The sequence below is a fragment of the Rhodococcus sp. NPDC003322 genome (assembly GCF_053589555.1).
In genome coordinates this window covers 1-55,932 of the sequence record NZ_JBSFSC010000001.1, presented here as the reverse complement: position 1 = coordinate 55,932, position 55,932 = coordinate 1, and the positions used below count along the sequence as shown (strand labels likewise).

Below are 55,932 nucleotides of genomic sequence, written 5' to 3'. Positions count from 1 at the left end.
CGATCTCCGAGACCGCCCGCGACTTCGCCGCGGAGTTCCTGGCGCCCAACGCGATCGAGTGGGACCAGACCAAGCATTTCCCGGTGGACGTGCTGCGCAAGGCCGGCGCGCTCGGCATGGGCGGCATCTACATCCGGGAGGACGTCGGCGGGTCGGGTCTGACCCGGCTCGACGCCGCCCGGATCTTCGAGCAGCTCGCGATCGGGGATCCGTCGATCGCCGCGTACATCTCGATCCACAACATGGTCACCTGGATGATCGACACGTTCGGCACCGACGAGCAGCGTCGGCAGTGGGTGCCCGCGCTGGCCGCGATGGAACACCTGGGCAGCTACTGCCTGACCGAGCCCGGTGCCGGGTCGGACGCGGCGGCCCTGTCCACCAAGGCCGTTCGGGACGGCGACGACTACCTGCTCACCGGGGTCAAGCAGTTCATCTCCGGCGCGGGGACCTCGGATGTGTACGTGGTGATGGCCCGCACCGGGGACACCGGGGCGCGTGGCATCTCGGCGTTCATCGTCCCGAAGGACTCCGAGGGACTCTCGTTCGGCGCCAACGAGAAGAAGATGGGCTGGAACGCGCAGCCCACCCGGCAGGTGATCATGGACGCCGTCCGGGTGCCTGCGGCAAACCTGCTCGGCGGTGAGGGCAACGGCTTCCGGATCGCGATGTCCGGCCTCAACGGCGGCCGGCTGAACATCGCGGCCTGCTCGGTGGGCGGGGCCGAGGCCGCGCTGCGCAAGGCGGTCGACCACCTCGCCGACCGCCGCGCCTTCGGTGCGCCGCTGCTGAACTCGCAGGCACTGCAGTTCCAGCTCGCGGACATGCGCACCGAACTCGAGGCGGCCCGCACCCTGCTGTGGCGGGCGGCGGCCGCTCTCGACGCCGACGCACCCGACAAGGTCGAGTTGTGCGCGATGGCGAAGCGGTTCGCCACCGACACCGGCTTCGAGGTCGCCAACCGGGCGCTGCAGATGCACGGCGGCTACGGCTATCTCGCCGAGTACGGTCTGGAGAAGATCGTCCGGGATCTGCGTGTCCACCAGATCCTCGAGGGAAGCAACGAGATCATGCGCGTGGTCGTCGCCCGCAGCGTGGTCGCAGGAAAGGCAGGCGCGGCGTGAGTGATGTGAGCGAACCGGAAGTCGTGGTCGCCCGGGCCGGCGCCATCGGGCGTCTGACCCTGAACCGGCCCAAGGCGATCAACGCCCTCAACCACGCGATGGTGCGGACCATGGCGACCGCGCTGCTCGAGTGGGAGGCCGACCCGCAGGTGCGGACGGTCGTCGTGGACGGGGCGGGGGAGCGGGGCCTGTGTGCCGGCGGGGACATCGTGGCGATCCACGACGACGCCAAGTTCGGCCGCACCGGCTCCCGCGACTTCTGGCGTGACGAGTACATCCTCAACGCCGCGATCGGCCGCTATCCCAAGCCGTACGTGGCGATCATGGACGGCATCGTGATGGGTGGTGGTGTCGGCATCTCCGCGCACGGCAGCGTCCGCATCGTCACCGAACGCTCCTCGATCGCGATGCCGGAAACCGGGATCGGATTCGTGCCCGACGTCGGCGGCACCCACCTGCTGTCCCGAGCGCCCGGCGAGATCGGCACCCACGTCGCGCTGACCACCGGTCGCCTGAACGCCGGAGACGCGATCGCGCTCGGCTTCGCGGATCACTTCGTGCCGTCGGAGTCGCTGGGCGCCTTCGTCGCCGCGCTCGAATCCGGTTCGGTCTCCGAGGCGCTCGCCGAGTTCGAACGTCCCGCACCGGAATCCCCGCTGCTCGCGCAGCGATCCTGGATCGACGCCGCGTACTCCGCGGACACGGTGGAGGAGATCGTCGAGCGACTGCAAGCCGCCGGCGTTCCGGAGGCCACGAAGGCGGCCGACCAGATCCTCGGCAAGTCGCCGGTCGCGCTGAAGGTGACGCTGCGCTCGCTCCGTCACGCCCGCACCCTCGGCAGCCTCGAGGAGGTCCTCAACGAGGAGTTCCGGGTCTCCGTGGCCTCGCTCGCCTCGCACGACCTCGTCGAGGGCATTCGCGCGCAGGTGATCGACAAGGACCGCAACCCGGCGTGGTCGCCGGCCACCCTCGCCGACGTCACCGAGGGCGACGTGGACCGCTACTTCCAGCCGCTCGGCGATCTCGAACTCGGGCTCGCCGTACCCGATCCAGAAGGGGTCTGACAGATGAGCACCCAACCTTCCGTTGCGTTCCTGGGCCTCGGGCACATGGGCGGCCCGATGGCCGCGAACCTGGTCAAGGCCGGGTACGAGGTGACCGGCTACGACCCGGTGCCCGCCGCGCAGCAGCAGGCATTCAAGGACGGACTGACCGTCGCGGACACCGCCGTCGCCGCCGTCGCGGACGCGGACGTGGTGATCACCATGCTGCCGAACGGCAAGCTGGTCCTCGACCTGTACGACGAGATCCTCACGGTCGCCAAGCCGGACACCCTGTTCATCGACAGTTCCACCATCGATGTAGCGGATGCCCGCGCGGCCGCGGACCGCGCGCACGCCGCGGGCCACCGTGCCATCGACGCCCCGGTCTCCGGTGGTGTCGCCGGCGCCGCCGCCGGCACGCTGGCATTCATGGTCGGCGGGTCCGAGGCCGACTTCGCCTCCGCACAGCCGCTGCTGGACGTGATGGGGCGCAAGGTCGTGCACTGCGGCGCGTCCGGCGTGGGGCAGGCCGCGAAGATCTGCAACAACATGATCCTCGGCGTGTCGATGATCGCGATCAGCGAGGCGTTCGTGCTCGGCGAGAAGCTCGGCCTGAGCAACCAGGCCCTGTTCGATGTCGCGTCGAACGCGTCCGGTCAGTGCTGGGCGCTCAGCAGCAACTGTCCGGTGCCCGGCCCGGTCCCGACCACCCCGGCGAACAACGACTACCAGCCCGGCTTCGCGGCCGCGCTGATGGACAAGGACCTCGGTCTGGCCGCGAACGCGTTGCGCGCCAACGGCGTCGAAGCCGAGCTCGGCTTGCGTGCGGCCGAGCTGTACCACCGGTTCAACACCGAAGGTGGTGGGGGACTGGACTTCTCCGCCATCGTCACCGACATCCGCACCCGATCCGAGAAAGCCGAGTGAGCCGCCAGTGAGCGAGTACGAGACCATCCTGACCGACCGCAAGGGCCGCGTGGGCATCGTCACCCTGAACCGGCCGAAGGCCCTCAACGCGCTCAACAGCCAGTTGATGCGCGAGGTGGTTGCCGCAGTCGAGGCATTCGATGCGGACGACGAGATCGGGGCGATCCTGCTCACCGGCTCGGAGAAGGCGTTCGCGGCGGGCGCCGACATCAAGGAGATGCAGCCGAAGACCTTCGCGCAGGTGTACGCGGAGGACCTGTTCTCCCAGTGGGACCGGCTCTCCTCCGTTCGCACCCCGATCGTTGCCGCGGTCTCCGGGTATGCGCTCGGTGGCGGCTGCGAGCTGGCGATGCTGTGCGATTTCATCATCGCCTCCGACACCGCCAAGTTCGGTCAGCCGGAGATCAAGCTCGGTGTCATCCCCGGCATCGGCGGCTCACAGCGCCTGACCCGCGCCGTCGGCAAGGCCAAGGCGATGGACCTGTGCCTGACCGGCCGCAACATGGACGCCGAGGAGGCCGAACGGGCCGGACTCGTCGCCCGTGTCGTCCCGGCGGCGGACCTCCTCGACGTCGCGCTCGAGGCCGCGACCACGATCGCATCGATGTCCCTGCCGATCGCGATCATGGCCAAGGAGGCCGTCAACCGGTCGTTCGAGACCACCCTCGCCGAGGGCGTCAAGTTCGAACGGCGCGTCTTCCATTCGACGTTCGCGACTGCCGACCAGAAGGAAGGCATGGCCGCGTTCGTGGAGAAGCGCGCCCCCAAGTTCGTGAACGGCTGACACCGTGGGCCGGGACCGACGTCCCGGCTCACCAGCCGGTCAGTGACGACCCCCACCGCGCCGGGCCCGCGGTGGCCGCGGCGAGGAGAACCGCTCCCCGCCCCGCCACCGACGTCGGGTCCGGCGCGGTCGTCACCGGCAGCCCGAGCATGGCGCCGAGCTGCTCGGGCAACCCCGGCAGGTGTGCCCCGCCGCCGAGCGGCACCACCGTCGTCGGGCTCGTCCCCGATTCGCGGATCATCCTGTGCAGCAACGACACCGACGCTTCGACATCGTCTCGAATCAGGGCGCCCAGATCGCCGGTCGTCACCACGGCGGTGGCGCCGGTGTGTGCGTCCGTGACGGTGACCACCCTCTCGTGCGTGAGACGTTCCTTGACGTCGCGGCACCGGGCGAGGTCCTGCCACACCCCGGCCGATGCCAGATGCTCCTGCAGCAGGCCGTCGACACGATCGCCGCACACCAGGTCGCTGCGGCGGGATTCCAGCACCTCCCCGGACGTGCCGTCGGCGATGCAGACCGACAGCCCGGAACTGCCCACGTCGTAGAGCACCGCCGTGCGGTGCTTGCGCAGCGCCCCGGTGAACCGCAGGTACCGCACCTGCGCCGCCGTCTCCGCCAGGATCTGCACGTGCTGACGCGTGGCGGCGGCGCTCAGGGCCTGGGCCACTTCGGGTTCGAGGCCGGTACGCAGGGTCACGGCGGTCGCGGACACCAGTTCGCCGCGTTCCACCGCGGTCGCGCGCAGGGTGTGGATCGCCGAGATCACCGGTTCGCCTACCGTCGCGTCCGCGCGGCGGCGGATGTCGCAGCGGGCGATCGGGTCATGGTGGGGTCGATCCGACAGTGTCAGCACCGCGCGGGCACCGTTCGCTCCCGCCGACACCCCGAGAACCAGCACCAATCCCGTACTCCTCGCCGCAGTTCAGGTCATCACGCAGATAAGGTCACCACTTGGTGGGTGTGCCCCCGGTGTCGAAGTCGCCGGCCTCCCGGCGCAGTTCCGCCAGAATGCGCACCAGGGCGTCGAGTTTGTCCGCGGACAATCCCGGATTCGCGAACACCTTGCTGTTGAGGCGCTGCGTCGCGTCGAGCACCAGATCGCGTCCGTCCTGGGTGATTTCGATGAGTGTCGCGCGACGGTCGCTCGGATGGGGCACCCGCCGCACCAGACCGGCCTTCTCCAGACGGTCGACGGCGTTGGTGACCGAGGTGGGGTGAACCTGCAGGCGCGCACTGGCCTTCGCCATCGGCAGCGCGCCGGTGCGGGTGAAGGTGAGCAGGGTCAGCAGTTCGTACCGCGAGAACGTCAGCCCGGTCGGTTTGAGGGCCTCCTCGACCCTCGCGATCATGATCTGCTGAGCGCGCATCACCGAGGTCACCGCGGCCATCCCGTCGGCGACGTCGCCCCACCCGTGGGCTTCCCACTGGCGGTGCGCCTCCTCGATCGGGTCGAGCGGCAACGGTTGTGACGGCATGGTTGTCATCATCCCACGAGGCGCCCTCGCCGCTCGTGCCCGGATTGCGTGTCCCCCTACGTGGAATCCGTGCACGACCGCGCGGCGTCCGGCCGGTAGCTTCTGCAGCTGAGGTGATGAAGTCGTGGTCGAAGCTCGAACACCCTGGGCGCAGCATGCGCTGATTCGGGCCGTGTTCTTCCTGATGGGTGCCGAACTGTTCCTCGCGTCCCCGTTGCTGCCGACGATCTCCGCGGACTTCGGTACCGCGATCGCGGCGACGGCGTGGACCGTGACGGTGTTCGGCCTGTCCTACGCCGTGGCGAGCCCGCTGGTCGGGGCATTGACCGAACACCTCCCGCGGAAGCGGGTCATCCTCGCCGGAGTGGCGGTGTTCGCGACGGGCGAGGCACTGTGCGCGTTGTCGCCCGGCCTGGGCTGGCTGCTCGCCGCCCGCGCGATCGGCGGCCTCGGCGGCGCCCTCGTCGGTCCCGCGATGTGGGCGTATCTCGCGGAGACCGCGGCGCCCCGCGAACGCGGCCGCGCGATCGCCGGTGGCTCGGCCGCGTACGCCGGAGGGCAGATCGTCGGGGTCCCACTGGCGACGTTCGCCGCAGCGAGTCTGAGTTGGCGGTTCGCGTTCGCCGCGGTGGCGCTGGGCCTGGTTGTCGCCGGGACGCTGATCGCCCTGCGGTTGCGCGAGTCGGTGCGCCCGGCGGACCACCCGGTGCGGCCGTTCTCGGCGCTGCGGTCGTCCTTCGGCCTGTGGCGGGTCGGGGTGTTCCGCACGATCATGGCGGGCAACTTCTTCGTCCAGGCCGCCAGGCTGGGCACCTACGCGTACGCGGGTGCCCTCTTCGCGTCGAGATTCGGGTTCGGTACCGGCGTCCTCGGGCTGGTCGGCATGGTGGCGGGCATCGGCTCGCTGGTCGGGTCGCTGCTCGCCGGCCCGCTGATCGACCGCTGGACCTCGGCGGGTCGGCACGTGAGCGAGCTCAGCGTCGCGTGGGGACTGCTGATGGCCGTCGGCCTCGGTGGCGCGACCACCGCCGGCACCTGGCAGTTGTGCCTGGCCGGATTCGTGCTGTCCTTCTTCGCCGGGACCGCCTTCTTCGCCACCGCGCAGGTGTACCTGACCACCGTGATGGCCGACCGGCGCGCCGCCGCGGTGTCGTGGAACAACTCGGTGCTCTACGTGGGCACCGGCGCAGGCACCACCGTGCTCGGCTTCACCGCACTGGGCGGCACGACCTTCGCCGCCTGCTCGGTCGCGTTCGCGCTGTGCGCCGCCGGCTTCAGCGCGGTACTCGCCCTGCGCCGCTGACCGAATGTGCCGTCGGTTCGGTCTGACTGACCAAATGGCACATTCGGTCAGCGGTGCGGGGTCACGCGGAGCGCAGATCCGTGAGCGCGGTGGTGCGCTGGTCGATCCACGTGCGCATGGTGTCGACGCTCGACTGCAGCGACTCGGCCGTCAGACCGTCGCTGGTCGGCACCGTCTCGGCGAGACCGTCGAGCAGCTCCTGTGCGCGTCCGCTCCCGTACATCCGGTCGAACAGCTCCCAGTACGCGCTCTCGTAGAGCCCGGTGAACGCGTCCGATGCGAGGAATCGGGTCTTGAGGCTGTTGCCGCCGCGCGGCCCGCCGCGCTCGGCGTTGCCGTCCGCCCCCCGGCCGGGCATCGCGCCGCCGCCGGGCGTCTGGGCCGTGTCCGTTCCTGGCTCGCCGGTGGCCGTGGTCGCCTGGCCGCGCCCCGGTCGCTGACCCGCCCCGGCCGGCATCTGTCCGCCGGGCGTCGCGATGGCGCCCGCCTCGGTGGTGGTTGCTCCCGCGGCTGCGCCCGGTCGGCCACCGCCGCCCATCATCGACACGCTGTCCTGGGGACCGGCCGTGGCGCTTCCGGTCATCGCCAGGTTCAGGTCCCAGGAGACCACCGAGATCAGACCTGTGTCGAGGTCGTACCAGAGGTAGTAGTTCTGGCCGGGTCCGGCCATGTCATCGCCGTTGACGAGCAGGTTCTGGGTGGCCAGGTAGCGTGCGAACGAGTCGACGTCGACCCAGTCGGCCAGGTGCGCGTCGAACTCCTCGTCGGACGCGGAGTCCAGCCACTTCAGGAAGCTGATGATCGGCTGGAGGTTGCCGCTGTCGACCGCGTTGATCTGCTTGAACTGGTCCGAGTACGAGGACTGGTCGTCGCCCGCGTACGCGAAGGTCGAGTTGGCATCCGCCTTGTACAGGTAGCCGTCCGTGTCGAACAGGCTGTTGGCGTACCCGTCGTCAGGGTGCTCGAGCAGCAGCCGCGTGGTGGTCGCGCTGTCGTTGATCGAGTACACCGTGTATGCGAATCGCTGTGTCGGCTGGTCGGTTTCGGCGGTGAGCGACAGCGCCGTCGCCTCGTTCAGGACGGGGCTGCCCGGCCGCACCGAGATCTCGGTCATGCCCTGGTAGGCGCGACCGTCCTCGTTCTCGTCGAAGCTGATCAGCAGGGGGAGTGAGGTGGGGTCGTCGGCAGAGGCGGACGACATCATGCCGCCCATACCGCCGGCGCGACCACCGGCGGCCTCGCCGGTCTGTCCGTCCTCGCCGGTCTGCCCGTCCGCTGGTGGTGTCAACCCCTGTGGGATGTCCGTGCCGTCGGGCATCTGCATGCCTTCCGGCGGTTCGAATCCCTCGGGCAGTTCCATGCCCTCCGGCGGCTGGAATCCGCCACCGCCGGGGCGGCCTTCGGTGCCCCGCACGCCTCCCAGCGTGGAGTTGCCCTTCAACCGGACCGAGACGTCGTTGACGAAGGTGCCGTCGATGGTGATGTCCGCGGTGATCCACTTCTTGTCACCGGTGGACTGGAAGGTGCTGATCATGTCCTTGTACTCGGCGTCGGTGATCTCCAGCGACACCTCGTGGGCGACCGAGTCGTCGAACAGATCCACTGTGCCGGTGATGTTGTCGGTGATCTCCGACGCGATCACCGTGGCGTCACCGGTGATGTACGGGCGGATGTGGGCGTTGCCGAACACGGTCGCCATGATCGCCACGAAGGCGACGAACACCACCAGCAACTTCCAGTGCTGACGCAGCGATGTCGGAATCCGGTGCTGGAGTTTGAGTTTCGGAGCCGGCGCGCCGGCGGTGTTCGTCGCGGGCATCAGATGTCCGTCTGGTCGTATCCGGTCAGGACGGTGACGCGTTGTCCGGCGTTGACCGCGGTCAGCGCGGAGATCAGTTCGGCAGGCTTGCGGTTCTTCTTCAACTGGGCGGTGTAGTACATCTCGTTGAGCGCCCCGGAGCGGACCGCTTCGGTGGAGACGAGTTCGAACTCCGTGCAGTACTGGATGAGGACGTCCTCGACGAGGGCGGCGTACTCCTGCTCCGGCGGCACCTGCACCTTGACGACCTGACGCTGCACGTCGAGCTTGAACCAGTTGAACTTGCTCATGATCAGCAGGACCAGGCAGACCGCGACGGTCGCGGCGATGGCCAGCAGGTAGAACCGGGTGCCGGTGGTCATTCCGATCGCCATCACCAGGAAGATGAACCCGACGTCACGAGTTTCCTTGATGGCGTTGCGGAATCGGACGACGGACAGGGCACCGACGAGCGCGAACGCGCGGGCGATGTTGGAGCCGACGACGAGCATGATCAGCGAGATGATCATGCCGACCATCACCAGGGTCTGCACGTAGGACTGGCTGTAGGAGACGTTCTTGTGGGTGTAGCGGTAGACCCAGCCGATGATCGCGGACAGCACGAACGACAGCGCCAGCGACACGATGATGTCGAAGGTGCTGAACGTTCCGCTCAGGTCCTGGAGGTCGAAATTCATGGTTGTCCTGTCTCGGTTGTCGTGAAGTACGGGGAAAGAGGCGGCGGGTGACCTGCGTCAGCTCGCGGCGCGGGTCGAGGTGTCGAGCACGTCGGTGGGCACCCGGTCGTCGTAGCCCTCGGGAAGAACCAGTTCGGGCGCACCGTGCCGGGACCGCGGCGCCATCCCGAACGCCTCGACGGACTGGCAGTACTTCGACACCCGGATCACCGACATGTTCAGCCGGGCAGTCAGATCCGTGGCCCAGTACGGCACCCGCTCGTTCGCCTTGAGCTCCACGATCGCGAGCTTCGGCGGGATGATGAACCGGTTCTCGGCGCCGGACGCGAAGTGGAAGTCGCGGTCCCGGCCGTGCACCTTGTGGTCGATCGTCACCCGCAACCCGAGGTCGGCCTCCCGGCCGACGAACGCCTCCCGCAGATAGCCGGTGGTGACCATCGGTCGCAGGTCCAGGTTCCCGATCAGGGTGGTCACCTCGTTCACGAACGGGCGCTGCGAGGGATCGCACTCGATCTCCTCGCGGCCGTTGAGCCACCGCTGAGCCACCCCGTAGGGCATGGCGGTGCGCCGCTTCTGGGTGACGCGGTTGACGCGCTGTTTGATCTCGATCTGCACCGGGGTGTCGTCGGTGCACTCGGCCGGCTGTCCGTACAGGCGCAGCCGCAGCTTGCGGCGAAACTTCAGGCCCTCGATCTTCTCCCAGTAGAACCGCAGGTCGGGGGTGTCGTAGTAGAGCGAGGTGACCGGGTACCCGCCGTGCGGGGAGTACGGGTCGGTGTCCATCCTGGCGGCCAGTTCCCGTCGCAGTTCGGGCACCTTCAACTCGTCGACGAGGTACTTGATCTCGTACCGGTTGAACGCGTGCAGCGCACTGGCCGTCTGTGCGAAGCCCTCGGGGGTGGAAGTGGCCGGTGCGTCCTCGGCCGGTGGCGCCGATGGTCGCGCGGTGGGTGGACGGCGGAAGCGGTCGAGAAACGTCATCGTGCTGCCGGCTCCTTGCCCTGTTCGGTCGGTGAACAGAACAAGTACAGGCGGTGAACCTGCGAACAGCTTGTCCGCCAACTGACAATTTCCTGGCAATGGAAAAGTAATGGAGGTGCCAAGGATCTTCGGGGTCGTGTGGGGTGACACTTCACCCGACATTCACCCGGCGATCGGCCTGCCCCGTGTGGTCGAATGTCCTTTCGGTGGCTGCGCGGTGGTGTCGAGGCCTCGGGGGAGGAGCGGCGGTGGTGGGACAAGCGCGCACGGTGCGAAACCCGGCGGCGCACGTCCGCCGGACCCGGGTCGGCCGGCAGAACACGGATCGGATCCTGCGCATGTTCGCGCGTTTCATCAGCGTGGGCTACGTCGCCTACCTGATCGTCCTGATTCCTTCGGTCCTCGCGCTACAGCCAAGGATGGCGTCCTGGTGGACGCCGGTTGCAGTGGTCACGGTGTTCGGGTCCGGGCTGTTACCGGGGCTGCTGTCGTTCCGCCGCGACACCCGGTCCATGCGGAACGCGGCCGGGGCAGCGGCGGGGCTCTTCCTGCTGGCGGCGTTCAGTTGGCCACTGGCCTGGCAGGGGCCACAGATCCCGGCGAGCGACGGTGTCTGGCTGGCCTTCTTTCCCGGACTGGCGAGTCTCGCCGCCATCGTGGCCTGTCCGACCGCGGTTGCCTTCGCCCACCTCGTGATCGGATGCGTATGCGTGCAACTGATCAACCAGGTCGCCCGGGCGGGTGCTCCCGCGGAAATGCTGCTGCCCGAGATCACCTTCGCGATCATGTTCTGCACGCTGTTCGTGGGTGGCGCGGCGATGGCACTGCGCACCGGCCGGGTGCTGGACGCCACCACCGACGAGACACATGCGGCCGCCGCGGCGGCCGCGGCCCAGCGCGCACGCGCCGTCGAGCGGGAGCGATTCGACGCGCTCATTCACGACAGCGTCATCGCGACGCTGCTGTCCGCGGCTCGGGGACAACGGCCGGCCGTGGTGAACAGGCTCGCCACGGCAACGTTGCAGGATCTGGATTCCCTGCGAAGCGAATTCGAGGCGGACCGTCCGTTCACCGTCGACGAGGCCGTCTCCCGGCTGCGCGCGGCCGCCGCGGACGCCGACGACGGCGCTGAGTTCACGGTGGCCCGGGGTGGCGCCGGGACGACCGTCGTTGCCGGGGAGACTCCCGCGAGGTTCGCGGCGGCCCCGGACGATGGCGCCGCGGGATTCGCCGATGTCACGGTCCGGGAGCTCGACGCCGTGCCCGCGGATGCGGTGCGGGCGATGGGTGCCGCGCTGGGCGAGGCGCTGCGCAACAGTCGCCTGCACGCCGCCGACTCCACCCGATCGGTGGCGGTGACGGTGACTGCGCACGGAGTGAAGGCGCTCGTCGCCGACGACGGGGCCGGATTCGATCGCACTGCTGTCGCCCCGCATCGACTCGGTGTCACCGTCAGCATCCTGGCGCGCATGAGGCAGACGCCCGGTGGCGCTGCGCGAATCGAGTCCCGGCCCGGCGCGGGGACTCGGGTGCATCTGTCCTGGGAGGCCGAATGACGAGCGGGAACAGCAGCGACGGTGTCGATCGGGACGTGCGGGCGCTGCTCGGTCTGCGCAGTACCGCTGCGACGGTGCTCGTCGCGGCGTACGTGCTGACCTTCCTTCTGCTCGCGCTGTCGACCAGCCCCGGCCGTGACGCGCTGTGGGCGGAACTCGTCGCGTGGCTGCTCGTCAGTGCGGGTGCCGTCGCATTCGTCCGGACGCCGGGCGACCCGCTGCCGTGGGGTATCACGGTGGTCCTGACCTCGGTGGGCCCGGTGGCGACCGCCCTCGTGCTCTCGGTGGTGCCGGTGCCGATCGACAAGGCGCTCCAGGTGTGGCCGCTTCCCGCATCGACGGCGATCTGCGCCTACATGTGCCTGCGCGGTCGGACGCCGGCGGCCTGGATCGGCACGGTCTCGTGTCTGGTGTGTTGTGTGGTGTGGGCGGCCCGCACCGGGCAGGGCGCCGGATACGGGCTGGGAATGTCCGCCGTCAACCTTGCGCCGCTGCTGATGGCGACGTTCATCGGGTGGACCATTCGCCCCGCCGCGCGCGACATCTTCGACCTGCGGGACCAGACGACGATCCGGGTTGCTGCCCAGGCGGCGGACACCGCGGTCCTCGAGGAACGCGACCACCAGCTGAGGCGGCTGGACACTCTCGCGCGTCCACTGCTCGAGGAGTTGAGCGTCGCGACGACGATCAGCGACGGCGACCGGCTGGCCTGCAGCCTCCTCGAGGCACATCTGCGTGACGCGATCCGTGCGCCCGCGCTCGGTGACCCGGCGATCGTCACGGCCGCGCGGTCGGCGCGTGGCCGTGGCGTGGACGTCGTCCTGCTCGACGACGGCGGCATGACGACCGTGTCCGACGGGGTCCGCGACCGTATCCACGGCGCGGTCGTCGCCGCGCTCGACGCCGCGGTCGGCGGGGTCCTCACCATCCGGGTGCTGCCGCCCGGCCGTGGCTCGCTGCTCACCATCCTGCACAGCGACGGTGACGACGTCACCCGGCAGCAGTTCGGGACCGACGGGTGCCTCCTCGGCGCGGCCCGCACCGAGTTCGAATCACGCTGAGTGCAACCCTGTCCGCAGCGGCGCGGGGACGGCATCGTGAACTTCGATGCGGGTGTGGCTGAGTGGCTAGGCACCGGCCTGCAAAGCCGTTTACACGGGTTCGAATCCCGTCATCCGCTCGACGACGAGCCCGGCAGGTGAATCACCTGCCGGGCTCGAATCGTTCTCGGGCTCCGCCGATCTCAGCCGACGCTCGGGGGCTGGTCGACGAGCTGCGCGAGGTAGAGCTGCTCGCCGAGCTTGTCGATCAGTTCGAGCTGCGTTTCGAGGTAGTCGACGTGGTCTTCTTCCTCGGCGAGGATCTTCTCGAAGATGCCGGCGGTGGTGTGGTCGCCCTTGCTGCGGCACATCGTGATGCCGGGCCGAAGGCGCTCGACCACCTCGACCTCGACGGCCAGGTCCGACGTGAACTGCTCCCGGATGGTCTGGCCGATGCGCAGCGGCAGGATCCGCTGGTAGTTCGGCAGCGCCTCGAGCATGAGGATGCGGTCGGTGAGCAGCTCCGCGTGCTGCATCTCCTCGAAGGACTCCTGGCGGGTCTTCTCCGCGATCTTCGTCAGGCCCCAGTTGGCCTGCATCTTCGAGTGGAGAAAGTACTGGTTGATCGCTGTGAGTTCGCTGGTCAACTGCTCGTTCAGGAGAGCAATGACCTCATCGTCGCCGCGCATGAACAACCTCCGATGGGGATGGGCTGAACCGTGAGTTCAGACTAACCCTCACCGGGTGAATTCACACGGTGTACTTTTCGGCGATTCGTCAGGCGCTGATCGGCTCTTCCTCGCATTCGACGACGGCGTAGTGCTGTTCGATCATCGACTTGATCCGGTCGCGGCACATGCCGCAGCCGCGTCCGCGCCCGGCGCCGCAACCCATCGCGACGTGCTTGGCGGTCCGAGCCCCCGCGGAGATGCACTGATGCACCGTGTCCTCGGTGGTGGCCTCGCAAACGCAGACGTACATGTCGTTGACCCTCCAGCCAGCTTCCTCAGGCGAGGCTACACTAAGAGCCCGGTCTTTGAAAAGGGTAGGCTAACCCAAGTTTTTGATCTTGATCGGCGTCGAGGTTCCGTGCGATCGTGGATCCATCGGTACGAACTCGACGCCGGGCACTTGCGGGGCCCACGGACTCGGGGAGCAGGTGGCCGCATGGGAAGAATTGGTTCCTTTCGTCGTGATCGGCTCGTCTTCGACGTCCGGGACGAGGGGTCGGTCGACGGCGTCCCGGTCGTGCTGCTGCACGGGTTCCCGCAGGACTCCCGATCCTGGTCGGCGGTGGCGGAACTGCTGCACGCCCGCGGGTTTCGCACCCTCGCCCCCGACCTGCGGGGTGCCTCGCCCGGTGCGCGACCGCGGTCACGGTGGGCCTACCGTCCGTCGGAGTTGACCGCGGACGTCATCGCGTTGATCGAGCAGTCCGGGCTCGGGCCGGTGCACCTGGTCGGTCACGACTGGGGTGCCGCCGCGGCGTGGTGGGTCGCCGGACGCCGGCCCGACCTGGTGCGGACCCTGACCGCCCTGTCGGTGGCGCACCCGAGCGCCTTCGTGCGCTCGCTGGTGACCAGTCGCCAGATCCTGTTGTCCTGGTACATGTTTGCCTTCCAACTCCCGGTGTTGCCGGAACGGTTGTTCGCCGAGGGGACACGGGTGCGCCGGCTCTTCCTCGGCAGCGGCATGACCCGGGAGGTCGCCGACCGCGATCTCGCGCCGATGCGGGAGCGCTCGCGTGCCCGAGGCGGCTTGGGGTGGTACCGCGCGATGTTGCTCGCGGCGCCGTGGCGGCCGCCCGAGCGGATCACCGTGCCGACGCTCTACGTCTGGAGCGACCGCGACACCGCGCTCGGCCGCACGGCCGCGGAGCTGACGGCGCGGTACGTGGACGGTCCCTACCGCTTCGAGGTGTTCGAGGGCGTCAGCCACTGGATCCCGGACGAGGTGCCGGAGCGGCTCGTCGATCTGCTCGCAGAGCATCTGGGTGAGCCGGAGCGCCGCTCAGACGCGGCGGGTCCACGCACCGAGTAGCGACTCGCTCAGTTCGTACTTCATGGCCCGGATCCGGCCGTCGGCAGTTCCGCGGGGATCGAGGCACTCGCGCAACAGCTGCCGGAACCGAGTGGGGGTGACCCCGAATGTCTCGAGCAGTTCGGCTGCGCTCGCGCCGCCGAACGGTGCCCATCTGATGGCGAACCCGACCACCCACACTGCGTGGGGGCTCAGGGCGTGGGATCGGTCGAGGAAGTCGCACTGGCGCAGCCACACTCGAATCCGCTCGCGGTTGCACGGGCCGCCGGCTTCGATCGGGCGCCCGGTCGTGTCGGGGCGTCGGGTGTGCATCAGAGCGCACTGACGGCGAACAGAGGGAAACGGTCGCCGTGCGGGGTCGGCCGGAACTCGACGCGCACCGACCGGGTGGGCTGCTCCGGGATCCGGCCCTCGATCCACGTGTAGACCCGCGGGCCGTCGTCCAGTTCGACGATCGCGGTCACGGCGGGCCCGGGATCCGGGTTGGCGCGAGGTGAGGTCTTCCACGACAGGATCGTTCCCGTTCCGGACGACGGCACGGCGGCGAGGTCGTTGCCGTGGCAGGCGGAGCAGGTGGCGGCCATCGGAGAGCAGAGCGTGGCGCAGTTCGCGCACCGGGTGATGAGCAGTGCACCCGTGTGCGCTGCGGTGGGCATCGGGGACGTGTGTTCGTGTTCGTTCTCGTGCATCGGAGCCTCGGCGGTCGGAGTGTGGTGAGGTGAGTCACACTCTCGCCTGGGGTGCGTCTCGCGACGACCGCAGAACTACCTGGATTACTACCTGCTTTTCCGGAGCGAGCAGGCCTCGGCGTGGGTGAACGGGGCGGGGAGCAGGTCCTGGGTGCTCTGCGGACCTGCTCCCCGCCCCGTGTGCCTGGCGGGGTGGCTGCCCGGCCGTGTCCGGTCTCAACCTGCCGTGCGTTCCGGCTCGGCGTGCGAGCCCTCGATCGGCAGGCCGGCGGACTCCCAGTCCGCGATGCCCTCTCGGTACTTGCGCACGTTCGTGTATCCGAGGGCGCGAAGCCGGTTGGCCACCAGTTCGCTGTTCCGGCAGGTGATGCTCGCGCAGTAGGTCACGATCGCGGTGTCCCGGTCGGGGAGGAGGGTCGGGGCACGTGACGCCACGTCGGCCTCGACGAGATTCACCGCCCCGGGGATGTGGCTCCTGTCGAAGTAGTCGGCGGGAAGGGTGTCGAGGAGGGTCACGGAGCCGGATCGGAGGGCCGCGGCCAGGTCGTCGCGGCTGATGAGCTCGGTCATTGTTGTCGCCTTTCGTCGGATCCACGCACCAATGTGCGTGCGTACGCACATTTAATAGCAATGTGCGTACGCACGCAACTGGACGGATGAAGGTGGTTAGACTGCCCCGGTGGCAGCGACGCGGGACACGGATGGTCGGCACCTGGCGACGAGCGCATGGGGCGCGCTCCTTCAGGTCCACGCCCGGCTGGTGCCCGAACTCGACACCGACCTGCGGCGCGCGACGGGGCTTCCTCTGGCGTGGTACGACGTGCTGCTCGAGCTGGTGGGAGCCGACGGCACCCCGCTGCGGATGAGTGACCTCGGCGAGCGGGTGGTGCTCAGTCGTACCCGGGTCAGTCGCCTGGTCGCCGAGATGGAGACCTTCGGGCTGGTGCAGCGCGATGCCAATCCCGACGACCGACGTTCGGCGTTCGTGACGATCACCGATGCCGGCAGGCGCCGCTATCGCGAGGCGGCCCCGGTCTATCTGAGCGGGATCGGGGAGCGGTTCGCCGACAAGCTGACCGACTCGGAACTGCGGGCGGTCGCGGCGGCGCTGCAGAAGGTGCTCGAGCCGACGTCCGCGACCGGCAACCCGACCGGCTGAGCGGCTGCCCCGTCGGCCTGGCTGTCGGCGGCGGGCGGCCGCGGCGATCGTGGATGCCGCGGCCGTCCCCCGGGATCACCGGCCGAAGCGCTCCTCGACCTCCTCGGCCGTGAGACCGTACTGCTCGAGGGTGTAGCGGTGTGCGGGCTTGCGGTCGCCGGAACGAGATTCGGCGTGCATGTCCTCCATCGCCTGCTGCGCCGCCGAACTCACCGGGATGCCGAACCGGGAGTAGATGCCCTCGACGGTGCCGAGCGGGTCCGCCACGAAGTCCGCGTAGTCGACGTCGACGAACTGGGCGGGGTCGTACTTCGCGCGTGCGGCGGTGAACGTCTCGAGACCGCGGGCCCAGAGCTCGAGTTGCCCGCGACCGATCACCTCACCCTTGAAGGCGTTGGACCAGCCCTCGGTGGCCTGTTCGGCGAGGCTGCACACCGATGGGATGATGGTGCTCGGTGGGCGGTGGGTCTGGATGACGAGGGCATCCGGATACACGGACATCAGCTCGTCGAGCGCGAACAGGTGGCTCGGGTTCTTGAGCACCCAGCGCCGGTCCTGGTCCGGCAGGCCGATCAGCTGCAGATTCTTCTTGTGGCGCGCATAGGCATTCGTCCAGTCCTGACCCTCGAGCCACTTCGAGTACGTCGGCAGGTTCGCCAGGCACTCGTAGGAGATCGACTTGAACGTCTGCCGGAGCAACTGCCAGCACTCCTCGACCTCGGCCGCGGACATGTAGTGCACGCCCATGAACTCGGGGTGCTCGACGTGGTGCTTGCTGAACTGGGACTCGATGCCCTGGAAGACCGGGTTCGACGCCCACGTCTCGCGCGGTGGCCGCGGCTGCGGCATCTCGGTCAACCACATCTCCAGGCCCTGGTGTGCCGGGTCGACGGTGAGCAGTCGGTGCAGCGCGGTGGTGCCGGTGCGGGGCAGGCCGGTCACGAAGATCGGTCGCTCGATCTTCACGTCCGCGTGCGCGGGGTGCTGCTGCCACGCCGCCTCGGACAGCAGCCGCGCGACCAGTGCGCCGCGCAGGAACACGCGGGACATCTTGCTGCCCAGGGGCGTCAGGTCCTCGTCGCGGGCGTACGAGTCCAGCAGGACACCGAGGGCCTCGGTGTAGTCGTCGACGCCGAAATCGGTCAGGCCGGTCATCTTGGTGGCCGAGGCGTGCAGGTCTTCGACGGTGCCGACGGTGGTGCGTTCAGTCATCGGGGGTGGTCCTTTTTGTCGTCGGGTCGTTCCGCGGGCTCCACTCCTGGCCTAGTGGTGGAACTCGCCGCAATTGACGTCGAGGCACTGCCCGGTGACACCGCTGGCCATCGGTGAGGCCAGGAAGATCACCGCGTCGGAGACCTCCTCGGTCGTCGGCAGTCGCTTGAGATCGGTGCCTGCGGCGGTGTGGTCGTAGATCTGCTCGACGGTGGTGCCGTACTTGTTCGCCTGGTGCGCGAAGTACTGCTGCAACGTCTCGCCCCAGATGTAGCCGGGCGCGACGGAGTTGATCCGGATCCCCTTGGGGCCCAGTTCGGTTGCCAGGGACTGCGACACGGACAGCAGTGCCGACTTGGCCATCTTGTAGCTGCCGTAGCGCTCCTGGGAGTGCCGCAGCACCATCGAGTTCACGTTCACGACCGCGCCCTTGGACGCTTCCAGGGCAGGTGTGAAGAGCTGGGTCATCCGGAGCGCGCCGAACACCGTCAGTTCGACGGCGTCGCGCATGTGCTGGAAGTCCGTGCGTTCCAACGGCTTCATCGACGGCACCGAGAATGCGTTGTTGACCAGTACGTCGACGCGGCCGTACGCGTCGTCGGTGGCGGCGACCAGGTTCTCCACCGAGGCCTGGTCGGTGATGTCGGTGGACACCGTCACCGCCCGGCGGCCGAGGTCGGCGACCTCCTTCGCGACCTCGTCGAGGCGCGACTGGGTGCGTGCGGCCAGCACCAGGTCCGCGCCGGCCTGCGCGCACCGAAGCGCGAGCGTCCGGCCGAGGGCGGGGCCGACCCCGGAGATGACGACGATCTTGTCCTGCAACAGGTTTGTCACGATGGTCCTCGCTGTGTTGTCTTAGCCGAGCATCCGGTTGGCGACGGCGGCCTGGCGCGCCGCGATGCGGGCTGCCCAGTCCTCCGGCGTGATCTTGTTCTGTTCGTGGTAGGGCAGTTTCGCGGCGATCTCGTCGATGCCGACGACCTCGACGGTGGGGCCGTCGGCCGGGGTGAAATCGCGGGACGTGCGCTGCCAGCGGAACTGCAGGATGCCGCGCGGATGGCCGACGGTCTCGATCCAGTTGGTGACACCCGGATTGCGCTCCGAGATCACCATGCGGATCATGCCGTCCGGGTCCACCTGCGCCTGGGTGTTGTTCAGCGACGTCTGGTGGCCGGTGTAGTCCAGGGAGATGTACCACATGCTGCCGAGCTGGAAACCCTGGTACGGCGCATCGGATTTCGGGACCGTGATGATCATCGCCTGGTCCTCGGCGAGGTCGTAGTGGCCGACCGACGAGAACTGGGTGGCGAGCCCGCCCGGCGTGAGCCGGGGCTCGGTCATCGTGTTCACCGGCAGCTTCAGGTAGAACCACTCCGGGAACTGCAGCCACGTCTTGACCCGGCTGACCAGGGCCTTGCCCGCGCGGGCGAAGCGCTTGGCGGTCTCCTCCGGGGTCAAGGCGTCGTAGGGGACACCCATCCGGTCCGCCCGTTCGATGCGGACGGTGCCGCGGCGCTGCGACCAGTCGCTGTAGACCTCGCGGACCACCAGCTGCGATGCGCCCGGCGCGAGCGTGAAGTAGTTGCGGCGCCCGGCCGCGTCCTCGGGTCCGAAGCGGACCTCGAAGTTGCCGTCGGCGTCGATGTCGATGTCGCGGTCGTCGAAGGCGGCGTCGCTGCCGGGGACGTTGGAGTCGGTGTAGTTGCCGCTGAGCACCTGGAAGCTCAGATCGCAGGTGGTGCCGCGGGTTCCGGTGACAACGTACTCGGCGTCGTCGTTGATCCGGGCGCCGAAGTACAGGGTGTCCGGGTTGTCCAGGCCCATCTTGGTGTAGGGCCCGGTGCCTGCGATGAAGGTCGGATGCGTCTTCTCGGTGGCCCACGCGGCGTGGACGCAGGCGAGAATGCCGCCGGCCAGGTACTGGTAGCCCTCCAGCAGGTCCTGTTCGGACCGGATGTGGGGTGCGGCCGCGACCAGTTGCTCGGCCTCGGCGATCGCTTCTCGCAGCGGTGCCGTCAGCGGTGATGCGACCGTCTCGGCCGGTGGATCTGTCTGCACTCCCGCTCCTCGTGTTCAGGTGGTACAAATATGTACCCAAGTGGTAGAGAATTTTGTGCCCTGACGATAGAACGTATTTCAAGGAGTGGTCAATGGCAGCCGAACCGGACGCCGTGACGGGGCGCCGCTCGCCCCCGACCGAGCGCGTCATCCAGGTGCTCGACCATCTCGTCGCCAGGCCCGATCGCCGGTTCGGGCTTTCCGAACTCGCCCGCGCGCTCGACATCAGCAAGCCGACCTGCCTGGGCATCCTCGCCGCCCTTGTCGGCGGCGGGTATCTCACCCGCGGTCCGGATGCGCGGTACGGCCTCGGGCCCGCGCTCATCGCGGCCGGCCGGGCCGCCCAGCGCGGATTCGCGGTCGGGGCGATCGTCCGGCCGCACCTGGAGGCGCTGGCGGCCGAGTTCGGTGCGGTCTGCACCGCGTCCGCGGTGGTGGGGGATCAGGTGATGATCCTCGAGGTCGCGGCACCCCCTGGGGCCGAGTCGGGACGGACCGCGGCCAAGGTCGGGCAGGTGTATCCCTTCGCGCCGCCGGTCGGGCTGATGTACGTGCTGTGGAGCCACGACGACGAGTTCGAGCGGTGGCTGCAGCGGGAGCCGGCCTTTCCCGTGGTGCTCGACCGGGACCTGCTGCAGCGTGTCGTCGACGACTGCCGCGAGTCGGGGTATCTCGTCGAACGGCTCACGCCGACGGGGCGTCGACTGTTCTCGCTGATGGCGGGGGTGGCGGGTCGAGACCTGCCCGCCGAGCTTCGCGAACTGGTCGGGGAGATGGTGTCCAGCCTCGGCGAACGCGTCTACCTCGGCCGGGAGACGTCCGCCGACGCCGAATATCCCGTGAGCCTGATCGCGGCGCCGAGCTACGACGAGGACGGCAGGCAGTCCCTGGTGCTGACCCTCGATGTGGGCGGCTCGATCGGCGGCGCCGAGATCGAGCGTCGGGGCCGGGCGCTCGCGGCCGCGGCGGATGCGGTGACCGCGGAGGTGGGCGGCCGGGCGCCGGTTCGAGGTGGTGACGCAGTCGCCGGCCATTGACCGGTTCTGTAACACGTTCTAAAGTCGGCTCCAGACTTCGTTTAGTACCGATGCGGTACATAGATGTACCGCCTGTGAGCGTTGAACCGGAGCCCTGATGACCACACAGCCCGCACCGCATTCCGCGTCCCCGCCCAGCTACACGCTGTCGCACCTCGCGGCCCTCGAGGCCGAGGCGGTGCACATCTTCCGCGAGGTCGCGGCCACCTTCGAGCGACCCGTGCTGCTGTTCTCCGGCGGCAAGGACTCGGTGGTGATGCTGCACCTGGCCGCGAAGGCGTTCTGGCCGGCGGCACTGCCGTTCGCGGTGATGCACGTCGACACCGGGCACAACTTCGACGAGGTGATCGAGTTCCGCGACCGGGTCGTCGACCACCTCGGGCTGCGCCTGATCGTCGCCAGTGTGCAGGACGACATCGACGCAGGCCGGGTGGTCGAGGACTCCGGGCCGCGGGCCAGCCGCAACCGGTTGCAGACGCACGCGTTGCTGCGCGGCATCCGCGACGGCGGCTTCGATGCGGTGTTCGGCGGCGCCCGCCGAGACGAGGAGAAGGCCCGAGCCAAGGAGCGGGTGTTCAGTTTCCGCGACGAGTTCGGGCAGTGGGACCCGCGGGCCCAGCGGCCGGAGCTGTGGAACCTCTACAACGGCAAACACCGCAAGGGCGAACACATTCGGGTGTTCCCCCTGTCGAACTGGACCGAGCTCGACATCTGGCAGTACATCGCCGAGGAATCCATCGAGCTGCCTGCCATCTACTACGCGCACCGGCGCCGTGTCGTGCCCCGCGACGGAATGCTGTTGGCCCACACCAGGTTCCTCACGCTGCTTCCGGGGGAGGAGTCGTACGAGGAACTGGTGCGTTTCCGCACGGTCGGCGACGCCACCTGCACCGGCTGCGTCGAGTCCTCCGCCGACACAGCCGCCGCCGTCGTCGCGGAGGTCGCGGCGAGCCGGGTCACCGAACGCGGCGCCACCCGAGCCGACGACCGCATCTCGGAGGCCGGCATGGAAGACCGCAAGAAGGAGGGGTACTTCTGATGTCGCTGAACCCCGAACTGCAATCCCCGCATCACCGTCAGCAGCTGCTCCGGGTCGCGACCGCTGGCAGTGTCGACGACGGCAAGTCGACGCTGATCGGCAGGCTGCTCTACGACTCGAAGGCGATCTTTGAGGACCAGCTCGAAGCCGTCGAGCGCAGCAGTCGCGAACGCGGTGACGAGCACGCGAACCTGGCGCTGCTGACCGACGGCCTGCGCGCCGAGCGCGAGCAGGGCATCACCATCGACGTCGCACACCGGTATTTCGCGACGCCTCGGCGGAAGTTCATCATCGCCGACACCCCGGGGCACGAGCAGTACACCCGCAACATGGTGACCGGGGCGTCCACCGCGGACCTGGCCCTGATCCTCGTCGACGCCCGGAACGGCGTGCTCGAACAGACCCGGCGGCACGCCTTCCTCTCCGCGCTGCTCGGTATTCCGCACCTGGTGGTGTGCGTCAACAAGATGGACCTGGTCGACTGGTCACAGGACCGCTTCGAGGACATCTGCGAGGAGTTCCGGCGGTTCGCGGCCAAGCTCGACGTCCACGACCTGTCGTTCGTCCCGGTGTCGGCGCTGCGGGGCGACAACATCGTCACCCGCACCGAGAACATGCCCTGGTACGAAGGCTCCTCGCTGCTGCACCTGCTCGAGGAGGTGCACGTCGCGTCCGACCGCAACCTGATCGACGCGCGGTTCCCGGTGCAGTACGTGATCCGGCCGCAGCGGCAGACCGACGCCGACCTGCACGACTTCCGCGGCTACGCGGGCACCGTCGCGAGCGGCGTGTTCAAACCCGGTGACGAGGTTGTGGTGCTGCCGTCCGGCTACACCACCGAGATCGCTGAGATCCACGGCCCCGGTGGGCATCCGGTGCAGGAGGCGTTCGCGCCGTCCGCCGTGTGCATCCGGCTGGCGGACAACATCGACATCGCGCGCGGCGACCTCCTGTGCCGGCCGAACAACCGGCCGCTCGTCGGGCAGGAGATCGACGCGATGGTGTGCTGGCTCGCCGAACGGTCCACGTTGAGCGAACACCACCGGTACACGTTGCTGCACACCACCCGCTCCACGCGCGCGCAGGTGGTGCGGCTCGACTACCGGCTCGACGTCAACACCCTGCACCGCGACGAATCCGCGCAGTCGTTGCAGCTCAACGAGATCGGGCGGATCCAGCTGCGCACCCAGCAGCCGCTTCTGTTCGACCCGTACCGGCGCAACCGGGTGACCGGCAGCTTCATCCTGGTGGACGAGACCACCGGCAGCACCGTCGCCGCCGGGATGATCACCGGTCCGACACTCAAGGAGTCGAAGGTCGTCTGGCACGCCTCGGCCGTCGATCGCGACGAGCGGGCCACCCGGGGTGCCACGGTGTGGTTGACCGGACTGTCCGCGTCCGGGAAGTCCACCGTGGCAGTCGAACTCGAACGCAGGCTCGTCGCCGCGGGCATCCCCGCCTACCGGCTCGACGGGGACAACCTGCGGCACGGACTCAACGCCGATCTCGGATTCGGTGCCGCGGACCGCGCCGAGAACGTGCGCCGCGTCGGTGCCGTCGCGCAGCTGTTCGCCGACTCGGGGGTGGTCGCGGTCGCGTCCCTGATCAGCCCCTACCGCGCGGACCGGGATCGGGTGCGGGCCGCGCACGAGGCCGCGGGCCTGCGCTTCGTCGAGGTGTTCGTCGACACCCCGATCGAGCAGTGCGAGGCCAGGGATCCGAAGGGCATGTACGCCAAGGCCCGGGCAGGGGAGATCACCGGATTCACCGGGATCGACGACCCCTACGAGCGTCCCGAACACGCCGAGCTGGTGTTGACGCCGGAGGACGGCGATCCGGTCGCGCAGGCCGCCGCGATCATGGAGTATCTGAGTCGATGAACAACGACTGCGACCTCGACGACGCCCAGCTCGCGGCGGAGATGGCGGCCCGCGCGGGCGACCTGCTGCTCGACCTGCGCGCGCGCGAACTCGGCCCGAATCCGCTGCCGAAGGATGCGGCCCGGGAGCTGAGCCGGCGCGGCGACAAGGAGGCAAACGCGCTGTTGCTGCGGCTGCTCGCCGAGCACCGGCCCGCCGATGCCGTGCTGTCCGAGGAATCCGCCGACGATCCGGCGCGGCGCGGCGCCGATCGGGTGTGGATCATCGACCCGCTCGACGGGTCCAGGGAGTACGGGCTGCCGGCCCGCGCCGACTGGGCGGTGCACGTCGCGCTGTGGGAGCGCGGCGTCGGCATCACCGCCGCCTCGGTCGCCCAACCTGCACTCGGCCGGGTCTACCGCAGCGACACCTGCACGGCGGCGGTCGGGGAGCACGCCCGCCCGCGAATCCTGGTCAGCGACAGCCGTCCACCGGAGTTCGCGGGACCCCTCGCCGAGCGGGTCGGCGGCGAGGTCGTGCCGATGGGCTCGGCGGGGGCGAAGGCGATGGCGGTGCTGCGCGGTGAGGCCGATGCGTACGTGCACGCGGGCGGGCAGTGGGAGTGGGACTCCGCGGCCCCGGTCGGGGTCGCCCTGGCCGCCGGGCTGCACTGCTCGCGGATCGACGGGACTCCGCTGGTCTACAACGAGGCGCACCCGTACCTGCCGGACCTGCTGATCTGCCGCCCCGACCTGGCAGGTCCGCTGCTGTCGGGGATCGCGGAACTGACCGGGACGCCGCCGGACAGCCCACGGGTCGCGATGGTCCGCGAGTACCTCGGCTCGCTGCTCACCCACGACGCGAGCAAGGTCCGGCTGGCGGCCGACTGCTTCCGTGTCGAGAACGGAAGGCGGACGGGCGATTCCGGTCCGGAGATCGTCCGCGAGCTGGAGACCGGCGCGCAGTACCTGCCGTTGACCGGGATCCGGAACCTGACGTTCACCGAGTTCGGCACCGACGTTGTCGCGCGCTTCCTGCTGGACATGGCCGTCGGCGACGAGACGCACACCGTGGCGCTGACCGAACACTTCTCCGTGCCGGGTGCCGAGATCGCCGCGGTCACGGCGATCATCGAGCCCGCTCCCCGATCCGAGTGAACGGTACATTCACTCGGATCGGATCGAGTGAACGCTTCCGTTCACTGGGGGAAGTGAGGGTGCGGTGAGGGTGTACGCGAACACCGATCCGCGCCTCGGGCTCGCCGAGATCGGGGCGCACGCCCGGCGGGTCGAGGCCATGGGCTACGACGGAATGCACGTCTCCGAAACCGTGCACGATCCGTTCCTGCTCGCCTTGCAGGCCCTGCAGGCGACGTCCCGGATCGTGGTGCGCACCTCGGTCGCGCTCGCGTTCGTGCGCAGCCCGGTCCTGACCGCCTACACGGCCTGGGATCTCGCCCGGCTGTCCGGCGGCCGGTTCCAGCTCGGCCTCGGCACCCAGATCCGGCAGAACGTCGAGGAGCGCTACGCGATGCCGTGGTCGGAGCCGGCGCCGCGTCTGCGCGAGTACGTGCAGGTCGTGCGGGCCGCGTTCGCCACCTTCCGCGGCGGCGAACTGGTGCCGTTCGTGGGGGAGCACTACCGGTTCACCCGAATGCAGCCGTACTTCAACCCGTTCGACGGCGACGACCTGCCGCCGGACCCGCCGATCTTTCTCGGAGGCGTCGGCAAGAGGATGTGCCGGGTTGCGGGGGAGGTCGCCGACGGATACGTGGGCCACCCCACCAACTCCGGCCCCCGGAGCCTGGCCGACGACATCCTGCCCGCGCTGGCGGAGGGTGCACGGTCCGCCGGTCGGACCCGAGACGACCTCGAGGTGATCGCCGGAGTGCAGGTGATCACCGGCGACACCGACGAGGCCCTCGCGCGCGAACGGGACCGGCAGCGACGGCAGTTCGCGTTCCTGTACTCGACCCCGGCGTATCGGCGCGGCCTCGATCACGCCGGTCTCGGGCACCTGCAGGCGCCGCTCGCCCGGATGGTCCGTGAGGACTCCTGGACGGGGCTCGGCGACCTCGTCACCGATGACGTGCTCGGCGCACTGCTGCCCACCGCCCGTCACCCGGAGCTGGCCGCAGTCGTCGCCGATCGCGTCGGCGGCCTCGTCGACGGCATCACCCTCGCACCACCCACCGACCCCGCCGACGACCCGCAGTTCGCGCGGGTGGTTTCGCAGCTGCGCTGCCCGTGAGTGCATTTCACCCCGACCGGGGTGAGATGCACTCACCGGCGGCGCGGCCGCACCCCACACCAGAAGGAGATCCGCATGACCACTCCCGACGCCGTCGTGACCGAGTTCTGTGCCCGCTGGAAGGAGGCCGACGCCGATGCCCTGGCCGAGTACTTCACCGAAGATGCCGTCTACCACAACATTCCGATGGAGCCCGTGGTCGGTAAGGGTGCGATCAAGGACTTCATCACCGGGTTCGTCGCGCAGTTCGGCGGCATCGACTTCCGGGTGCACCACCAGGCCGCGAACGGGTCGGTGGTGATGAACGAACGCACCGACGTCTTCGCCATGGGCGGCACGAGCATCGAGTTGCCCGTGATGGGCGTCTTCGAGGTCACCGGGGACGGCAAGATCTCCGGCTGGCGCGACTACTTCGACATGGCACCTCTCGCCGCGCTCGGGAGCTGACGGCGCGGGCATCCGAACAAGCAAAGAGCCCCGGTCGACAACGTCGACCGGGGCTCTTGTGGCTGTGGTGCACTCGAAATGCGAGTGCCCCCGGCAGGATTCGAACCTGCGACCTTTCGCTCCGGAGGCGAACGCTCTATCCCCTGAGCTACGGGGGCGCACCGAAAACTCGGTGTGCCGGTTGGGCTGGCTTAGCGTAGCGCATCGCGCGACGAATCCCTATTCGCACCCCCATACTCGATGAAGTAGCAGGTGACTCCTCACTGGAAGGCGCGCGAAGGCATGGCCGAACACGACCAGGTGCCCGACTACTCCGACGACGAACTCGACCTGGACCTGAGGTGGTGGGCCGCGGCCAACTACCTCACGGTCGCGCAGATCTACCTGCGCGAGAACACCTTGCTGCGGGAGCCGTTGCGGCCCGAGCACATCAAGCCCAGACTGCTCGGGCACTGGGGAACCAGCCCGGGATTGTCCGCGATCTACACCGTCCTGAACCGGCACATCCGCCGCACGGACTCCAACTGGCTGTACGTGACCGGGCCCGGTCACGGTGGTCCGGCCCTGGTCGCGGCCACGTATCTCGAGGGCACCTACTCGGAGATCTACCCGCACGTGAGTGCCGACGCAGCCGGCGTCGAGCGGCTCTGCCGCCAGTTCTCGACGCCCGGCGGCGTCCCGAGTCATGTCAGTGTCCAGACACCCGGCAGCATCCACGAGGGCGGTGAACTCGGGTACGCCCTCGCGCACGCGGCCGGCGCAGCGTTCGACCGGCCGGAACTGCTGGTGGCGTGTGTGATCGGAGACGGGGAGGCCGAGACCGGGCCGCTGTCGGCCTCGTGGAAGGTGCCCGCGTTTCTGAACCCGCGCCGCGACGGCGCCGTGCTGCCGATCCTGCACCTCAACGGTGCGAAGATCGCCGGCCCGACGGTGCTGGGACGGAGCAGCGACGTCGACGTCGCGGCGTACCTGGCCGGGCAGGGCTGGGCGCCGGTCCTCGTCGAGGGCGACGACCCGCGGCAGGTGTTTCGTGACCTCGCCGCCGCGGTCGACGGTGCGTACGACACGATCCGGGGGCTGCAGGCCGCGGCCCGGGCCGGCTCGCCCCCGCAGGAACGCCGGTGGCCGGCGATCGTGCTGCGAACCCCGAAGGGGTGGACCGGTCCGCACACCGTCGACGGGGTGCTGGTCGAGGGCACACACCGGGCCCACCAGGTGCCGCTGTCCGGGGTCCGCGACAATCCCGACCACCTCGCCCGGCTGGAGGAATGGCTGCGGTCGTACCACCCGGAGCGTCAGTTCGACGAGAACGGGTCGCTGGCGCGTGAACTCGCCGGACTCGCCCCGGTGGGGGACAAGCGGATGGGTTCGACGCCGTACGCCAACGGGGGACGGCTGCGCCGGCCGCTCAGGATCCCGCCGCTGGAGCGGTACGCGCTCGCCGTCACCGAACCCGGCACCTCGATCCACGAGACCACCCGGGTGTTCGGCGAGTTGATGCGCGACATCTACGCGGACGGCGTCCGGTCCGACGGCGGCGGCGACTTCCGGCTGTTCTGCCCCGACGAGACGGCCAGCAACCGCCTCGGGGCCGTGTTCGAGGTCACCGACCGGTGCTGGCAGCTGCCCGTCACCGGGTACGACGACGGGCTCGGGCCCGACGGACGGGTGATGGAGGTGCTCAGCGAGCATCTGTGCCAGGGCTGGCTCGAGGGCTACCTGCTGGCCGGGGGCCACGGCGTGTTCGCGAGCTACGAGGCGTTCGCGATGGTCAGCGTCTCGATGCTGATCCAGCACGCCAAGTGGCTCCAGCACGCACTGACCCTGCCGTGGCGCGAGCCGGTGTCGTCGCTGAACGTGCTGCTCACCAGCACCTGCTGGCGCAACGACCACAACGGCTTCAGTCACCAGGGCCCGGGCATGATCGACTCCGCGATTCCGCTGGCTCCGGACGTGGTGCGGATCTGGCTGCCGCCGGACTCGAACACCCTGCTCTCGATCGCCGACCACTGCCTGCGCAGCACCGATCACGTCAACCTGATCGTCGTCGACAAACAGCCGCACCTGCAGTACCTGACGCTGGAGCAGGCCGCGGAGCACTGCGCGGCCGGCGCCTCGGTGTGGCACTGGGCGGGCACCGAGGACGCCGACGCGGACGCCCCCGACGTCGTACTGGCCGCCGCCGGGGACGTGCCCACCCAGGAGATCCTCGCGGCGGCGGAGCTGCTCCGGAGGTGGGTGCCGTACCTGCGGGTGCGGGTGGTGAACGTGGTTGACCTGATGGCGCTGATGCCCGATGACACGCATCCGCACGGATTCACGCCCACGAAGTTCCGGGAGCTGTTCACCGACGACACCCACGTGGTCTTCGCGTTCCACGGGTACTCGCGGGCCGTGCACGAACTACTGCACGGCAGGCCCGACACCGATCGCTTCCACGTGCGGGGATTCAGCGAACAGGGCACCACCACAACACCGTTCGACATGGTGGTGCTCAACCGGATGAGCCGGTACCACCTGGCGATCGAGGCGCTGCGGCGGAGCCGTCGGGTGCCCGAGCGCGGCGACGAGCTGGCCCGGTACTGCCGCGCCCAGCTGGACCGGCACCGCGACTACGTCGTCGCGCACCTCGAGGACATGCCCGAGGTGCGGGACTGGACGTGGGGAGCGCCGGCCGAAACGCCGTCGGCACCCTGACCGTGAGCCGGTCCACCCTGCTCTTCCGAGCGGGGTGGAACGGACGGCTAGTTCAGCGGAAGCGGGGCCGCGCCCTTCTCCGTGAGCAACTGCGTCATCCGGTGCGACTCGCTCGCCTGGGTGTCGACCATCGTCTGCGCCAGGTCTCGCACCGTCTGCACCTCCGCGTGCTTGGCGGCGTACTCCATCATCGGCTGCCCGCCCTGGTGGTGGCGCAGCATCAGCTGCAGGAACAGCACGTCGCCCTCGGGACCCCGGGCCTGACGCAGCGCGGCCATCTCCTCCGACGTCGCCATGCCCGGCATCTGCGCCGAGGAGGGCGCAGGGGTCGTCGTGGCCCCATGGCCCGTCGTGCCGTGGCCGTCGCCGTGGCCGCCCGCGTCGGACATCCAGGCCATGTGCTCGTCGGTCGTCGCCACCGGCTGGTCCCACAGCGACAGCCAGCCGGTCATCTGACCGATCTGGTTCTGCTGCGTGGTCAGGATGTCGTACGCGAGATCCCGCACCATCGGATCGGCGGCGTTCGCGATCGAGATCGCCGCCATCTCCACCGCCTGGTTGTGGTGCACGATCATGTCCTGCGCGAATCCCACGTCCACCGAGCCCGCGGCCGGGGCGGTGGGCTGGTCGTCGTGCAGGAACTGGTTCGCGAAGAACCCGAGCCCGAATCCGACCGCGATCGCCGCGATCAGGCCCAGGACGGCGAGGGCGGTGCGCTGGCTGCGCGTACCGCCGGCCGCCGCGCCGTCGGAGCCCGTCATGTCAGCTCGCCGGGGCGGGCTCGGGGGCCATCGGCAGCCCGGCGCCGCCGCCGGTCTCCGAGGTGTCCGGCGTCAGGCCCTTGCCGTCCATGGTCACGGCGTCGGGGCCGGGGGGAGTGGCGTCGAACGCGGGCGGGTTGTCGGGATCGAACGCACCCGGGATCGTCGAGCAGCTCGCACCCTTCTCCGGGTAGGCGCCGAAGTTGTTCAGCCGCAGCGCCGCGATGAACTGGTTGATCCGCGGATCGTCGGCGCTGTCCAGCTTGAGCTGGTGGCCCCAGCTCTGCAGGGAGATCGCGGAGTCCATGCCCGGGTACGGCGACATCAGCATGTACGACTTGCCGTCGACGCGGTCGACCAGCGCCTGCCGCTCGTCACCGGACACCTTGTCCGGGTTGTAGGCGATCCAGACGGCACCGTGCTCGAGCGAGTGCACCGCGTTCTCCGTACGGATCGCGTTCGGGTAGACCACGCCCGTGCAGGTGGCCCAGGTCGCGTCGTGCGGCCCACCGAAGGGCGGCGTCTGGTCGTACGCGACCCGCTGGGCCGCCGACACGTGCAGCGCGGCCGGGTAATCGATCTTGACGACACCCTCGATCTCCGCGGAGGGGTCCGGGTTCGACGCGCTGGGGGCGAACTTGTCGGCTTCGGCCTTGTCCTGGTACTTCGGCACCAGGTTGATCGCCAACAGCGCGACCAGGGCGATGACCGCGGCGGCGGCGCCGATCGTCAACCAGGGGATCTGACGCTGCTTCGGCAGTCCGCGCCTGGCGGAGCCGCCGGAGCTCTTGTTGGCAGCCTTGATGGCCTTGGCGGACTTGGCGCTGTTCTTGGCGCTGCGATTTTCCGAACCGCTCGGCATCTGTGAGTGCTCTTTCGCTGATGTGGACGTCGGGTCTGTGGGACGGGACGCCGGCGTCGGTGCGACAGGTGGGTCCCGTGGTCGTCCCACTGTACGTTCAGTGCCTGAAGGCAGGCTTTGAACGGCCAGCACATAGGATGAATACCCGTGACTCCCGCCGACCTTGCCGAACTCCTTCGCGTCACCGCCGCGAAGGTCCTCACAGACCACGACCTCGACGCGTCCGTGCTGCCCGCGACGCTGACCGTCGAGCGCCCGCGCAACCCCGAACACGGCGACTACGCCAGCAACGTCGCGATGCAGGTCGGCAAGAAGGCCGGAGTGAACCCGCGCGACCTGGCCACCTGGCTCGCCGAGGCCCTGACCGCGACCGACGGCATCGAGTCCGCCGAGGTCGCCGGACCGGGATTCCTCAACATCCGGCTCGCCGCCGCCGCCCAGGGCGCCATCGTCGCCAAGGCGATCGCGGCAGGTCAGAGCTACGGCAGCTCGACCGCGCAGGCCGGCAAGCGAATCAACCTCGAGTTCGTCTCGGCGAACCCGACGGGCCCGATCCACCTCGGCGGCACCCGATGGGCGGCGGTCGGCGACGCCCTCGGCCGGATCCTCGCCGCCCAGGGTGCGGACGTCACCCGCGAGTACTACTTCAACGATCACGGCGCGCAGATCGACCGGTTCGCCCGCTCGCTGATCGCCTCGGCAAAGGGCGAACCGACCCCCGACGACGGCTACGCCGGTGCGTACATCGCCGACATCGCCGCCGAGGTGCTCCGGCAGCGCCCCGACGCGCTCGACCTGCCCGCCGACGAGCAGCAGGAGGTGTTCCGCTCGATCGGTGTCGCGCTGATGTTCGACCACATCAAGCAGACCCTGCACGAGTTCGGCACCGACTTCGACGTCTACTTCCACGAGAACTCGCTGTTCGAGTCCGGCGCGGTCGAGAAGGCCGTCGCCACCCTCAAGGCCAGCGGCAACCTCTACGAGGAGGACGGCGCGTGGTGGCTCAAGAGCACCGACTTCGGTGACGACAAGGACCGCGTCGTCATCAAGTCCGACGGCAACGCCGCCTACATCGCAGGCGACATCGCGTACTTCCAGGACAAGCGCTCGCGTGGCTTCGACCTGTGCATCTACATGCTCGGCGCGGACCACCACGGTTACATCGGCCGTCTCAAGGCCGCCGCGGCCGCGTTCGGGGACGACCCGGCGACCGTCGAGGTGCTGATCGGCCAGATGGTCAACCTGGTCCGCGACGGCGCGGCGGTCAAGATGAGCAAGCGCGCAGGCACCGTCATCACCCTCGACGACCTGGTCGAGGCGATCGGCGTCGACGCCGCCCGCTACGCGATGATCCGCTCGTCGGTGGACTCGAGCCTCGACATCGACCTCGAGCTCTGGGCGAGCACCACCAGCGAGAACCCGGTGTACTACGTGCAGTACGCGCACGCCCGGCTCGCATCGCTGGCCCGCAACGCCGCCGACCTGGGCCTGTCCGCTGCGGACCCCAAGCTCGAACTGCTCACCCATGACCGGGAGGGCGACCTGATCCGCACCATCGGCGACTTCCCGAAGGTCGTCGCCACCGCGGCGGACCTGCGCGAGCCGCACCGCGTCGCCCGGTACCTCGAGGAATTGGCCGGCACCTACCACCGCTTCTACACCGACTGCCGCGTCCTGCCCCAGGGCGACGAGCCGGCCGGCGACCTGCACACCGCGCGGCTCGCACTGTGCGGTGCCACCCGCCAGGTCCTCGCGAACGGTCTCGGTCTGCTCGGTGTCAGCGCACCGGAGCGGATGTGAGCGCGCACCCCGCCGGTCCGCGCCACGCGGACATCCAGCACGCACCCGGGCTGCCGTCACGGCCGGCCGACCCGTCGCAGATGACCACCCTGCCCGCAGCGGTGTGGCCGCGCGGCGCCACGCGAGGTGACGACGGGGTGGTCCGACTGGCCGGTGTCCCGGTCACCGAACTGGCCGAGCAGTACGGCACGCCGCTGTTCGTGATCGACGAGGACGACTTCCGGTCCCGCTGCCGCGACATGGCCCGCGCCTTCGGTGCCGCCGAGCGGGTGCACTACGCGTCGAAGGCGTTCCTCAGCGCCGAGATCGCCCGCTGGGTTGCCGACGAGGGCCTGTCGATGGACGTCGCGTCCGGTGGCGAGCTGGCCGTCGCGCTGCACGGCGGATTCCCCGCCGAGCGGATCACCATGCACGGCAACAACAAATCCGTCGCCGAGCTGCGCGCCGCGGTGTCCGCGGGCGTCGGTCACGTGGTGCTGGACTCGATGCAGGAGATCGACCGCCTCGACGCCGTCGCCGGCGACCTCGGCGTCGTGCAGGAGGTGCTGATCCGGATCACCGTCGGGGTCGAGGCGCACACCCACGAGTTCATCGCGACCGCCCACGAGGACCAGAAGTTCGGTTTCTCGCTCTCCGGCGGTGCCGCCCTCGACGCGGTCCGCCGGGTGTTCGAGACCGACAACCTCAAGCTCGTCGGTCTGCACAGCCACATCGGCTCGCAGATCTTCGACGTCGACGGCTTCGAGCTGGCCGCGCACCGGGTGATCGGGCTGCTGCGGCAGATCGTCGACGGCTTCGGCGTCGAGAAGACCTCGCAGGTGAAGATCATCGACCTCGGTGGCGGCCTGGGCATCTCCTACCTGGAGAGCGACGACCCGCCGCCGGTCGACGACCTGGCCGCGAAACTCGCGAACATCGTCGCCACCGAATCCGCCGCGGCCGGACTGCCGGTCCCGACGCTCATGGTCGAACCGGGTCGGGCCATCGCCGGACCGGGCACCGTGACGCTGTACGAGGTCGGCACCACCAAGGATGTCCGGTTGGACGGCAACGCAACTCGCCGTTACGTCAGCGTGGACGGCGGAATGAGTGACAATATCCGGACCGCGCTGTACCAGGCCGAGTACGACTGTCGGCTGGTCTCGCGGGACAGTCGGGCGGAGCCGGTTGTCGCACGCGTGGTGGGCAAGCACTGCGAGAGCGGTGACATCGTGATCCGCGACGCCTGGCTGCCCGAGGACGTCGGTGCCGGAGACCTGCTCGCGGTCGCGGCCACCGGCGCATACTGCTATTCGATGTCCAGCCGCTACAACCTGCTCACCCGACCCGCCGTGGTCGCGGTCCGAGACGGGAAGTCCCGACTCGTCCTGCGCAGGGAGACCGTGGAAGATCTGCTCAGCTTGGAGGTACAGCAAGATGACTGAACCGAACGCCGCCGCGATCGGCGTGGCGGTACTCGGCCTCGGCAACGTCGGCAGCGAGGTTGTGCGGATCATCCGCGAACACGCCCGCGACCTCGAGGCCCGTGTCGGTGCGCCACTGGTCGTGCGGGGCATCGCCGTGCGCCGGATCGACGGGGACCGCGGCGTGCCGGAGGAGCTGCTGACCACCGACGCGGATTCGCTCGTCGCGCGTGACGACGTGGACGTGGTGGTCGAGGTCATCGGCGGAATCGAGGTGCCGCGCAAGCTCATCCTCTCCGCGCTGAACTCCGGCAAGTCCGTGGTCACCGCCAACAAGGCGCTGCTCGCCGACTACACGGGCGAACTCGCCGAGGCCGCCGAGAAGCAGAACGCCGACCTGTACTTCGAGGCCGCGGTCGCCGGGGCGATCCCCGTGATCCGGCCGCTGACCCAGTCGCTCGCCGGCGACCGCGTCGTCAGGGTCGCCGGAATCGTCAACGGCACCACCAACTTCATCCTGTCCGCGATGGACGAGACCGGCGCCGACTACGCCGACACCCTCGCCGAGGCGGGCCGGCTGGGCTACGCGGAGGCCGATCCGACCGCCGACGTCGAGGGCTTCGACGCGGCGGCCAAGGCCGCCATCCTGGCGTCGATCGCCTTCCACACCCGTGTCACCGCCGCCGACGTCTACCGCGAGGGCATCTCGAAGATCACCTCGGCGGACCTCGAGGCCGCGAAGTCGCTGGGCTGCACCGTCAAGCTGCTCTCCATCTGCGAGCGGATCGTCGGCGAGGACGGCACCGAGCGGGTGTCCGCGCGCGTCTACCCGTCGCTCGTGCCGCTCGATCACCCGCTGGCGTCGGTGAACGGCGCCTTCAACGCGGTCGTCGTCGAGGCCGAGGCCGCGGGGCGCCTGATGTTCTACGGCCAGGGCGCCGGCGGCGCCCCCACCGCGTCCGCCGTCATGGGCGACGTGGTGATGGCGGCCCGCAACAAGGTCAACGGCAGCCTCGGACCGCGAGAGTCGAGCTACGCGGACCTGGCGGTCGCGCCGATCGGTGAGATCCCCACCCGCTACTACGTCAACATGCAGGTCGCGGACCGCGCGGGCGTGCTGTCCGCGGTCGCGGCGGAGTTCGCCAAGCACGACGTCTCCATCTCGACGGTGCGCCAGGAAGGCGCCGGGGACGGTGCGCGGTTGATCGTCGTCACGCATCGGGCCACCGATGCGGCCCTGTCCGAAACCGTTGCATCCCTTGGCAAGCTCGACTTCGTCACCGCGGTCACCAGTGTTCTCCGATTGGAAGGTTCCAGTGAATAGCCCTCGTCAGCACACCCCCGTTCACACGCCCTGGCCGGGCCTGATCGAGGCGTACCGGGACCGACTCTCGATCGGCGAGAACTGGAAGACGATCACGCTGCGCGAGGGCGGCACCCCGCTCATCCCCGCCGGATACCTGTCCGAGCTGACCGGCTGCGACGTCCACCTCAAGGTCGAGGGGCTCAACCCCACCGGGTCGTTCAAGGACCGCGGCATGACGATGGCCGTCACCGATGCCCTCGCCCGCGGGCAGAAGGCCGTGCTGTGCGCGTCCACCGGCAACACCTCCGCATCGGCCGCCGCCTACGCCGCCGTCGCGAAGATGACCTGCGCGGTGCTCGTCCCGCAGGGCAAGATCGCGATGGGCAAGCTCGCCCAGGCCGTGATGCACGGCGCCAAGATCATCCAGGTCGAGGGCAACTTCGACGACTGCCTCGAACTCGCCCGCAAGACCACCGCCGAGTTCCCGACCATCGGCCTGGTCAACTCCGTGAACCCGGTCCGCATCGAGGGGCAGAAGACCGCGGCGTTCGAGATCGTCGACGCCCTCGGCAAGGCCCCCGACATCCACGCCCTGCCCGTCGGCAACGCCGGCAACATCACCGCGTACTGGAAGGGCTACTCGGAGTACCACGCCGACGGCATCTCCGCGTCCCGGCCGCGCATGCTCGGCGTGCAGGCCGCCGGCGCTGCCCCGCTCGTGCACGGCGCCCCGGTCAAGGATCCCGAGACCATCGCGACCGCGATCCGCATCGGCGCCCCCGCATCGTGGGACGGTGCCGTGAACGCCAAGGAGGAGTCGAACGGCGTCTTCCGCGCGGCGACCGACGAGGAGATCCTCGAGGCGTACCGGTTGATCGCGCGCACCGAGGGCGTCTTCGTCGAACCGGCGTCCGCCGCGTCCGTCGCCGGCCTGCTGGCCGCGCACAAGGAGGGCTGGCTCGACGCCGGTCAGACCGTGGTGTGCACCGTCACCGGCAACGGCCTCAAGGACCCCGACACGGCCCTGCTGGGAATGCCTCCCGTCCAGCCGATTCCGGTCGACCCGGTGGCCGTCGCGTCGGCGCTCGAGTTGGTGTAGTGACCGCACAGCGAATCGAAGACACAACGATGACTCGGACGTTGCCGACGGGGCTGACCGTGACGGCGCGGGTGCCCGCGTCCACGGCCAACCTCGGTCCGGGATTCGACACGCTGGGTATGGCCCTCGGCCTGTACGACGAGATCACGGTCACCACAACCGAGTCCGGACTCGCCGTTCGGGTCGAGGGGGAGGGGGCCGGGGACGTCCCGCTGGGCCCCTCGCACCTGGTGGTGCGCGCGATCGAGCGGGGACTCGAGGCGGCGGGGGTCTGGGCCGGTGGTCTGGACGTGGTGTGCCGCAACGCCATTCCACATTCGCGTGGACTCGGTTCGTCCGCGTCGGCGGCCGTCGGCGGGCTCGCCGCCGGAAACGGCCTGGTGACCCTGCTCGACCCCGAGCTGGCACTGACCGAGGCCCAGCTGGTGCAGCTCTCGTCCGAGTTCGAAGGGCACCCCGACAATGCGTCCGCGAGCGTGCTCGGCGGTGCGGTGGTGTCCTGGAGCGAGGACCCGGTCGACGGGGACTCACCGCGCCGATTCGGCGCGGCCCGCCTCGCCGTCCATCCGAGCATTCGCGTCGTGGCGCTGGTGCCGGAGGAGCGGTCGACGACCGCCCACACCCGTGGACTGCTCCCGGAGACGGTGTCGCATGCCGACGCCGCCTTCAACGTCAGCCGCGGTGCACTGGCCGTGGTGGCCCTCACCTCCCGGCCCGATCTGCTGATGACCGCCACCGAGGATCGGTTGCACCAGCGGCAGCGGGCATCCGCCCTGCCCCTGACGACCCGCTGGGTCGCTGCGCTGCGTGAACGGGGCATCGCCGCCGTCGTCTCCGGCGCCGGTCCGACGGTGCTGGCGTTGACCACCGCGCCGCTGCCCGCGGACCTCCGAGTCGCCGCCGAGTCGGACGGCCTTCGGGTGCTCGACCTCGAAATCGCGGACGGCGTCCGCGTCTCCTGAGCCCTCCCGCCGGTGTGCCGCAGCACACCGGCGGGTTGTTCTTGCCCGTAACCGTGTTCACGGCTATCCTGGGGGCGTTCGCCCATCGTGCGTATCAGTCGCCGGTGCTCTATCAGGGCAATCACTCCCGAAATCAGGAGTCTCCCGATCGGATTCTCATCGGTCGCGAAGCTCGGAAATCACGGAACAGCCCCGAGTTCCGGACTGCGTGTTTTTCGCCCGAACCCCCTGTGCTCGAGGCTTTCGGCCTCTCGGGGTGTCGGCTCGGAGAAGGCGCCTGAGTGCGAGATGAGGGCGAGCGGCCCGACATTTCCCGAACATGTCCGGCATATCCGAGTTCAGTAATTGAGCTGCGGGACGAACCCTCGACTCAGCGCCGCGCGGGCGAGGGAAGGAAAGGACATCCGTGACCGATACGGACCTGATCGCCACTCCTGTGCTCGACTCTGCGGTGTCCACCGCGGCGAGCCAGTCCGGCGGTTCACAGACTTCAGAGACGGCCCCGGCCGTCGCTGCCGCGACCAAGCGCGCCGACGCGCGTCGTGGCGTCGGGCTTTCCGGAATGGTGCTCGCCGAGTTGCGCGCCCTCGCCGGTGAGCTCGGTATCAAGGGCACCTCCGGCATGCGCAAGGGCGACCTGATCGCCGCGATCAAGGAGCGGCAGGCCGGTGGTTCCACCACCAAGGCGGCCAAGGCCGCCGCCACCGAAAAGGCTCCCGCCGTGAAGGTCGAAGCCCCCGCGAAGACCGAGGCCCCCGCCAAGAGCGAAGCCTCCACCAAGGCCGAGGCGCCTGCGAAGGCCGAGGCGCCCGCGAAGCGCGAGACGCGTGCGAAGGCCGAGGCCGTCGAGGCCACCGGCCAGACCGCACTCCCCGTCGAGTCCGACTCGTCGGGTGATGCAGACCAGGGCGGACGCCGGGGTCGACAGCGCCGTGGATCCGCCCGGGCCGCCGGTGCCGCCACCGAGCAGGCCGAGGCGACGGAGCAGCCGGCCGAGCGTCAGGGCGGGCGGCAGGAGCAGGGTGGCGATCGCCCCCGCCGCGATCGCAACCAGGGTGACCGTAACCAGGGTGACCGTAGCCAGGGTGACCGTAACCAGGGTGACCGCAACCAGGGTGGCCGCAACCAGGACCGCGCCCAGGACGAGCGCGGCCAGGGCAACAACGGACCCCGCGGTGAAGGCCGCGACAACCGCGGCGGGGACGACGACGGCGACGGCCGCGGCCGGCGCGGACGTCGATTCCGCGAGCGGCGCCGTGGACGCGACCGCGGCGAGGGCGGTGGCGCCGACGTCGAGATCCGCGAGGACGACGTCCTGCAGCCCGTCGCGGGCATCCTCGACGTCCTCGACAACTACGCGTTCGTGCGCACCTCCGGCTACCTCGCCGGGCCCAACGACGTCTACGTGTCGATGAACCTGATCCGCAAGAACGGTCTGCGTCGAGGCGACGCGATCACCGGTGCGGTTCGCGTCCCCCGCGAGGGCGAGGGCGGCGGCAACCAGCGGCAGAAGTTCAACCCGCTGGTGCGCATCGACACAGTCAACGGCGGCGACGTCGAGGCGGCCAAGCGTCGTCCGGAGTTCAACAAGCTCACCCCGCTGTACCCGAACCAGCGGCTGCGGCTCGAGACGGCTCCGAACGTCCTGACCACCCGCGTCATCGACCTGATCATGCCGATCGGCAAGGGCCAACGCGCCCTGATCGTCTCGCCGCCGAAGGCAGGCAAGACGACGATCATGCAGGACATCGCGAACGCGATCGCGACGAACAACCCCGAGTGCTACCTGATGGTCGTCCTGGTGGACGAGCGGCCCGAAGAGGTCACCGACATGCAGCGTTCGGTCAAGGGTGAGGTCATCGCCTCGACCTTCGACCGGCCGCCGTCAGACCACACCTCGGTCGCGGAGCTGGCCATCGAGCGGGCCAAGCGTCTCGTCGAGAACGGTCGCGACGTGGTCGTGCTGCTCGACTCGATCACCCGCCTCGGCCGCGCGTACAACAACTCGTCGCCCGCGTCCGGACGCATCCTCTCCGGTGGTGTCGACTCGACCGCGCTGTACCCGCCGAAGCGATTCCTCGGTGCCGCCCGCAACATCGAGAACGGTGGTTCGCTCACCATCATCGCCACGGCGATGGTCGAAACCGGTTCGACCGGCGACACCGTGATCTTCGAGGAGTTCAAGGGCACCGGCAACGCCGAGCTCAAGCTCGACCGCAAGATCGCCGAGCGGCGCGTGTTCCCCGCGGTGGACGTCAACCCGTCCGGCACCCGCAAGGACGAGCTGCTGATGAGCCCCGACGAGTTCGCGGTCGTGCACAAGCTGCGCCGCGTGCTGTCGGGCCTGGACTCGCACCAGGCGATCGACCTGCTCATCGACCGGCTCAAGAAGTCCAAGAGCAACGTCGAGTTCCTGATGCAGGTCACCAAGACCGCTCCGGGCGCCATCGGCGACGACTAGGGAACAGATTCCGCCCGGAGGCCGTTTAGGAGAACGTCAGCGGCCTCTGGCAGAATGATCGATCGCGCATCAGGCATCTGCCGCGTGCTACGAACAACCATGTCCGGTTCCGGTTCACGGCTTCGATTCTCGAAGTCGACCCGGCGACCACCGAAAGGGACACCATGAAGGCAGGAATTCACCCCGAATACGTGGCGACCACCGTCGTCTGCGGTTGCGGGAACACGTTCGAGACCCACAGCACCAAGGAGTCCGGACGCATCGTCGTCGAGGTCTGCTCGCAGTGCCACCCGTTCTACACCGGCAAGCAGAAGATCCTCGACACCGGCGGACGCGTTGCCCGCTTCGAGGCTCGCTACGGAAAGCGCGCCCCGAAGAAGGCCGCTGCCGAGAGCTAGCGACATCGCCGACGCCCGTCCTGTGCACCTTGCAGGCCGGGCGTCGGCGTTTTTGCATCCCGTCCCCGGGAATCCAGACACCCTGACTCACATATCGGAGCGCACCATGGCGGGCACGACCCAGCCCTCGGCCATCGACGACATTCTGGCCGAACACGCCGGCCTCGAACTGCAGCTGGCGGATCCGTCGCTGCACAACGATCCGGCCGCAGCCAGACGGGTCGGCAAGCGATTCGCCGAACTCGCGCCGATCATGGCCACACACACCAAGCTGCTCGCCGCCCGTGAGGACCTCGAGGCGGCGCGTGAGCTGGCAGCGGACGACTCCGCCTTCGCGGCCGAGGTGCCCGCGCTCGAGGCTCTCGTCGCGGAGCTGGACGTGGCACTGACCGATCTGCTCGCGCCGCGCGACCCCCACGACGCGGACGACGTGGTGCTCGAGCTCAAGTCGGGCGAGGGTGGCGAGGAATCGGCGCTGTTCGCGTCGGATCTGGCCCGGATGTACATCCGCTACGCGGAGCGGCACGGCTGGCGGGTCGAGGTGCTCGACGCCACCATCTCCGATCTCGGCGGGTACAAGGACGCGACGATCTCGATCAAGTCGAAGGGCGACGTGCGAGACGGGGTCTGGGCCCGGTTCAAGTTCGAGGGCGGAGTACACCGCGTGCAGCGCGTGCCCGTCACCGAGTCGCAGGGCCGCGTGCACACCTCCGCGGCAGGCGTGCTGATCTACCCGGAGCCCGACGAGGTCGAGGAGGTGCAGATCGACGAGGGCGATCTGCGCATCGACGTGTACCGGTCGTCCGGCAAGGGCGGTCAGGGCGTCAACACGACCGATTCCGCGGTCCGGATCACGCACCTGCCCACGGGCATCGTGGTGACCTGCCAGAACGAACGCTCCCAGCTGCAGAACAAGGCCCGCGCGATGCAGGTGCTCGCGGCGCGGCTGCAGGCCGCCGCCGAGGAGGCCGCCGAGGCCGAGGCGTCGGCCGGGCGGGCCAGCCAGGTCCGCACCGTCGACCGGTCCGAGCGCATCCGTACCTACAACTTCCCCGAGAACCGCATCACCGATCACCGCATCGGATTCAAGGCGCACAACCTCGACGCCGTGCTCGACGGTGACATGGACGCGCTGCTCGACGCGCTCGGCAAGGCCGACAGGGAGGCCCGGCTCGCCGCGGAGTGAGCCGGGGGAGCGGGGCCTCCCGGCAGGTCAGTCGTCGGGCTCGCCCGCCAGCCGGCTGATGTCGATTCCCGGCAGCAGGAAGCAGTTCTCGCCCGTGGCGTTCTGGTAGTTGCCCCACACCACGGACACGGCGATACCGCCTTCCGGTTCCACGAGCGCGGCAGGGAACTTGGCGTCCCCCTCGCTGGGCGTCAGTCTTGCCGCGCCGGTCTCGCCGGTGTTGATGTTGATCCAGTTGACATCGGGACCGGACCTGCCTGCCTCGTTGACGACGAAAAGCAGGTCGTCCGGTTCGATGGCGGCCTGCTCCTGGTGGGTGAGGGACTGCACCGGGGCGATGCCGCCGGCGCAGAACAACGGAGTCGGCTGAATGTCGATCGGTGCCGCGGACGCCAGTGCGGGCGCCGCGAGGGCGGCGGCGCCGGTGAGTGCCGCTGCCGTGGCGACGCGAAAGGTGAATCTTGAACTTTTCATGGGGATTCCTTTCCTTTGGCCGGACGAATCGACCGTATCGGCGTTCTCCGCGCCCGGCGTGGTTCGTGGCCTGTGCGTGTCCGGTTCGTGACGGCGTGGCAGGCTGAACGCCGTGAGCCGACAACCGTTGCGCCTGGCGATCCTCGACGCCACCAGAATCCTCGAGGAAGCCGGCGTGCCCAGCCCGCGAACAGACGCGGAACTGCTCGCCGCGCACGTGGTGGGCGTCGAACGCGGCCGACTCGGATTGGTGCCGCTCGTCGAACCCGAGGTCATCGAGACCTACCGGGAGATGGTGGCGCAGCGCGCGAAACGAATTCCGTTGCAGCACATCACCGGCGTCGCGGCGATGGGGGAGATCGACCTCGCGGTGGGCCCTGGCGTTTTCGTGCCACGGCCCGAGACGGAGCTGTTGCTCGCGTGGGCGCTGGCCGTGCTCGAGGCCACCCCGACCCGGCCGCCCGTCGTTCTCGACCTGTGCACCGGTTCCGGGGCGCTGGCGTTGGCCATCGCGCACGCCCGCCCGGACGCGGTCGTGCACGCCGTCGAACTGGAGCCGAAGGCACTGGCGTGGGCGCGCAAGAACGCCGACGCCCGGGCCGCCGACGGGGACACACCGATCGTCCTGCACCACGGGGACGTGACCAGCAGGGCGCTGCTGACCGAACTCGAGGGCGGCGTGGACCTCGTGGTCTCGAACCCGCCGTACATTCCCGAGGGGGCGGTCCTCGACCGCGAGGTCGCCGAGCACGATCCGGCGTCCGCTCTCTTCGGTGGCCCGGATGGGCTGTCGGTGATCACGCCGATGGTCTCGAACATCGCCCGGTGGCTGCGGATCGGCGGCGCGCTTGCCATCGAGCACGACGACAGCAACGGTGGCCAGGTCGCCGCGCTGCTGCGGGAACGACGCGTCTTCGGCGAGGTCGCCGAGCACGACGACCTCGCCGGCAAACCGCGGTTCGTGGTGGGTCGACGCGTCGCGACCGCGGCCGAGGCGGCGCGACGCCCGTGAGGTCGCGAACCCCCGATGTCCCGGCTGTCGGGGTGGTGACCGAACCGGCTCTTTCGGCAGGGTGAAAGGATGGACCGGTGAGCATCGTCTACGACTGCGGACAACCCGAAACACGTGAGGCCGGAATCCGCGCGGCCGGCAACGCACTCAAGGCAGGCCGGCTGGCGGTTATCCCCACCGACACGCTGTACGGCCTGGCGGCAGACGCCTTCGACGGCGAGGCGGTCGCGAGCCTGCTGCGCGCCAAGGGCCGTGGGCGGGACATGCCGGTGCCGGTCCTCGTCGGCTCGTGGAACACGATCGACGGGCTGGTGTTCACCGTGCGCCCGGAGGCCCGCGAACTGATCCGTGCATTCTGGCCGGGCGGGCTGAGTCTCGTTGTCCAGCAGGCGCCGTCGCTGGCCTGGGACCTCGGGGACACCCGCGGGACGGTGATGCTGCGGATGCCACTGCACCCCGTTGCCCTCGAACTGCTGCGCGAGGTCGGCCCGCTCGCGGTGTCGAGTGCCAACATCTCCGGGCATGCGCCCGCGACCACCGTGGAGGAGGCGCGCAGCCAGCTCGGTGGCAGCGCCAGCGTCTACCTCGACGGCGGGCCGGCCGAACATGCCCTCGCGTCCACCATCGTCGACCTGACCTCCGACGTCCCGCGCATCCTGCGTGAGGGTGCGGTCCCGACACCGGCGGTCGCCGAGGTGCTCGGCGTGACCGTCGAGAGCCTGCTCGGGGGCGGGGACCGAGGGTGAGCACCGCACAGTGACCGTCGTCGACGCCACGCTCCTGCTCGCAGCGGACGGCCCGGCGAACCGGGGGGCCGGGGTGCCGCTGCGGGAGCTGCTGCTGGTGCTGTTCACCGCCGCGGTCGTCACGTTCCTCGCGACCGGTGCCGTGCGGCTGTTCGCGATCAAGTTCGGTGCGGTCGCCGTTCCCCGGGACCGCGACGTGCACGTCACGCCGACGCCGAGACTCGGCGGCCTCGGCATGTACCTCGGTTTTGCTGCGGCACTGCTGTTCGCTCAACAGCTTCCGGCGTTGACGCGCGGATTCGAGTACAACACCAAGGACATTCCGGCGGCACTGGTCTCGGCGACGGTGATCGTCGCGGTGGGGTTCATCGACGACCGCTGGGGACTCGACGCGCTCACCAAGTTCGTCGGCCAGGTCACCGCGGCCGGGGTGATGGTCGTGATGGGTGTGAGCTGGCTGGTGCTGTACGTCCCGTTCGGGGGCGGCACCACCTGGGTGCTCGACCAGCTGCAGGGCGGCCTGTTCACCGTGCTCGTCGCGGTCGTGATGATCAATGCGATGAACTTCGTCGACGGTCTCGACGGCCTGGCCGCCGGACTCGGGTTGATCGCGTCGGTGGCGATCTGCGTGTTCTCCGTCGGCCTGCTCCACGAGCAGGGCGGTGACGTCAGCGCCTACCCGCCGGCGATGCTGGCCGCCGCGCTCGCGGGCGCCTGCCTCGGGTTCCTCCCGCACAACTTCCAGCCGGCCCGGATCTTCATGGGCGACTCCGGGTCGATGCTGATCGGCCTGATGCTCGCAGCGATCTCGACGAGTGCGTCCGGGCGGATCCCGCTGAACGCCTATGGATCTCGCGACATGCTCGGCCTGCTCTCGCCGCTGCTCCTCGTTGGCGCCGTGATGTTCATTCCGATCCTGGACCTGCTGCTGGCGGTGGTTCGCCGGACGATGGCGGGCCGCAGCCCGTTCGCGCCGGACAAGATGCACCTGCACCATCGGTTGCTGCAGATCGGGCACTCGCACCGCCGTGTCGTGCTTCTGATCTACCTCTGGGTCGGCGTGCTCGCGTTCGGTGCCGTGGGGTCCGCGCTGTTCGACCGGCGCATCGTGGTGCTGCTGGTGGCCGGCGGGCTGGTGTTCGCGTTGGTGGTGACCGCGGTCCCGTCGCTGCGGCTGCAGCAGGTTCGTGGCCGCGACGGCGGCGGTGCCGCCTGACGGGTGCGGCGGCGGTTCCTGAGCGACCGCTACCCTTGACGGTTGTGAGCTTCTCTCCCGAACCCCTGCCCGATCCGTCCGCACCACTTCGCGCCGCGGTGCGTTGGGGGCTCGCAGGGCTGGTTGCCCTCGCGGTCGTGGGGTCCGTGGTGGCCTCGCTGGTCGCGGGGTGGGCCGGACTGTGGGGTGCGCTGATCGGTGTCGCGGTGGGCGGTGGGTTCATCCTCTGCACCGCGCTGGCGGTCCTGTTCACCGAGAAGATGCCGCCGGCGACGTCGGGTCTGATCCTGCTCGGCAGCTGGCTGCTGAAGATGATCCTGGCGATCGTCGTGCTCGGCCTGCTCAAGGGGATGGATTTCTACAGCAAGGGCGCCCTGGTGATCGTCATGGTGCTCGCACTGGTGATCGTGCTCGGTGCCGAGACCTACGGTCTGCTGAAGGTGAAGGTGCCGTACGTCGACACCGCGGAGCCCAAATCTGACGAGAAGTAGTACTACATCCAGTAGTTTTTTCGTCAATGACGACCCCCGTCTACACAACGTCGTAGTTGTCTTGATAAGGTCAAGCTCACGCGAGTGCTGGAATGACGCGAATCAGACGAAACAGCGTCGGGCCGCAGTCGCACAGGTGACTCCCGTTTCGAGTGTTTCGTGGTACGAAACTGCGCGTGGTGGGGCCGCCGAGTCGACGACAGTCGCCGACACCGACAGACGCAAGACCGCCGATTCCTCCGGGCACAGGCGGGCACAGCGGCTGACGAATACGCGAGCCGACCTTGTCGACTTGTTAGTTCGTCAATGTCCGATCGAACCGCAGGCGATGCCGCCTGCGGCCACGACTACGGGAGAGACCGCTGAGCGTCACCACCCTGGCCGCGGAGTTCCATCCGCCGTCACTTGCAGACTTCTTCCCTCCCGCTGTGCTGTTCGAGGGCACGCCGTTCGAGCTCGACCGTCTGATGCTGATCCGCATCCTCATGACGGTCGTCCTGCTCGGCTTCTTCGCGTTCGCGATGCGCAGCCCGAAGCTCATCCCTCGTGGCGCGCAGAACGTCGCCGAGATCGGACTGAACTTCGTCAAGGAGCAGATCGCCGACGAGGTCCTCGGCAAGGAACAGGGCAAGCGCTTCCTGCCCGTCCTGGTCACGATCTTCTTCACGGTCCTGTTCCTGAACTCGTCCAGTGTGATCCCGTTCCTGAACATTTCGTCCAACGCACGCGTCGGCATGCCGATTGTTCTCGCCGCGCTCGCGTACGTCGTGTTCAACTACGTCGGTATCAAGAAGTACGGCTTCTTCAAGTACGTGAAGTCGAGCATCGTGGTCCCGAACGTGCCGCTGCCGCTGCACTTCCTGCTGATCCCGATCGAGTTCATCTCGACGTTCATCCTGCGGCCGTTCACGCTGACCGTGCGACTCATGGCCAACATGCTGGCCGGTCACATCATGCTCGTGCTGTTCTTCAGCGCCACCCAGTACTTCTTCTTCGAGGCCGCGGCCGGAATGAAGATCTTCGGTGTGTTCTCGCTGGCAGCCGGATTCGGCTTCACCCTCTTCGAGCTGCTGGTGATCTTCCTGCAGGCGTACGTCTTCGCCCTGCTGACCGCCGTGTACATCGACCTGGCGCTGCACGCCGATTCGCACTGATCTCGACTGCACTGACTGCCTGACACACCACACAAACTGACCCTTCGCCGAACCCGGCGGCGGGCAACAGAAAGGGAACGGAAAACCACATGAGCCTCTCGTACCTGGCACAGACCACCTCCGAGGTCACCGGCGGCGGATTCGGCGCCATCGGTTACGGCCTCGCCGCCATCGGCCCGGGCATCGGCGTGGGCATCGTCGTCGGTAAGGCCATCGAGGGCATCGCCCGTCAGCCCGAGCTCGCCGGCCAGATCCGTACCAACATGTTCCTCGGTATCGCGTTCACCGAGGCCCTGGCGCTGATCGGCCTCGTTGCCGGCTTCATTTTCTGATCACGCCATGTCGAACATTGCAGTGATCGCGGCCTCGGAGGGTGAGGACATCAATCCTCTGCTCCCCGAGACCTATGACATCGTCTGGTCGCTGGTCTGTGTCGCTGTCATCGGCTTCGTCTTCTGGAAGTACATCCTTCCGAAGTTCCAGCAGGTCCTGGCCGATCGCTCCGACCAGATCGAGGGCGGCATCAAGCGCGCCGAAGAGGCCCAGGCAGAGGCGAAGGCGGCGCTCGAGCAGTACCGCGCCCAGCTCGCCGACGCTCGGACCGAGGCCGCGGCCATCCGCGAGGATGCCCGCACCCAGGGGCAGCAGATCATCAACGAGATGAAGGTGCAGGCCCAGGAGGAAAGCGACCGTATCGTCGCAGCCGGCAGCAACCAGCTCGCCGCACAGCGTCAGCAGATCGTGGCGGAGCTCCGCAGCGACCTCGGGCGCACCGCGGTGGACCTGGCCGAGAAGGTCATCGGCGAGACCCTTGCCGACGACGTGAAGCGGGCCGGCACGATCGACCGGTTCCTCAGCGAACTGGACACCGTCAGCGCTGACTCCGCAAACGGAAAGTGAGCACCATGTACGCAGCAAGCCGTGAGGCGCTGACTCAGACGAGGAGCGCCCTGGAATCAGCGTTGGCCGGGGTTTCGGCCGGCGCAGCGACCGCGGCTGCGGCACAGACCGGTGCGGAGCTGTTCACGGCGGTCGAGGTTCTCGACGGCCAGCGCACCCTCCGCGCCGCGCTGGCCGATCCGTCGGCTCCCGCGGCCGTCCGGCAGGCGCTCGCCGAGCAGGTGTTCTCGGACAAGGTTTCCGCCGAGACCCAGGCGACGCTGAAGGCAGCGGTCGGTCAGGACTGGTCGACCTCCGCGGACCTGCGCAACTCGCTGGTCCAGCTGGGCCGGGAGTCGCTGCTGCGTGCAGCCGACGACCAGGGTCAGCTCGACACCGTCGAGGACGAGCTGTTCCGGCTCGGACGCATCGTGGCCGGCGACGCCGACCTCGAGCAGAGCCTGTCCGATCGTGCCCGCCCGGCGTCGGCCAAGCGTGAGCTTCTGTCCAAGCTGCTGTACGGCAAGGTCACGGCGGTCACCGAGGCGCTGGCGGGCCAGGCGGTCGGCCGACTGCAGTCGGCTCCGGCGGACGCGTTCAACGAGTTGTCCGAGCTGGCCGCGGCCCGACGGGACAAGGCGGTCGCGCACGTGCGCAGCGCCACCCCCCTGTCGGCAGCCCAGTCCGAACGGCTCGCCGAGACGCTGACCAGGACCTACGGGAAGCCGGTCACCGTGCATGTGGAGGTCGACCCCGAGCTCCTCGGTGGACTCGTGGTCCGCGTGGGTGACGAGGTCATCGACGGCAGTGCCGCGGGACGACTCGCCGCGCTGCGCAAGAACCTCAAGTAGCCGGCGTCCACCTGCTGCGCCACGCAGCACCCACCCTCCCGAACCAATTTCGAGACCAGATACCGAGAGCAGGAAGAACATGGCGGAGCTGACGATCTCCTCCGACGAGATCCGTAGCGCGATCGAGAACTACACCGCGAGCTACTCCCCGGAGGCCTCCCGTGAGGAGGTCGGCACGGTGTCCGACACCAGCGACGGCATTGCGCACGTCACCGGCCTGCCTTCGGCGATGGCCAACGAGCTGCTGGAGTTCCCCGGCGGCGTCCTCGGTGTGGCGCTGAACCTGGACGCCACCGAGATCGGTGCCGTCATCCTGGGTGACTTCCAGGACATCGAGGAGGGCCAGCAGGTCAAGCGGACCGGCGACGTCCTCTCCGTTCCCGTCGGCGACGGCTTCCTCGGCCGCGTCGTCAACCCGCTCGGCCAGCCGATCGACGGCCTGGGCGAGATCGAGTCGACCGAGACCCGCGCCCTCGAGCTGCAGGCCGCGACCGTGCTCGAGCGTCAGCCCGTCGAGGAGCCGCTGCAGACCGGCATCAAGGCCATCGACGCGATGACCCCGATCGGCCGCGGACAGCGTCAGCTCGTCATCGGCGACCGCAAGACCGGCAAGACCGCGGTCTGCATCGACGCGATCCTGAACCAGAAGGCCAACTGGGCGACCGGCGACCCGAAGCAGCAGGTCCGCTGCATCTACGTCGCGATCGGTCAGAAGGGCTCCACCATCGCCGGCGTGAAGCAGGCGCTGGAGGAGAACGGTGCGATGGAGTACACCACCATCGTCGCCGCCCCGGCCTCCGACTCCGCCGGCTTCAAGTGGCTCGCTCCGTACACCGGTTCGGCCATCGGCCAGCACTGGATGTACCAGGGCAAGCACGTCCTCGTCGTGTTCGACGACCTGACCAAGCAGGCCGAGGCGTACCGCGCCATCTCGCTGCTGCTGCGTCGCCCGCCGGGACGCGAGGCCTACCCCGGTGACGTCTTCTACCTGCACTCCCGACTGCTGGAGCGCTCGGCCAAGCTGTCCGACGCGCTCGGTGGCGGTTCGCTGACCGCGCTGCCGATCATCGAGACCAAGGCCAACGACGTTTCGGCCTACATCCCGACCAACGTCATCTCGATCACCGACGGTCAGGTCTTCCTCGAGTCCGACCTGTTCAACAAGGGCATCCGCCCCGCCATCAACGTCGGCATCTCGGTGTCCCGCGTCGGTGGCGCCGCCCAGACCAAGGGCATGAAGAAGGTCTCCGGCTCGCTGCGTCTGGAGCTGGCACAGTTCCGTGAGCTCGAGGCGTTCTCCGCGTTCGCCTCGGACCTGGACGAGGCATCGAAGGCTCAGCTCGAGCGTGGCCAGCGTCTGGTCGAGCTGCTCAAGCAGGACCAGTACAGCCCGATCGCTGTCGAGGACCAGATCATCTCGATCTACCTCGCCGGTGAAGGCGTGTTCGACTCCGTGCCGGTCGGCGACGTCCGCCGGTTCGAGTCCGAGCTCCTCGAGGACCTGCACCGTAACGCCGCCGGCGTGTACGAGCAGATCGCGGGCGGCAAGGCGCTCGACGACAGCTCGATCGAGGCGCTCAATGCCGCGACCGACAAGTTCAAGCAGGGCTTCCTCGCCTCCGACGGCAGCCGCGTCGTCAACGAGGCCGAGGCCGCCGCTCTCGGTGCCGACGAGGTCAGCCAGGAGCAGGTTTCCGTCACCCGCAAGCACGTCACCAAGTGAGCGCGGCGGCCGTGACGGACACCAATTGGGAAGGAGGGACTGAGTAGATGGCGAACTTGCGCGAATTGCGCTCCCGCATCAAGTCGGTCAACTCGACCAAGAAGATCACCAAGGCGCAGGAGCTGATCGCCACCTCCCGGATCACCAAGGCGCAGATTCGGGTCGCGGCGTCCAAGCCGTACGCCGAGGAGATCACCAAGGTGCTCTCCGCGCTGGCGAGTGCCTCGGGATCGCTCGATCACCCGCTGCTGAACGAGCGCCCGAACCCGAAGCGCGCGGCCGTGCTGGTGGTCACCAGCGACCGCGGCATGTGCGGTGGCTACAACTCCAACGTCCTCCGCGAGGCCGAGGAGCTGTTCGCGCTGCTGCGCAGCGAGGGCAAGGAGCCGGTGCTCTACGTGCTCGGCGCGAAGGGCCTGACCTACTACACCTTCCGCGACCGCGATGTGAAGGGTGCCTGGACCGGATTCTCCCAGGATCCGGGCTACGCCGATGCGGCACGGGCCAGCCGTCACCTCGTCGAGCTGTTCATGGCGGGATCCGGCAACACGATCCCGGCGTACAACGGTGAGGGCACGATCGAGGGCGTCGACGAGCTACACATCGTCTACACGAAGTTCGTGTCGATGCTGACGCAGTCTCCGGAGGTTCGCCGGATGGCGCCGCTGGAGGTCAACTACCAGGACGAGAACTTCGAGCTCGGCGAGGACATGCTCACCGACTCGAACGGTGCTGCGCCGACGGCTCAGTACGACTTCGAGCCGGAGGCCGGGACGCTGCTGTCCGCCCTGCTGCCGAAGTACATCAACACCCGCATCTACTCCTCGCTGCTCGATGCGGCAGCGTCGGAGTCGGCCGCACGTCGTACCGCCATGAAGGCGGCCACCGACAACGCGAACGAGCTGGTGAACACCCTGAGCCGTGAGGCCAACCAGGTGCGCCAGGCACAGATCACCCAGGAAATCAGCGAGATCGTCGGTGGCGCGAATGCGCTCGCCTCGAGCGCAGGAAGTGACTAAGAGCACATGACCGCAGCAGTTACCCAAACCAACGCGAACGGCGCGGGCACCACGTCCGGCCGGGTCGTGCGGGTCATCGGTCCCGTTGTGGACGTTGAGTTCCCGCGTGGCGCCGTCCCCGCACTGTTCAACGCCCTGAACGCGGAGGTCACCCTCCCGTCCGTGGCCAAGACGCTGACCCTCGAGGTCGCGCAGCACCTGGGCGACAACCTGGTGCGCACCATTTCGATGCAGCCCACCGACGGACTCGTCCGCGGCGCGGCGGTCGTCGACTCGGGCAAGCCGATCTCGGTTCCCGTCGGTGACGTCGTCAAGGGCCACGTGTTCAACGCCCTCGGCGACTGCCTCGACGCGCCGGGCACCGGTCGCGACGGCGAGCAGTGGGGCATCCACCGCAAGCCCCCGGCCTTCGATCAGCTCGAGGGCAAGACCGAGATCCTCGAGACGGGCATCAAGGTCATCGACCTGCTGACCCCGTACGTCAAGGGCGGCAAGATCGGTCTGTTCGGTGGTGCCGGCGTCGGCAAGACCGTTCTGATCCAGGAGATGATCACCCGTATCGCCCGCGAGTTCTCCGGAACCTCGGTGTTCGCAGGCGTCGGTGAGCGCACCCGTGAGGGCACCGACCTTCACCTCGAGATGGAAGAGATGGGCGTCCTCCAGGACACCGCCCTTGTCTTCGGCCAGATGGACGAGCCGCCGGGAACGCGTATGCGCGTGGCGCTGTCCGCGCTGACCATGGCGGAGTACTTCCGCGATGTCCAGGGCCAGGACGTGCTGCTGTTCATCGACAACATCTTCCGCTTCACCCAGGCCGGTTCCGAGGTCTCGACCCTGCTGGGTCGTATGCCTTCGGCCGTGGGTTACCAGCCGACGCTGGCGGACGAGATGGGTGAGCTCCAGGAGCGCATCACCTCGACCCGTGGCCGCTCGATCACCTCGCTGCAGGCGATCTACGTCCCCGCCGACGACTACACCGACCCGGCGCCGGCGACCACGTTCGCGCACCTCGATGCGACCACCGAGCTCTCGCGTCCGATTTCGCAGATGGGTATCTACCCCGCTGTGGACCCGCTGACGTCGACCTCGCGCATCCTGGAGCCCGGCATCGTCGGTGCGGAGCACTTCCGCGTCGCCAACGAGGTCAAGCGGATCCTGCAGAAGTACAAGGAACTGCAGGACATCATCGCCATCCTCGGTATGGACGAGCTGCAGGAAGAGGACAAGGTCCTCGTCGGCCGCGCCCGTCGTCTGCAGAAGTTCCTCGGCCAGAACTTCATCGTCGCCGAGAAGTTCACCGGTGAGCCCGGCTCCGTGGTGCCGCTGCGCGACACCATCGAGGCGTTCGACCGCGTCTGCAAGGGCGAGTTCGATCACCTGCCCGAGCAGGCGTTCAACAGCTGTGGTGGACTCGACGACGTCGAGGCCGCTGCCGCCAAGATCGCGGGGAAGTAGTCGACCATGGCTGAGATGACCGTTGAGCTCGTCGCCGTCGAGCGGCGGCTGTGGTCGGGGCAGGCGACTCTCGTCAGCGCCCAGACCACCGAGGGTGAGATCGGCATCATGTACGGCCACGAGCCGGTCCTCGGCCAGCTGGTCGAGGCCGGGACGGTCGCCATCACCACCGCTGACGGCGAGCGTCTCGTCGCCGCGGTGCACGGTGGCTTCCTCTCGGTGACCGGCAAGACGGTGACGGTCCTGGCGGAGTCCGCGGACTTCTCCGGGGACATCGACGTCGACGTCGCCAAGGCCGTCCTCGCCGACAGCAGCGCCACCGACGAGGCGATCGCGATCGCCAAGGGCCAGCTCCGCGCTGTCGAGCGGGCCTGACAGGTACCCCCGAAAAGCCGCGACGAGTAGGCCGACGAGTAGTGACATCCGGAGTGATCGTTCTCTTCATTCTGGTTGTGCTGCTCGCGGCCCTCGTCGCGGCTTTCGTGTACCGCCTCACCGTCCTGCGGCGCGGCGGCACCGCGGCGATCCTGCGAACGTTGCCTGCCGACGCCGGTCTGGGTTGGCGGCACGGGATCATTCGCTACGGCGAGGAAACCCTGGTGTTCTTCAAACTGTCGAGCCTGCGCCCGGGACCGGATACGCGGATCGCCCGTCAGGGCATCGAACTCGGCGATCGGCGATCCCCACAGGACACCGAGTACGACATCATGACCGACGAGATCGTCATCGTCGAGGTGCGTGATGGTGAGCGGGCGTTCGAGTTCGCCCTCGACAGGGGAGCGCTGACCGCGTTCCTCTCCTGGGTCGAATCGCGGCCGTCCGGGCGTTCCGTGCGTGGACGCCCACCCGGATCGACCGACTGACATACGAACGAACCCCGACCGTCTCCGGTCGGGGTTCTCGTGGTTTCAGGGTCAGCTGCGGTCTCCGCCGGGCTTCCACAGGACGTCGCCGCCCGGGTTCGCGACCCGGCCGAGGATGAACAGCAGGTCCGACAACCGGTTCAGGTACTTCGCCGGCAGCACGCTGGTGTCCTCGGGCGCCGCGTCGACCGCGGCCCACGCCGCGCGTTCCGCACGCCGGACCACGGTTCGTGCGACGTGCAGTTGCGCCGCCAACACGGTCCCACCCGGCAGGATGAACGAATTCAGCGGCTCGAGCTCCTCGTTGAACTCGTCGCACCATCCCTCGAGGCGTTCGACGTAGGCGGGGGTGACCCGCAGCGGCGGGTACTTCGGATTCTCGACCACCGGCGTCGACAGGTCCGCGCCGGCATCGAACAGGTCGTTCTGCACCTGTCGGAGCACGCCGGTGATCCGGTCGTCGGGGGAGCCGAGGGCCAGTGCGACTCCGAGCGCCGCATTGGCCTCGTCGCAGTCGGCGTAGGCGATCAGCCGGGGGTCGTTCTTCGACACCCGGGAGAAGTCGCTCAGTCCGGTGGTCCCGTCGTCTCCGGTACGGGTGTAAATGCGGGTCAGGTGCACTGCCATGGGGTCACGGTACCGCGCCTCGCGAGGGCGCCGAGGGCGGCTGGTTAGGCTGTGCGACTGTGAGTGAACGCTTTCTGGTCACCGGCGGCAACCGACTGTCGGGAGAAGTCTCCGTCAGCGGCGCGAAGAACAGCGTCCTGAAACTGATGGCGGCAGCACTGCTGGCCGAGGGCACCACGACGATCACCAACTGTCCCGACATCCTCGACGTCCCGCTGATGGCCGAGGTCCTGCGTGGACTCGGTTGCGAGGTGGCACTCGACGGTGACGAGGTGCGGATCACCACCCCGGCCGAACCGAAGTACCACGCGGACTTCCCCGCGGTGACTCAGTTCCGGGCGTCGGTCTGTGTGCTCGGCCCGCTCGTCGCACGGTGCCGCCGGGCCGTCGTGGCACTGCCCGGTGGTGACGCGATCGGTTCGCGACCGCTGGACATGCATCAGTCGGGGCTCCGCCTGCTCGGCGCCACCAGCGAGATTCAGCACGGCTGCGTCGTCGCCGAGGCGGAGGATCTGCACGGTGCCAGCATTCGACTGGCCTTCCCGTCGGTCGGGGCGACCGAGAACATCCTGATGGCGGCTGTCCTCGCGAAGGGCGAGACGGTGATCGACAACGCCGCCCGCGAACCCGACATCGTCGACCTGTGCAACATGCTTGGGCGGATGGGCGCCCAGATCGAGGGCGCCGGAACGTCGACGCTGACGATTCAGGGTGTCAGGGCCCTGCGCCCGACGGAGCACCGCGTGATCGGGGACCGCATCGTCGCGGCCACCTGGGGAATCGCCGCTGCGATGACGCGCGGTGACGTGCGCGTGCGCGGGGTCAACCCGAGGCATCTGGCACTCGTGCTCGACAAGCTGCGGGCGGCTGGCTCGGAGGTCACCGCCGAGCCCGACGGATTCCGGGTGGTGCAGGAGTCGCGTCCGAGGGCGGTCAACTTCGCGACCCTGCCGTTCCCCGGATTCCCGACGGACCTGCAGCCGATGGCGATCGGGCTGGCCGCCGTCGCGGACGGCACTTCGATGATCACCGAGAACGTCTTCGAGGCACGGTTCCGGTTCGTCGAGGAGATGATCCGGCTCGGTGCCGACGCGCGTACCGACGGCCACCATGCGGTGGTCCGGGGTATCCCGCAGCTGTCGAGCGCGCCGGTGTGGTCGTCCGACATCCGCGCCGGCGCGGGTCTGGTGCTCGCCGGCCTGGTCGCAGACGGAACCACCGAGGTCCACGACGTGTACCACATCGACCGCGGCTACCCGAGGTTCGTCGAGGACCTCACCGATCTAGGGGGAGACATCGAGCGGGTGCCGGGAACGGACTGAGGTCCGGCCGGCCCGTGGTGACGGAAGGGCGTCGTCGCTCGCGAATGCGAGGGACGACGCCCTTCGGCGTTGTGGAGCCCTCGAAAGAGACGGTGTCCGGCGTCACACCTCGGTGTTTTGCCGGAGTTGATGGGTTTCGAGGGGTTGTGACCTGCGTGTTCATGTTGCTGCGCATGCTGTGACCAGCGGATTTGCGATGCCGTTCACGGCCACGTAACTTTTGTCGAGTCAGAGCGACACGGACACCGACCCGGCCCGCAAGGGACTGGGACACGAGGTTGGACGAAGGCGCCTGGCAAGCCTGCTGGATCTTGCTTCACCGGTTTGCGCCGGTGGGAGAAATCAGTTAGGCTGGAACAGTTGCCCCGGAGAGGCCGAGATATCTCGGACACGAAGGTGTGTGCGTGTTCTTTGAGAACTCAACAGTGTGCCGATGAATGTCAGTGCCAAATTATTTGGTACTCCACTCCATCATTTTGTATGGGGTGGGTATTTGCTGATCATTCCATTCTTCCGTCTGGGATGGTCAGTGTTTAGCTAGTTTGAGTTTTTTTTGCTAGTGATTTGACTCGATGTCTATGACTGATTGCCGGTTCGCCGGCCAATCCAGAGTCTTCAACGGAGAGTTTGATCCTGGCTCAGG

General features: G+C 68.7%; 55 protein-coding genes and 2 tRNA genes (1 of these 57 only partly in view). 39 read left to right on the top strand and 18 right to left on the bottom strand.

The window, feature by feature from the left end; translation table 11 throughout:
* The 4 genes in view from ACWDUM_RS00285 to ACWDUM_RS00270 are tightly spaced (at most 7 nt apart) and all read left to right on the top strand, a layout consistent with a single transcriptional unit that may run on beyond the window.
* On the top strand, nucleotides 1-1,124 hold the 3' portion of the coding sequence (locus tag ACWDUM_RS00285) for an acyl-CoA dehydrogenase family protein (protein WP_450132444.1). 28 nt of this gene lie to the left of the window's left edge; the window shows 1,124 of its 1,152 coding nt (coding positions 29-1,152); its start codon lies off the left edge, out of view; the stop codon is at nucleotides 1,122-1,124.
* Between the two features lie 5 nt (nucleotides 1,125-1,129).
* A complete protein-coding gene (locus ACWDUM_RS00280) occupies nucleotides 1,130-2,188 on the top strand; it encodes an enoyl-CoA hydratase/isomerase family protein (protein WP_450113550.1) in 1,059 nt (352 codons plus the stop codon).
* A gap of 3 nt (nucleotides 2,189-2,191) precedes the next feature.
* A complete protein-coding gene (mmsB, locus tag ACWDUM_RS00275) occupies nucleotides 2,192-3,094 on the top strand; it encodes a 3-hydroxyisobutyrate dehydrogenase (protein WP_450113490.1) in 903 nt (300 codons plus the stop codon).
* A gap of 7 nt (nucleotides 3,095-3,101) precedes the next feature.
* Nucleotides 3,102-3,878, top strand: coding sequence for an enoyl-CoA hydratase (locus ACWDUM_RS00270; protein ID WP_450113491.1), 777 nt, complete (start codon nucleotides 3,102-3,104; stop codon nucleotides 3,876-3,878).
* A gap of 28 nt (nucleotides 3,879-3,906) precedes the next feature.
* Here ACWDUM_RS00270 and ACWDUM_RS00265 read toward each other — a convergent pair whose 3' ends face one another.
* A complete protein-coding gene (locus ACWDUM_RS00265; protein WP_450132443.1) occupies nucleotides 3,907-4,782 on the bottom strand; it encodes a hypothetical protein in 876 nt (291 codons plus the stop codon).
* Between the two features lie 43 nt (nucleotides 4,783-4,825).
* The gene (locus ACWDUM_RS00260; RefSeq protein ID WP_450113493.1) at nucleotides 4,826-5,356 is read right to left on the bottom strand and encodes a MarR family winged helix-turn-helix transcriptional regulator; all 531 of its coding nucleotides are present in this window, start codon (nucleotides 5,354-5,356) and stop codon (nucleotides 4,826-4,828) included.
* Nucleotides 5,357-5,480: 124 nt separating this feature from the next.
* Here ACWDUM_RS00260 and ACWDUM_RS00255 point away from each other — a divergent pair, with 124 nt between their 5' ends.
* On the top strand, nucleotides 5,481-6,659 hold the full coding sequence (locus ACWDUM_RS00255) for an MFS transporter (protein WP_450132442.1): 1,179 nt from the start codon (nucleotides 5,481-5,483) through the stop codon (nucleotides 6,657-6,659).
* A 61-nt stretch (nucleotides 6,660-6,720) separates the two neighbouring features.
* Here ACWDUM_RS00255 and ACWDUM_RS00250 read toward each other — a convergent pair whose 3' ends face one another.
* From ACWDUM_RS00250 to ACWDUM_RS00240, 3 genes are read right to left on the bottom strand one after another with little or no spacing between them, the layout of a single operon-like run.
* Entirely contained in the window at nucleotides 6,721-8,478 is a 1,758-nt protein-coding gene (locus ACWDUM_RS00250; RefSeq protein WP_450132441.1) for a CotH kinase family protein, read from the bottom strand.
* Nucleotides 8,478-9,155 (bottom strand): DUF4956 domain-containing protein, encoded by a 678-nt coding sequence (locus tag ACWDUM_RS00245; protein WP_450132440.1) that lies wholly within the window; start codon nucleotides 9,153-9,155, stop codon nucleotides 8,478-8,480. The genes ACWDUM_RS00250 and ACWDUM_RS00245 overlap by 1 nt, the downstream gene beginning before the upstream one ends.
* Nucleotides 9,156-9,212: 57 nt before the next feature.
* Nucleotides 9,213-10,136 carry a VTC domain-containing protein gene (locus ACWDUM_RS00240; protein WP_450132439.1) on the bottom strand — a complete coding sequence of 308 codons (924 nt, stop codon included), beginning with the start codon at nucleotides 10,134-10,136 and terminating at the stop codon, nucleotides 9,213-9,215.
* 248 nt (nucleotides 10,137-10,384) lie between these two features.
* Here ACWDUM_RS00240 and ACWDUM_RS00235 point away from each other — a divergent pair, with 248 nt between their 5' ends.
* The 3 genes from ACWDUM_RS00235 (at nucleotide 10,385) to ACWDUM_RS00225 (ending at nucleotide 12,872) form a co-directional block, all read left to right on the top strand.
* Nucleotides 10,385-11,692, top strand: coding sequence for an ATP-binding protein (locus ACWDUM_RS00235; RefSeq protein WP_450132438.1), 1,308 nt, complete (start codon nucleotides 10,385-10,387; stop codon nucleotides 11,690-11,692).
* Nucleotides 11,689-12,753, top strand: coding sequence for a hypothetical protein (locus ACWDUM_RS00230; protein WP_450132437.1), 1,065 nt, complete (start codon nucleotides 11,689-11,691; stop codon nucleotides 12,751-12,753). The genes ACWDUM_RS00235 and ACWDUM_RS00230 overlap by 4 nt, the downstream gene beginning before the upstream one ends.
* Before the next feature lie 48 nt (nucleotides 12,754-12,801).
* A tRNA-Cys gene (locus ACWDUM_RS00225) sits at nucleotides 12,802-12,872 on the top strand.
* 63 nt (nucleotides 12,873-12,935) lie between these two features.
* On the opposite strand, the gene bfr is transcribed toward ACWDUM_RS00225, so the two are convergent.
* Together bfr and ACWDUM_RS00215 are read right to left on the bottom strand one after the other, a co-directional pair.
* Nucleotides 12,936-13,421: a bacterioferritin gene (bfr, locus tag ACWDUM_RS00220; RefSeq protein ID WP_450113500.1), complete on the bottom strand. Its 486-nt coding sequence runs from the start codon at nucleotides 13,419-13,421 to the stop codon at nucleotides 12,936-12,938.
* An 88-nt stretch (nucleotides 13,422-13,509) separates the two neighbouring features.
* Nucleotides 13,510-13,713, bottom strand: a complete 204-nt coding sequence (locus tag ACWDUM_RS00215; protein ID WP_450113501.1) for a (2Fe-2S)-binding protein — start codon at nucleotides 13,711-13,713, stop codon at nucleotides 13,510-13,512.
* 186 nt (nucleotides 13,714-13,899) lie between these two features.
* Here ACWDUM_RS00215 and ACWDUM_RS00210 point away from each other — a divergent pair, with 186 nt between their 5' ends.
* A complete protein-coding gene (locus ACWDUM_RS00210; protein WP_450113502.1) occupies nucleotides 13,900-14,772 on the top strand; it encodes an alpha/beta fold hydrolase in 873 nt (290 codons plus the stop codon).
* On the opposite strand, the gene ACWDUM_RS00205 is transcribed toward ACWDUM_RS00210, so the two are convergent.
* The 3 genes from ACWDUM_RS00205 to ACWDUM_RS00195 all read right to left on the bottom strand — a co-directional run bounded on the left by ACWDUM_RS00205 (nucleotide 14,743) and on the right by ACWDUM_RS00195 (nucleotide 16,031).
* Nucleotides 14,743-15,084: a hypothetical protein gene (locus ACWDUM_RS00205; RefSeq protein ID WP_450132436.1), complete on the bottom strand. Its 342-nt coding sequence runs from the start codon at nucleotides 15,082-15,084 to the stop codon at nucleotides 14,743-14,745. The two genes, ACWDUM_RS00210 and ACWDUM_RS00205, sit on opposite strands and share 30 nt — an antisense overlap.
* Complete coding sequence (locus ACWDUM_RS00200) at nucleotides 15,084-15,428, bottom strand: Zn-ribbon domain-containing OB-fold protein (protein WP_450113504.1); 345 nt, start codon at nucleotides 15,426-15,428, stop codon at nucleotides 15,084-15,086. The genes ACWDUM_RS00205 and ACWDUM_RS00200 overlap by 1 nt, the downstream gene beginning before the upstream one ends.
* A 249-nt stretch (nucleotides 15,429-15,677) precedes the next feature.
* A complete protein-coding gene (locus tag ACWDUM_RS00195; protein WP_450132435.1) occupies nucleotides 15,678-16,031 on the bottom strand; it encodes a rhodanese-like domain-containing protein in 354 nt (117 codons plus the stop codon).
* Nucleotides 16,032-16,140: 109 nt separating this feature from the next.
* On the opposite strand from ACWDUM_RS00195, the gene ACWDUM_RS00190 reads away from it, so the two are divergent.
* Entirely contained in the window at nucleotides 16,141-16,620 is a 480-nt protein-coding gene (locus ACWDUM_RS00190) for a MarR family winged helix-turn-helix transcriptional regulator (protein ID WP_450132434.1), read from the top strand.
* 75 nt (nucleotides 16,621-16,695) lie between these two features.
* Here ACWDUM_RS00190 and ACWDUM_RS00185 read toward each other — a convergent pair whose 3' ends face one another.
* The 3 genes from ACWDUM_RS00185 to ACWDUM_RS00175 are packed head-to-tail and all read right to left on the bottom strand — an operon-like array spanning nucleotide 16,696 to nucleotide 19,851.
* A complete protein-coding gene (locus ACWDUM_RS00185; protein ID WP_450132433.1) occupies nucleotides 16,696-17,832 on the bottom strand; it encodes a sulfotransferase family protein in 1,137 nt (378 codons plus the stop codon).
* Between the two features lie 51 nt (nucleotides 17,833-17,883).
* Complete coding sequence (locus ACWDUM_RS00180) at nucleotides 17,884-18,666, bottom strand: SDR family oxidoreductase (RefSeq protein WP_450113508.1); 783 nt, start codon at nucleotides 18,664-18,666, stop codon at nucleotides 17,884-17,886.
* Between the two features lie 21 nt (nucleotides 18,667-18,687).
* Entirely contained in the window at nucleotides 18,688-19,851 is a 1,164-nt protein-coding gene (locus ACWDUM_RS00175; protein ID WP_450133294.1) for a hypothetical protein, read from the bottom strand.
* 131 nt (nucleotides 19,852-19,982) lie between these two features.
* On the opposite strand from ACWDUM_RS00175, the gene ACWDUM_RS00170 reads away from it, so the two are divergent.
* The 6 genes from ACWDUM_RS00170 (at nucleotide 19,983) to ACWDUM_RS00145 (ending at nucleotide 26,522) form a co-directional block, all read left to right on the top strand.
* A complete protein-coding gene (locus ACWDUM_RS00170; RefSeq protein ID WP_450132432.1) occupies nucleotides 19,983-20,927 on the top strand; it encodes an IclR family transcriptional regulator in 945 nt (314 codons plus the stop codon).
* Between the two features lie 97 nt (nucleotides 20,928-21,024).
* The gene (cysD, locus tag ACWDUM_RS00165; RefSeq protein WP_450132431.1) at nucleotides 21,025-21,966 is read left to right on the top strand and encodes a sulfate adenylyltransferase subunit CysD; all 942 of its coding nucleotides are present in this window, start codon (nucleotides 21,025-21,027) and stop codon (nucleotides 21,964-21,966) included.
* The gene (gene cysC, locus ACWDUM_RS00160; RefSeq protein WP_450132430.1) at nucleotides 21,966-23,846 is read left to right on the top strand and encodes an adenylyl-sulfate kinase; all 1,881 of its coding nucleotides are present in this window, start codon (nucleotides 21,966-21,968) and stop codon (nucleotides 23,844-23,846) included. The genes cysD and cysC overlap by 1 nt, the downstream gene beginning before the upstream one ends.
* A complete protein-coding gene (locus ACWDUM_RS00155) occupies nucleotides 23,843-24,982 on the top strand; it encodes a 3'(2'),5'-bisphosphate nucleotidase CysQ (RefSeq protein ID WP_450132429.1) in 1,140 nt (379 codons plus the stop codon). Before cysC ends, ACWDUM_RS00155 begins: the two co-directional genes overlap by 4 nt.
* A gap of 64 nt (nucleotides 24,983-25,046) precedes the next feature.
* Nucleotides 25,047-26,075, top strand: a complete 1,029-nt coding sequence (locus ACWDUM_RS00150) for a TIGR03617 family F420-dependent LLM class oxidoreductase (RefSeq protein WP_450113513.1) — start codon at nucleotides 25,047-25,049, stop codon at nucleotides 26,073-26,075.
* Nucleotides 26,076-26,150: 75 nt separating this feature from the next.
* Entirely contained in the window at nucleotides 26,151-26,522 is a 372-nt protein-coding gene (locus ACWDUM_RS00145) for a limonene-1,2-epoxide hydrolase family protein (RefSeq protein ID WP_450132428.1), read from the top strand.
* 85 nt (nucleotides 26,523-26,607) lie between these two features.
* Here ACWDUM_RS00145 and ACWDUM_RS00140 read toward each other — a convergent pair.
* A tRNA-Arg gene (locus ACWDUM_RS00140) sits at nucleotides 26,608-26,680 on the bottom strand.
* A gap of 124 nt (nucleotides 26,681-26,804) precedes the next feature.
* Between ACWDUM_RS00140 and ACWDUM_RS00135 the strand changes: the two genes are divergently transcribed.
* Nucleotides 26,805-29,219, top strand: a complete 2,415-nt coding sequence (locus ACWDUM_RS00135) for a phosphoketolase family protein (RefSeq protein ID WP_450132427.1) — start codon at nucleotides 26,805-26,807, stop codon at nucleotides 29,217-29,219.
* A 47-nt stretch (nucleotides 29,220-29,266) separates the two neighbouring features.
* On the opposite strand, the gene ACWDUM_RS00130 is transcribed toward ACWDUM_RS00135, so the two are convergent.
* Both ACWDUM_RS00130 and ACWDUM_RS00125 read right to left on the bottom strand, forming a co-directional pair.
* Complete coding sequence (locus ACWDUM_RS00130) at nucleotides 29,267-29,980, bottom strand: DUF305 domain-containing protein (RefSeq protein ID WP_450132426.1); 714 nt, start codon at nucleotides 29,978-29,980, stop codon at nucleotides 29,267-29,269.
* A 1-nt stretch (nucleotide 29,981) separates the two neighbouring features.
* Entirely contained in the window at nucleotides 29,982-30,842 is an 861-nt protein-coding gene (locus ACWDUM_RS00125; RefSeq protein ID WP_450132425.1) for a DUF3105 domain-containing protein, read from the bottom strand.
* A 147-nt stretch (nucleotides 30,843-30,989) separates the two neighbouring features.
* On the opposite strand from ACWDUM_RS00125, the gene argS reads away from it, so the two are divergent.
* The 8 genes from argS (at nucleotide 30,990) to prfA (ending at nucleotide 41,457) form a co-directional block, all read left to right on the top strand.
* On the top strand, nucleotides 30,990-32,642 hold the full coding sequence (gene argS, locus ACWDUM_RS00120) for an arginine--tRNA ligase (protein ID WP_450132424.1): 1,653 nt from the start codon (nucleotides 30,990-30,992) through the stop codon (nucleotides 32,640-32,642).
* Nucleotides 32,639-34,066 (top strand): diaminopimelate decarboxylase, encoded by a 1,428-nt coding sequence (gene lysA / locus ACWDUM_RS00115; RefSeq protein WP_450132423.1) that lies wholly within the window; start codon nucleotides 32,639-32,641, stop codon nucleotides 34,064-34,066. Before argS ends, lysA begins: the two co-directional genes overlap by 4 nt.
* Nucleotides 34,059-35,369: a homoserine dehydrogenase gene (locus tag ACWDUM_RS00110; RefSeq protein WP_450113520.1), complete on the top strand. Its 1,311-nt coding sequence runs from the start codon at nucleotides 34,059-34,061 to the stop codon at nucleotides 35,367-35,369. The genes lysA and ACWDUM_RS00110 overlap by 8 nt, the downstream gene beginning before the upstream one ends.
* On the top strand, nucleotides 35,362-36,450 hold the full coding sequence (thrC, locus tag ACWDUM_RS00105) for a threonine synthase (RefSeq protein WP_450132422.1): 1,089 nt from the start codon (nucleotides 35,362-35,364) through the stop codon (nucleotides 36,448-36,450). Before ACWDUM_RS00110 ends, thrC begins: the two co-directional genes overlap by 8 nt.
* A gap of 29 nt (nucleotides 36,451-36,479) precedes the next feature.
* On the top strand, nucleotides 36,480-37,412 hold the full coding sequence (thrB, locus tag ACWDUM_RS00100) for a homoserine kinase (RefSeq protein ID WP_450132421.1): 933 nt from the start codon (nucleotides 36,480-36,482) through the stop codon (nucleotides 37,410-37,412).
* Between the two features lie 406 nt (nucleotides 37,413-37,818).
* Nucleotides 37,819-39,873, top strand: coding sequence for a transcription termination factor Rho (gene rho, locus ACWDUM_RS00095; protein WP_450132420.1), 2,055 nt, complete (start codon nucleotides 37,819-37,821; stop codon nucleotides 39,871-39,873).
* A gap of 164 nt (nucleotides 39,874-40,037) precedes the next feature.
* On the top strand, nucleotides 40,038-40,271 hold the full coding sequence (gene rpmE, locus ACWDUM_RS00090) for a 50S ribosomal protein L31 (protein WP_450113524.1): 234 nt from the start codon (nucleotides 40,038-40,040) through the stop codon (nucleotides 40,269-40,271).
* Nucleotides 40,272-40,377: 106 nt separating this feature from the next.
* Nucleotides 40,378-41,457, top strand: a complete 1,080-nt coding sequence (prfA, locus tag ACWDUM_RS00085; RefSeq protein ID WP_450113525.1) for a peptide chain release factor 1 — start codon at nucleotides 40,378-40,380, stop codon at nucleotides 41,455-41,457.
* A gap of 27 nt (nucleotides 41,458-41,484) precedes the next feature.
* Here prfA and ACWDUM_RS00080 read toward each other — a convergent pair whose 3' ends face one another.
* Nucleotides 41,485-41,931, bottom strand: a complete 447-nt coding sequence (locus ACWDUM_RS00080) for a hypothetical protein (RefSeq protein ID WP_450132419.1) — start codon at nucleotides 41,929-41,931, stop codon at nucleotides 41,485-41,487.
* Nucleotides 41,932-42,043: 112 nt separating this feature from the next.
* Here ACWDUM_RS00080 and prmC point away from each other — a divergent pair, with 112 nt between their 5' ends.
* From prmC to ACWDUM_RS00015, 13 genes are all read left to right on the top strand, one after another.
* Nucleotides 42,044-42,943 (top strand): peptide chain release factor N(5)-glutamine methyltransferase, encoded by a 900-nt coding sequence (prmC, locus tag ACWDUM_RS00075; protein ID WP_450132418.1) that lies wholly within the window; start codon nucleotides 42,044-42,046, stop codon nucleotides 42,941-42,943.
* Between the two features lie 77 nt (nucleotides 42,944-43,020).
* On the top strand, nucleotides 43,021-43,689 hold the full coding sequence (locus ACWDUM_RS00070; protein WP_450113528.1) for an L-threonylcarbamoyladenylate synthase: 669 nt from the start codon (nucleotides 43,021-43,023) through the stop codon (nucleotides 43,687-43,689).
* A 10-nt stretch (nucleotides 43,690-43,699) separates the two neighbouring features.
* Nucleotides 43,700-44,905: a glycosyltransferase family 4 protein gene (locus ACWDUM_RS00065; RefSeq protein ID WP_450113529.1), complete on the top strand. Its 1,206-nt coding sequence runs from the start codon at nucleotides 43,700-43,702 to the stop codon at nucleotides 44,903-44,905.
* 35 nt (nucleotides 44,906-44,940) lie between these two features.
* Nucleotides 44,941-45,396, top strand: coding sequence for a hypothetical protein (locus ACWDUM_RS00060; RefSeq protein ID WP_450113530.1), 456 nt, complete (start codon nucleotides 44,941-44,943; stop codon nucleotides 45,394-45,396).
* Nucleotides 45,397-45,824: 428 nt separating this feature from the next.
* Nucleotides 45,825-46,550 carry a F0F1 ATP synthase subunit A gene (gene atpB, locus ACWDUM_RS00055; RefSeq protein ID WP_450113531.1) on the top strand — a complete coding sequence of 242 codons (726 nt, stop codon included), beginning with the start codon at nucleotides 45,825-45,827 and terminating at the stop codon, nucleotides 46,548-46,550.
* A gap of 89 nt (nucleotides 46,551-46,639) precedes the next feature.
* A complete protein-coding gene (locus tag ACWDUM_RS00050; RefSeq protein ID WP_450113532.1) occupies nucleotides 46,640-46,882 on the top strand; it encodes an ATP synthase F0 subunit C in 243 nt (80 codons plus the stop codon).
* 7 nt (nucleotides 46,883-46,889) lie between these two features.
* Complete coding sequence (locus tag ACWDUM_RS00045; RefSeq protein ID WP_450113533.1) at nucleotides 46,890-47,450, top strand: F0F1 ATP synthase subunit B; 561 nt, start codon at nucleotides 46,890-46,892, stop codon at nucleotides 47,448-47,450.
* A gap of 5 nt (nucleotides 47,451-47,455) precedes the next feature.
* Complete coding sequence (locus ACWDUM_RS00040) at nucleotides 47,456-48,280, top strand: F0F1 ATP synthase subunit delta (protein WP_450113534.1); 825 nt, start codon at nucleotides 47,456-47,458, stop codon at nucleotides 48,278-48,280.
* 79 nt (nucleotides 48,281-48,359) lie between these two features.
* Complete coding sequence (atpA, locus tag ACWDUM_RS00035; RefSeq protein ID WP_450113535.1) at nucleotides 48,360-50,003, top strand: F0F1 ATP synthase subunit alpha; 1,644 nt, start codon at nucleotides 48,360-48,362, stop codon at nucleotides 50,001-50,003.
* A gap of 47 nt (nucleotides 50,004-50,050) precedes the next feature.
* Nucleotides 50,051-51,022 carry a F0F1 ATP synthase subunit gamma gene (locus ACWDUM_RS00030; RefSeq protein ID WP_450132417.1) on the top strand — a complete coding sequence of 324 codons (972 nt, stop codon included), beginning with the start codon at nucleotides 50,051-50,053 and terminating at the stop codon, nucleotides 51,020-51,022.
* Nucleotides 51,023-51,028: 6 nt separating this feature from the next.
* A complete protein-coding gene (gene atpD / locus ACWDUM_RS00025; RefSeq protein ID WP_450113537.1) occupies nucleotides 51,029-52,477 on the top strand; it encodes a F0F1 ATP synthase subunit beta in 1,449 nt (482 codons plus the stop codon).
* A gap of 6 nt (nucleotides 52,478-52,483) precedes the next feature.
* Nucleotides 52,484-52,852 (top strand): F0F1 ATP synthase subunit epsilon, encoded by a 369-nt coding sequence (locus ACWDUM_RS00020; protein ID WP_450113538.1) that lies wholly within the window; start codon nucleotides 52,484-52,486, stop codon nucleotides 52,850-52,852.
* Between the two features lie 53 nt (nucleotides 52,853-52,905).
* Nucleotides 52,906-53,340 (top strand): DUF2550 domain-containing protein, encoded by a 435-nt coding sequence (locus ACWDUM_RS00015; RefSeq protein ID WP_450113539.1) that lies wholly within the window; start codon nucleotides 52,906-52,908, stop codon nucleotides 53,338-53,340.
* Nucleotides 53,341-53,391: 51 nt separating this feature from the next.
* On the opposite strand, the gene ACWDUM_RS00010 is transcribed toward ACWDUM_RS00015, so the two are convergent.
* Nucleotides 53,392-53,967, bottom strand: coding sequence for a cob(I)yrinic acid a,c-diamide adenosyltransferase (locus tag ACWDUM_RS00010; protein WP_450132416.1), 576 nt, complete (start codon nucleotides 53,965-53,967; stop codon nucleotides 53,392-53,394).
* 59 nt (nucleotides 53,968-54,026) lie between these two features.
* On the opposite strand from ACWDUM_RS00010, the gene murA reads away from it, so the two are divergent.
* Complete coding sequence (gene murA / locus ACWDUM_RS00005) at nucleotides 54,027-55,289, top strand: UDP-N-acetylglucosamine 1-carboxyvinyltransferase (protein ID WP_450113541.1); 1,263 nt, start codon at nucleotides 54,027-54,029, stop codon at nucleotides 55,287-55,289.
* Nucleotides 55,290-55,932 lie beyond the last annotated feature (643 nt).

Excerpts from the sequence above, each read along its gene's own strand:
- mmsB (WP_450113490.1), top strand. The coding sequence starts at position 2,192 with ATGAGCACCCAACCTTCCGTTGCGTTCCTGGGCCTCGGGCACATGGGC.
- ACWDUM_RS00260 (WP_450113493.1), bottom strand. The coding sequence starts at position 5,356 with ATGCCGTCACAACCGTTGCCGCTCGACCCGATCGAGGAGGCGCACCGC.
- ACWDUM_RS00250 (WP_450132441.1), bottom strand. The coding sequence starts at position 8,478 with ATGCCCGCGACGAACACCGCCGGCGCGCCGGCTCCGAAACTCAAACTC.
- ACWDUM_RS00245 (WP_450132440.1), bottom strand. The coding sequence starts at position 9,155 with ATGAATTTCGACCTCCAGGACCTGAGCGGAACGTTCAGCACCTTCGAC.
- ACWDUM_RS00240 (WP_450132439.1), bottom strand. The coding sequence starts at position 10,136 with ATGACGTTTCTCGACCGCTTCCGCCGTCCACCCACCGCGCGACCATCG.
- ACWDUM_RS00230 (WP_450132437.1), top strand. The coding sequence starts at position 11,689 with ATGACGAGCGGGAACAGCAGCGACGGTGTCGATCGGGACGTGCGGGCG.
- bfr (WP_450113500.1), bottom strand. The coding sequence starts at position 13,421 with ATGCGCGGCGACGATGAGGTCATTGCTCTCCTGAACGAGCAGTTGACC.
- ACWDUM_RS00215 (WP_450113501.1), bottom strand. The coding sequence starts at position 13,713 with ATGTACGTCTGCGTTTGCGAGGCCACCACCGAGGACACGGTGCATCAG.
- ACWDUM_RS00210 (WP_450113502.1), top strand. The coding sequence starts at position 13,900 with ATGGGAAGAATTGGTTCCTTTCGTCGTGATCGGCTCGTCTTCGACGTC.
- ACWDUM_RS00205 (WP_450132436.1), bottom strand. The coding sequence starts at position 15,084 with ATGCACACCCGACGCCCCGACACGACCGGGCGCCCGATCGAAGCCGGC.
- ACWDUM_RS00200 (WP_450113504.1), bottom strand. The coding sequence starts at position 15,428 with ATGCCCACCGCAGCGCACACGGGTGCACTGCTCATCACCCGGTGCGCG.
- ACWDUM_RS00195 (WP_450132435.1), bottom strand. The coding sequence starts at position 16,031 with ATGACCGAGCTCATCAGCCGCGACGACCTGGCCGCGGCCCTCCGATCC.
- ACWDUM_RS00185 (WP_450132433.1), bottom strand. The coding sequence starts at position 17,832 with ATGACTGAACGCACCACCGTCGGCACCGTCGAAGACCTGCACGCCTCG.
- ACWDUM_RS00170 (WP_450132432.1), top strand. The coding sequence starts at position 19,983 with ATGGCAGCCGAACCGGACGCCGTGACGGGGCGCCGCTCGCCCCCGACC.
- cysD (WP_450132431.1), top strand. The coding sequence starts at position 21,025 with ATGACCACACAGCCCGCACCGCATTCCGCGTCCCCGCCCAGCTACACG.
- cysC (WP_450132430.1), top strand. The coding sequence starts at position 21,966 with ATGTCGCTGAACCCCGAACTGCAATCCCCGCATCACCGTCAGCAGCTG.
- ACWDUM_RS00155 (WP_450132429.1), top strand. The coding sequence starts at position 23,843 with ATGAACAACGACTGCGACCTCGACGACGCCCAGCTCGCGGCGGAGATG.
- ACWDUM_RS00145 (WP_450132428.1), top strand. The coding sequence starts at position 26,151 with ATGACCACTCCCGACGCCGTCGTGACCGAGTTCTGTGCCCGCTGGAAG.
- ACWDUM_RS00135 (WP_450132427.1), top strand. The coding sequence starts at position 26,805 with ATGGCCGAACACGACCAGGTGCCCGACTACTCCGACGACGAACTCGAC.
- ACWDUM_RS00130 (WP_450132426.1), bottom strand. The coding sequence starts at position 29,980 with ATGACGGGCTCCGACGGCGCGGCGGCCGGCGGTACGCGCAGCCAGCGC.
- ACWDUM_RS00125 (WP_450132425.1), bottom strand. The coding sequence starts at position 30,842 with ATGCCGAGCGGTTCGGAAAATCGCAGCGCCAAGAACAGCGCCAAGTCC.
- ACWDUM_RS00110 (WP_450113520.1), top strand. The coding sequence starts at position 34,059 with ATGACTGAACCGAACGCCGCCGCGATCGGCGTGGCGGTACTCGGCCTC.
- thrB (WP_450132421.1), top strand. The coding sequence starts at position 36,480 with ATGACTCGGACGTTGCCGACGGGGCTGACCGTGACGGCGCGGGTGCCC.
- rpmE (WP_450113524.1), top strand. The coding sequence starts at position 40,038 with ATGAAGGCAGGAATTCACCCCGAATACGTGGCGACCACCGTCGTCTGC.
- prfA (WP_450113525.1), top strand. The coding sequence starts at position 40,378 with ATGGCGGGCACGACCCAGCCCTCGGCCATCGACGACATTCTGGCCGAA.
- ACWDUM_RS00080 (WP_450132419.1), bottom strand. The coding sequence starts at position 41,931 with ATGAAAAGTTCAAGATTCACCTTTCGCGTCGCCACGGCAGCGGCACTC.
- ACWDUM_RS00050 (WP_450113532.1), top strand. The coding sequence starts at position 46,640 with ATGAGCCTCTCGTACCTGGCACAGACCACCTCCGAGGTCACCGGCGGC.
- ACWDUM_RS00045 (WP_450113533.1), top strand. The coding sequence starts at position 46,890 with ATGTCGAACATTGCAGTGATCGCGGCCTCGGAGGGTGAGGACATCAAT.
- ACWDUM_RS00040 (WP_450113534.1), top strand. The coding sequence starts at position 47,456 with ATGTACGCAGCAAGCCGTGAGGCGCTGACTCAGACGAGGAGCGCCCTG.
- atpA (WP_450113535.1), top strand. The coding sequence starts at position 48,360 with ATGGCGGAGCTGACGATCTCCTCCGACGAGATCCGTAGCGCGATCGAG.
- ACWDUM_RS00030 (WP_450132417.1), top strand. The coding sequence starts at position 50,051 with ATGGCGAACTTGCGCGAATTGCGCTCCCGCATCAAGTCGGTCAACTCG.
- atpD (WP_450113537.1), top strand. The coding sequence starts at position 51,029 with ATGACCGCAGCAGTTACCCAAACCAACGCGAACGGCGCGGGCACCACG.
- ACWDUM_RS00020 (WP_450113538.1), top strand. The coding sequence starts at position 52,484 with ATGGCTGAGATGACCGTTGAGCTCGTCGCCGTCGAGCGGCGGCTGTGG.
- ACWDUM_RS00010 (WP_450132416.1), bottom strand. The coding sequence starts at position 53,967 with ATGGCAGTGCACCTGACCCGCATTTACACCCGTACCGGAGACGACGGG.